Origin of the sequence: Thalassomonas sp. RHCl1 (assembly GCF_947387555.1) — a bacterium.
Lineage (GTDB): Bacteria > Pseudomonadota > Gammaproteobacteria > Enterobacterales > Alteromonadaceae > Thalassomonas.
In genome coordinates, this window is the sequence record NZ_CANDNZ010000019.1 from 57672 (window position 1) to 101426 (window position 43755).

Genomic DNA, 43755 nt, shown 5'->3' on the forward strand with positions numbered 1-43755 from the left:
TTGTGGAACGAAGGCTCTATCTGGTATGAAGGCTCGTTTTGGAACGAAGGCTCAGTTTGGAATGAGAGCAGCTCCGGTGTTATGGGGGTTAACTCCTGGGTAGATCAGGAATAATTTCCTTAATCTTTCTTCATCAATTATTGGATGAGCCCCCGCTGATGAGCGGGGGCTCTATTGTTGATTTTCAGCGCTGTTAACAGTGCATGTTTTGTTTTCGTCGTATGTTTCAGTTCCATTTGTTTTCGCCACTTCTTTCGCCACTTCTTTCGCCACTTTTTTATGATTGGCTTGCTTGAGGGGTTATGCGTGATCTGAGCCTTAAAATTTCAATTCAAACAAAGGTGAATAGTCTTTTAAATCAAGTTGCTATCATTTTGCGCTAATAGCTTACTGTTATTGGCATAAAAAGTGTACAACCTTTGCTGATGAAAATTCAATGGAGGTGGAAGTATGAATTTTTCTTTGGTAAAGGCTACTTGGCTTATTGCGTTAAATGTGGTGATTAAGCATAGACTGACCAGCATTATCGGAGGGATAACTTTAATTGGCTTTGGCTTATTATTGTTTGATATCAGCAATGCCGGGGATGGAAGAAACGGGGAAGCGGAAAACCCGCCGACGGTGATAACTGATAATCAGCGGGTAGCAAATACCCGGCTACAGGCCTTTCCTGAGGTCCTATCCGAAAATACCCGCCATTCTTACCTGGTTCAGGGGCAAAATATGGAGAGCCTGATGGCGATAGCCGAGCAGTTTAATCTGGAGGTCAGCCACAAGCTTGAAGCGATTAATGCCCTGGCGGTGATGCTGGATGATGCGACCCGCAACAGGCTAAAGCAAACCCCGGGCATTATCCGTATTCAAAAAAACAGTAAAAGCCTGGCAATTACCAAAAATAATAACGGCAAAGGTGGAGGAAAAGGGGGCGGCAAGGGTGGAGGTAAGACTATTCCGACCCTTAATACCCCGGTATCGAATTATATTGATGCCGAGCCTTTTTTAACTTTTGATGCTAACTATACCCGCTGGAAACTGGTTAACCGGGCAAATAGTAATTTTGCTTTAAGCACGATCGAACTGGCCTGGCCCATAGTTAATGGTCCTTTGGCCCAGTTTACCGTGAACAACTCTGGCAGTGTGGATACCCGCAATTTAACTGCCACCAGCGACGGTGTGTATATGTACCTGACCTTAACCCCACAAATGTTGGGGGGGGACGCTGATTTGAGAAAAAATAAGATCACCGAATACGGCCTGGTGTTTACCCATGAACCGGCAACGGATGCCGGCTTATACCAGATCAAGTTAACTTTTGCCCTGGATGACTCCACCAAAGCGTTTGTCGAGGGTCAGGGCAGCTTGATCCAAAGCCTCAACGATGCCTACCGGGACAGTTTTTATCCTGCCATGGTTAAGGCCGATATTTTACATGAACAGGGGATCACCGGTGATGGCGTAACCGTTGCCGTGCTTGATTCTGGCCTGCGGGGGGATTTCGACTGGTCGATGCAATATAAGGTTAACGGCGGTAACCGCATCAAGGCTTTTTATAATGCCATCAGTGATACCTTAGTTGATACTCACGTCTTTGATAAATTTGATGCCGAGCGCCACGGTTACCTGGAGGACGGCAACGGTCACGGCAGCCATATCAGCTCAATAATCGTGCGCTCCCTGCCTAAAGTAGATGCCATGACCGGTGATTATGAAAACAGTTATAACGGCATTGCCCCCAATGCCAACCTGGTGGCGGTAAAAGCCCTGGATACCAATGGCCAGGGCACTTATGCCGATGTGATCCGCGGCATAGATTTTGTGATCGCCAACAAGGAAAAATACAATATCCGTATTTTAAACCTGTCATTAAGTACTTCAGTCCAGTCCCATTACTGGGATGACTTATTAAACCAGGCGGTGATGAAAGCCTGGCAGGCGGGTATCTTTGTTGTAGCCTCCGCCGGTAATACCGGCCCCGATGCCATGACTATAGGGGTGCCGGGTAATGTACCTTATGTGATGACGGTTGGTGCGGTATCGGATAATTATTCGGTGACCAATAGCAGCGATGACTTTCTGGCCCGTTTTTCTGCTGCCGGTCCGACCTATGAAGGGTTTGTCAAACCTGAGCTGGTGGCACCCGGCGGTCATATTCTCGGCTTTATGCCCAGTGATGCCAAGCTGGCACAGGATCATCCCGAATTCTTTGACGGTATCGGCTGGTTTATGATGTCCGGCACTTCCCAGGCGGCGGCGATAGTTTCCGGTATTGCCGCACTGGTACTCGAGCAAGATGTCAACTTATCTCCCGATGAGCTCAAATGCCGACTGCTCAGTGCCGGCCAGCCTGCGCTCAATGAGCAGGGCCAGCTGGCGGTCAGTATCTTCCAGCAGGGGAGTGGCTTAATTGATGCCTACCGGGCGGTTTATTCTTCTGCCGCCGGCTGTGCCAACCAGGGATTGGATGTTGATGCCGACCTGGCCGGAACCAGCCATTTTGGCGGCCGGGCCAACCAGGATGAAAACGGCCAATATTATATCAGCGGCCTCGAAGGCAGCGGTTATCTCTGGCAAGACGGTTATTTGTGGGTAGACGGTTACCTGTGGACGGATGGTTATTTATGGGCGGACGGTTATTTATGGGCGGACGGCTATTTATGGGCGGACGGTTATTTATGGGCGGACGGTTATTTATGGGTGGATAGTCATTCGACAATGGCCGATAAAATCGAAGCGAATGTTTGGGTGTCTCAGGAGTAAAGGCTGAAATCATCTGTGCGTTAGCTGTGACTGATGCTTGTCGTCAGTGATGACACCAGTGCTTTTATATTGTAAAAGCAGCTACATTTTTTGGGAGCAACAGACCTTAAGGGCTGTTGCTCCTTTTTTGGCCTTTTTCCGCTTGAGTGGCTTATTTGTCAGGATTTCTTCCCTTTGGGGATATAGCAAGTGCTGGAAATAGCAAACAAAGTGTTAAATAAAATTTATTGGCGCCAGTAAAACGCAAAATCTCTACATCTGCACTACACTCTTGTTAGCAGACGAATAATAAACTTTTTCATGCGAATCAATCTTTAATCACGTACTAATTATCGTTAAATAACGGACTATGACACATAGAATTTATATCATTGAAGATGAAGCAATAGTTGCACATGATTTAAAGGTCAACCTTGAATCTCTCGGTTTTCAAGTACTTGGTGTTGCCCACGATAGTCTCAAAGCGCTGCAGGAGATCCCTGTGGTCAAACCGGATATTGTCTTGTCTGATATCCGGCTGCGTGACGGCTGCGATGGCATCGAAATTTTGCGTGAGCTCAATAAAGTCATGTCGGTGGCGGTGATTTTTATTTCCGCTTATTCCGATAAAGAAACCCTAAGAAGAGTCAAGGAAATCAATCCCCAGGGTTATATTCTTAAACCCATTAATCGTCGGGAGCTGGAAATTGCCATCGACCTGGCGGTGGATGAATTTGCCAGGCAGCAGAAACTCCTTAATAATCAGTACATTCTAAAAACAGCTTTGAGCTGTATCGGTGACTGTATCTTATTAACCGATATTAACGGTTTTATCGACGGTATCAACTCCAATGCCTGCCAACTGCTGACCTTTGAAAGCGCCAATGTCATCCTGAAACCCTGGCATACCGCACTGGTCTGTACCACCCCTGAATCTAAACTGCGTCTGACTCGTTTGATTGAAAATACCGTCAGGACCCAGTCGGTCAGCAGGATCTTACCGGTTGAAATTGAAGTTAAAAATGGCATTTCCCTGGTAGACGGTATCGTCGGCCCCATTATCAATGAACAACAAGAGTGCACCGGGGCATCCATTATGCTCAGGTGCCTGGCGGATTTGTCGGACTTTAAAATGCCTGAATATAAAAACCGGGTATCTGACCGCCAGAGGGAAGAGAAAAGCCAGGCCTGTTTATTATTGATCAACCCGGATAATTTTGACTGGGTCAATGAGAAATGGGGCGAGAAGGTCGGGGATGTCATCATCGGTGAAATCAGCGAGGTGATCAATAAAGAAATCCGGGTGATAGATCTGGCTACCCGTTATGGCGGCGCAGTATTTAGCACGACTTTACCCAATACCTGCCTGCAGGGGGGCATGGTGGTGGCCAGGCGTATTCATGAGCGCTTGAATAATCACAGGTATTATAGCGACAAGGTGTCGCTGACCTTCAGCATAGGTATTGCTGAATTAGAGCAAGGTAATGATGCCAGCGGCATTAATTTACCGATCACCCTGTTCAGACATGCTACCTGGGCGTTAAATACCGCCCATGAAGCCGGGGGGGATTGTATTCGTTGCTGGGAGGAAGACAAACAGCATCATTTTCTCGCTGATATTGACCGTATGAGCGGTAAGTTTTCCCCTGATATCAATAATGACATTAAGGGCTTGATGTTGTTGTGGAATTCGGTAAATACCGTTGTCCACTGTACTGATATCCACTCCTTATCCGAAGGCATAGTCAGCAATTTGATGCAGTCTCTGCAGCTTGTCGCCGGCGCCTTCTGGTTGAAACTCGATAATGAACCGGTGGAGTTGATTGTCAAGGATATCAATACCGAGTTATATCCCCTTGATCCAGAAGACTTTAGTTTTAAACTTACCCCGCAAATCAATGAGCTGGCCTTTAGCGGCGAAACGAAACTTTTTTCCGTCGACAGCGACAACCCGGAGCATATCTGCTGTTATGGATTGCCGCTCAGCGTCGAGCACAGGGGGTTGGGTTTGTTGCTGTTATACCGCAAGAGCGGGCATCTGTTGGATAAAAAACAGATTTCGGCGCTGGAGACTTTGTCGGGTTATTTAGGGGTCGCCGTTGACCGGGTGATTTTAGCCTCGAAAGAGCAGTTGCGTATTCAAAAAGAATTACAGGGATTTGAAGAAAATGTACTCGACAGCGAGTTGATATTCGAGTCTACAATCATGGAGTCCTTAATGCAGGAGGTCAGGACGCTGGCGCCTACCGATGCACCTGTGATGATTTCCGGCGAATCGGGCACAGGCAAAGAGTTGCTGGCGCGCATGATACACAAGGTCAGTTTACGCAAACATAAGCCTTATGTGGTGGTGGACTGTGGGGCGATAGTACCGAGTTTGATTGCCAGTGAGCTCTTTGGCCACAAAAAGGGGTCATTTACCAACGCCAATGAATCCCATTTAGGAAAATTTAAAGAAGCGGATACCGGTACGCTGTTTTTAGATGAAATCGGTGAATTGCCGTTGGAGCTGCAAATTCACTTGCTGCGTTTTGCCCAGGAAGGCACTTTTTCTCCGGTGGGCAGCAACCAGGTGGAAACGGTGGATGTCCGCCTGATTGTCGCCACCAACCGGGATTTAGCCACCGAAGTAGAAAAAGGGCGTTTTCGTAAGGATTTGTTCTACCGTCTTAATGTTTTTTCACTGCACAGTCCTAATTTACGGCAAAGGGCGATGGATATTATGCCGATAGCCGAGCATTACCTGCGTCAGTTCAACCAGCATTATAACAAAGAAATTAAAGGTTTTACCGAAACGGCAAGCCGGGCGATGCGCCAGCACGACTGGCCGGGCAATGTCCGCGAGCTTAGAAACCAGTTGATGCGGGCGGTGATTATTTGCAACAGCCCTTATATCGATGCCACCCATCTGACGCTGCGGGAGCCGAGTCATCGCTGGGAATGTTCTTTTAATGACAATGCCGAGGGAGGAAGCGGACAGTCAGCAGTAAGCAATATGGCAGATTTTTCTGCTGCTGAAGCACAGGGACATAAAGTCGCCGATATCGGCGTACAGCCACAGGATAAAATGGTGCAGGCACTGACCTCTTGCATCAATATTTTAAAAGACAGTGATGCTATTTTTGAATGCGGTAAATGGCTTGAAGCGGAAGTGATCCGCTTAGCCAAGGTACAAGGTAAAGGCAATATCAGTAAGTCAGCCCGTATCCTGGGGTTACCGGAAGCCACTTTACGGCGCCGTATCGAGGCCTTATCCCAAAGTGCCTTGCCGCCGGTTTTGCAGGTTCAGGAGTTTTTGTTGGTGGAGGCGTTAACCGACTGGCTTGAACTGCCGCCAACGCCCGGCATCAACCGCCTGCAACAGTTAAGGCAAATATTAAGCCGCTTGGCGGAGCAGGGGGGGATGAACCGGCAGGATATTGCAACCTTTGTCGGGGTTTCCGCCCCGACCTTGCGCAAGATATTAGCCAGTTGAGGTTCGGTTATGCTGGCTTAAGGGTGGTGATAATTTGTTATTTGTTGATGTACCAGGCTGAAGTAAAAGTATTAAGGATGTGAATATTCGTTATGATCATGATTAATTTAACAATACCTGCGCTATTGAATTTTAATAAATGGTTACCGGCAGCCAGCCGTATTTGCCTGGGACTGGCGCTGTTGTGTTTGCTGTTTCCCGTCTGGGGGTCGGAAATTGCTCAAAACGTGAGATTCAGACACTTAACCGTGAATGACGGTTTATCGCAAGATTCCGTTTACCAGATATTGCAGGATAATTATGGGTTTGTCTGGTTTGCCACTTCGGAAGGCCTTAACCGTTATGACGGTAATGAATTTGTGACTTATTTGCATGATCCGAAAAAAGAGCAGAGCCTGAGTAAAGACTGGATCTGGTCGTTGCTGGAAAGTTCCGACGGCAGGTTATGGGTGGGCACCGATGGCGGCGGCTTAAACCTGCTCAATAAAGATGGCCGCAGCTTTACCCATTTTAAGCATGATCCCGGGGACGAAAACAGTATTTCCGGCAATATTGTTCGCGCCATTATTGAGGATAATGCCTCAGACTTATGGCTGGGCACGGACTCGGGATTGAACCGCTACAACATGGAGACCGGGAAATTCGAGCGTTTTGTTGCCGATGATAATAACCCTATGTCGCTGAGCAGCAATAAGATCCGCGCCGTACTTCAGGAGCAACACGGGACCTTGTGGATCGGCACCGATGGCGGCGGCTTGAATCAAATGGATATCGGCAGGAAAACCGTGCGCCATTTTCGCCATGATCCCCAGGATGAAAACTCTATCAGCAGTGACCGGATCCGTACCATGTTTGAATCTATGGATGGCATGTTGTGGATAGGCACTTATGATCAGGGGCTTAACCGTTACAATCCCAGAACCGGGTTTGTCAAACGCTATCATGTCGATTCCGGGCACGGCCTGACCAGCAATTTGATCCGCGATATTATGCAGGATCACCGCGGGGTATTATGGTTTGCCACAGATAACGGCTTATTCGAATATCGCAGTGAAAGCGATACTTTCCTCGGTTATTACAAGGAAGCCTCAAATACCAACAGCCTGACGGATGACCGGGTGATCAGTTTGTTTCAGGACGAAGGTAAAGTGCTTTGGGTGGGCACCCATGCCGGCATTAATTTATGGAATTACCAGACTACCTCGTTTGAATTGTTTCGCCAGTCAGGCAATAATCTTGAGGGACTGCGCTCAAATACCGTATTAACCTTTACCCAGTCCGATGACGACACCATTTGGGTCGGCACTTATGCCGGGCTGGAAAAATATTCGCAGCAAAGTGGCAAGTTCCAGCATTACGGTAAAGAAAATGGCCTGGTGGATGAAAGAATAACCGCGTTAACGGCGGAAAATAATCACTTATGGATAGGTACTTTTGCCTCGGGGTTAATGAGGATGGACTTAACCACAGGGGAACTGAAGCATTATCCGCCGGACGATGCCAGGGATAACTGGCTGAAAAAAGGGGGCATTACCCGGTTATCTGTGGATAACGAAGGGGATTTATGGATCGCCAGCTATGGCGGCGGCTTATTTCGTTATAATAAGGCCAGCGATGACTTTACTGTTTTTCGTCACCGTGAAGGGGATGCCAATAGTCTTGCCAATAACAAGGTGGTTTATGTGCTCACCAGCCGAAACGGCACCATTTGGGTCAGCCTGTTTGGCGGTGGCATCGCCAAGCTGAACCCTAAAACCGGTCACTTTATCCACTATCAGCACGACCCGTCAAATCCCGACTCTATCAGCAGCAATGAGAACTGGACCATGATGGAGGATAAACAGGGCAATTTATGGATCGGCTCCCAGGGCAATGGAGTCAATAAATTAACCAGCGCGGAAAGCAAAAAGCAACAAGCGGTATTTAGCCATATTTCCCGGGTCGACGGCCTTAAAAGCAATGCCATTTACGGTATCCTGGAAGACTCCAAAGGGGATATCTGGTTTAGTTCCAACCGGGGTATCACTAAATTTTCCCCGCAAAGCAATCTTTTACAGCATTACGGCCCGCATCACGGCCTGCAGTCCTTTGAATTTAATTCCGGGGCACACTTTAAGGCCCGCTCAGGCAAGATGTTTTTTGGCGGCTCCAACGGCTTTAATGCCTTTTATCCCACCGAAATTCTCAGAAATCAGCACCCGCCTAAGGTGGCCCTGACCAAGATTATTAAGATCAACAGTCCTTTGCTGGGGGAGGTGGCGACCCACTTACTTGAATCTCTTACCTTAAACGCCCATGAGTACTCGGTCAGTTTTGAATTTGCCGCACTGGATTTTGCCGTGGTGGAAGATAACCGCTACCGCTATAAGCTTGAAGGTTATGATAATGACTGGATTAACCCGGATAAGGTGCACCGCGCCACTTATACCAATTTACCCAGCGGCCAGTACAGTTTTAAGGTAGAAGCCGCCAATAACGACGGGGTCTGGAATCAGGATGCGATGCAGTTAAAAGTGACGGTTTTACCGCCCTGGTATCGGACGAAAATCGCCTATTTAGGTTATTTTGTCCTGTTTATGCTGTTTTTAAGCCTGCTTTATCTGATGCACCTGCACAGGCTGAAAAAAGAAGCCATTAACAGCCGAGAGCTTAAACTTAAAGTCGAAGAAAAAACCCAGGAATTGCGAAAAAGAAGCAGCCAGCTTGAAGAAAGGAACGAAGAGCTTAAAAGCGCCAATAAACAATTGGCGGAAGTGTGTATTACCGACATAGGGACCGGGCTGCATAATCGCAGGTTTGTGGTTGATTATATGAGTAAAATCGCCAAAAACCTCGAGCGGCGCCTGGAAAAGATGACCCTGACGGAAACGATTGCCAAAAACCGGCCGATATTCTTTGTGGTTTTTGAAATAGATGACTTTTTCCAGATCAATGAGGCCCATGGTTATGGTACCGGTGATGCGGTGATGTTGTCCATCTCCCGGCAAGTGTCTAAAAAATGCCGCCAGGGGGACGTGTTAGCCCGCTGGGGAGAAGGATCCTTTCTGGTGGCGGGGGAGACCGACGACATTGAGGCGATATTGTTATTGGCCAAACGCCTGATCAGCACGATCGAGAGCCATAACATAGTGTTAAAGGCCGAATCTATTTCGGTGACGGCATCGGCGGGGATCAGTTATTTTCCATTCTCCATCACCCAGCCAAGTCTGTTTACCTGGGAGCAGGTGGTTTCGATTGCCGAAAGCGCCATTAAACTGGCCCGGGAGAAGGGAGACGGCACCTGGTCCTGTATCCGGGCGGGACAACTGGGCTTAAGCCGGGGAGATTATAGAAAAATACTTTCCGAGCCCCAAAATATGGCAGAAAAGGAAGTTATTTCCCTACTCTATGATGTTCAGGCCGCGGACGATTTATTAATCACAGATACAAGAAATAACAAATGAACAAGTTAATCTTCTGCTTCTTATTCTTGTTGGGCCTGAGCCTTAGTGTAGCAGCCAATGAGAACCCGGTATTTTCCCAGCTGCTTTCACAAGATGGCTTAAGCCAGGATTCGATCACTGCGGTTACCCAGGATAAATACGGTTTTATCTGGATAGGCACCCAGGAGGGCTTAAATCGCTGGGACGGACGTAAGGTGGAGCAATTTCTTAATAATCCCGGGGATCCAAGCAGCATATCCAACGATTATATTAGTGATTTGCTTGATGATAAAGCCGGTACCTTATGGGTAGCGACCTTAGGCGGCGGATTAAATATCTATGATAAATACCGGCAAAGCTTTCGCCGTTTCCAGGGCTTTGACGGCCAGGAGCCGCTGGAACTGGTTAATGTCAAGGTATTACACCAAAGTGAAGACGGTATTATCTGGGTGGGCACAGAGTCTTCAGGCCTTTATCTGCTTGATTTAGCTAAGCAAAAAGTCCGTCATCTTAACCGTCTTGATAATGCCAATAGCCTGTCTTCCAATAATATCCGGGATATAAAATCCGATCAACAGGGGCGGATTTGGATTGCCACCGAAAATGGCGGCGTTAATATGTGGGACAGTAAAAATGATCGTTTTGTCCATTATCGCCATCAGGAGCAAAGCCGGGTTTCGCTGCCGTCGGATAAAATACTCACCCTTGAACCTATGCAGGACGGTACTGTTTGGGTAGGTACCTATGATGCCGGTCTTGCGATTATCAACCCCCATCAACGCACGGTAACCCAGCACAAGCACCAGGAGCAGAATTTTTATAGCCTGGCGGATAACCGGGTACGGACGATTTTCCAGGACTCGGACGGGCGTATCTGGGTGGGAACCGATTCTGGTTTGAATTTATGGAACAGCGACTTTCGCGGCTTTTTGCGTTTTAATCATGAAATGGCTTCACGCTATTCCCTCAGCGACAATAGGGTTACGACCATAGTTCAGGATAAAGGCGGGGTGATCTGGGTGGGGACCTTCGCCGGTTTGAACAAATGGAATGCCAGGTTGGGCTCGATAGAGCATGTCAAAAAAATTGATAAGGCGCCGTCAAGCTTAAGTTCGAATATCATCACTTCTATTGCCGATGCTCCTGGTGGCGTGGTGTGGATCGGTACCTGGGGAGGCGGCCTGAATCATTATGATACCCGCACGAAAATGTTTGAGCATTATATGCCTTCAGAAAAGCCCGGCTCGCTCAGCGATGCCAGGGTAATGTCCTTATTAGTGGACTCGCAAAAGCGGTTATGGGTGGGCACCATGCGCGGCGGTCTCAATGTCAAAGCGCCCAATGAAACAGGCTTTACTATATACCGTCATAATACCGATGATCCTGCCTCTATCAGCCATAACGGCATTACCCGGTTATTTGAAGATTCGCAAAAAAATATCTGGGCGGCAACTTTTGGTGGTGGGGTAAATCTTTACCGGCAAGGAAAGTTCCAACGTTTCCAGCATGATGAGAGTGATCCCGACTCCCTCGGCAGCGACCGTGTCATCGGCATCTCCGAGGGACCCGACGGCATTATCTGGTTTGCCACCGATGGCGGCGGCGTTGCCTATTATTCTTTGGCAGAGAAAAAAATGCGCCGCCTGGCATTGACGCTGGCGGAGACGGCAGACGGCAACGTTAACTCCTTTATTTCGATATTGGCAACCAATGACTCTTTGTGGCTGGGCAGTAAAGATCAGGGACTGCTTAAGGTTGAGCTGAACATGAAAGATTTCAGTGTGGTTAATGTCACCCACTTCAACCGCCAGAACGATCTTAACAGTAACGTGATTTTTGGGCTTTTAGAAGATGACTCCGGCATGATCTGGTTATCTTCCAATAAAGGCTTGAGCGCCATGGCTCCGGAAACCGGGAAAATCAGGAATTTTGGCCTCAACCACGGCTTGCAGGGGAATGAATTTAACAGTGGCGCCTATCATAAAGCCAACGACGGCACCCTGTATTTTGGCGGCAATAACGGTTTCAACCGTTTTAATCCCAGGCATTTGCTGCTCAGCGTTAACCAGCACCGGCCGGATATTGTCCTGACCCAGTTTAATGTCTTGAATAAACCTAAGGAGCTCTCCCAGGCCCTGGTGGATGTTAAAGCGATAGAGCTGGATTATTTTGAAAATTTTGTGTCTTTTGAATTTGCCAGTCTGGATTTCACCCAGCCGCAAAAGAATAAATTTCAGTTCCGTTTGCTTGGGTTGCAGGAGCAATGGTCGGTACCCAGCAGACGTAACCAGGCCAATTATACCAATTTGATCCCCGGCAATTATACCTTTGAAGTGAAGGGCTCTAACAATGCCGGTATCTGGAGTGAGCCGCTGATGATAAACCTGACGGTAAAATCGCCTCCGTGGCGCAGTACCGCGGCTTATATGTTTTATTCCCTGCTGGTGGTGCTTTTTAGCATCCTGACCTTTTATCTGATGAAAAAAAGCGCCAATAAGCAGGTGGAAGCAAGCTTTAACCAAAAACTGCGCATGTATCTCTATTGCCTGGATGAAGCCTCGGACGGGGTGGCAATCATTAATCTTGAAGGTAATTATCTTTATCAAAACCAGTCTTTTAAAGGGTTGCTCGGCTGTGAGCCGGTATCCGGCCATCAGGAAGCAGTGCAGGAGACCGGCATGGATCACTCTTTGTTAACCCATGTGAAAAAAGGCGCCCAGGCGTTATCTGCGGTACTTGAACACGGCCAGTGGCAGGGGTTATGCGAACATTTTAAAGGGCATGAAAAAGTCATTGTCGACTTAGGCCTGACTAAGGTGGTGTCTAATGAAGGCAACTCCGAGCATATTATTGCCGTGGCTCATGATGTTACTGAAATCAAGCACTCGGAAGATGAGCTCAAGCGTTATCGTGACCGGCTTGAGGCTTTGGTACATAAACGTACCCTGGAGCTTGAACAGGAAATTACCAAACAGCAGGATGCCGAGCATCAGCTGACCTTGTCGCTGCAGGAAAAAAATGTGCTGTTAAAAGAAATTCACCACAGGGTAAAAAACAATATGCAGGTGATTTCCAGCCTGTTGAATATGCAGTCTATTGCCAATAACAACCCCGAGTTTTCTGAGCTGCTGGCGGAAAGCCAGAACCGTATACGTTCGATGTCCTTGATTCATGAAAGCCTGTACCAGTCGGAAAACTTTTTGGAAATTGACTTCAACGATTATATTCATTTGCTTGCCGGTACCTTAAGCCGGGTGTACAGCTCAAATACTTACGGCATCGATATCTGTATCGACGCCGAAGATGTCTATCTCGATATTGATACGGCAGTGCCTTGTGGTTTGATCATCAATGAACTTGTTTCCAATGCCTATAAGCATGCCTTTAAAGGTTTTGAAGGGCAGGCGGTGGTCCTGATCGAAATGAAACCGGATGATGAACACTATATTTTAAAAGTGAAGGACAATGGCGTCGGCTTTGCCGAAGGGGTCGATTTTCGCAAGACCTCATCCCTGGGGATGGAAATTGTTTGTATTCTAACCGAACAGATAAAAGGCAAAATCGACCTGATCAAGGGAGATGGTTCTACTTTTGTTATCGAGTTTCCTAAAAAAGAAATTGAGAAGGGCTAAGCAATGGAGTCAATGCAAGAGAAGCCAAAAGCTCGTATTATGGTGGTGGAAGATGAGGCCCTGGTGGCGCGGGAGCTTTCCATCCGCCTGGGGCGCATGAAGTATGAAGTGGTCGCCACCTGCGGCACTCCGGAGCTGGCGTTGTCCAGTGCCGCAGAGCTGGTCCCTGACTTGATTTTAATGGATATTAATCTCAATGCCGATAAAGACGGTATCGATATTGCTGGTGAAATACATGAAACCCAGGATATCCCAATCATCTTTTGTACTGCCTATTCCAGTAATGATGTGCTCGAGCGGGCGAAAATCACCACCCCGTTTGGCTATATCCTTAAACCGATAGACAGCCGGGAGCTGGAAATCACCATAGAAATCGCCCTTTATAAGCACGGTGTCGATCATAAACTCCATGATACCGCCAATAAGCTTAAAGTGGCGCTGGACAGCATAGAAGATGCGGTGATTTCCTGTGATCAAGACGGCAAAATTTTTCTGGCAAACCCTAAAGCCATTGAATTGTGCAAGTTCGATTTTGTGCCTATCGGGCGAATGGTTACCGACATGCTGTGTTTTGTCGACTTAAACACAGGTATAGACAATGTCGACATTAATGTCTGGTTGCAGGAAAAACAAAACTGTCATCATCAGAATAATTATTTGCTGAAAAACTATAACGAAGGCACAGTGCCGGTAGAGCTCAATGTCGCTTCGCTTGAAGACAAAAACGGTCAGTATAACGGCCTGATCTTTGCGTTTAGAGACATTTCCCGGCGCATTTCCTTTGAAGAGCAGCTGAAAAAAAATGCCATCCAGGATCCCATTACCGGTTTACCCGAGCGCTCTATGATGTTTGAACGGTTAAAGCTGGCGCTTAAAAGAGCAAAACTGGACGACGATTATAGTTTTGCCGTGATCTTTATCGACCTGGACCGTTTTCGGGTGATCAATGATGGCTTAAATCATGAGTTCGGTGATGAAGTGCTGCGCCGGGTCAGTCAGAAAGTGCTGGCCCAGCTCAGGGATATCGATATGCTCAGTCGTTTTAGCAGCGATACTTTTGTTTGCCTGCTTGATAATGTTGATTCCATGCCGAAAATTCTTTCTGTGGTCAACAGGATACAAAGTGAAATTGCTTTGCCTATGGCGATCAATACTCACCAGATCACCGTGACCGCCTCTTCCGGTATTGTCTTGTCCAATAAAAAGTATAATAACTATGAGACCTACAGTGATATTTTGCGTGATGCCGACACGGCCATGTATCAGGCAAAACTTAAAGGCGGTAATATCCATGTGATTTTTGACAAGCAGATGCATGATTATGCCCTGCGGTTATTATGGATAGAAGAAGAGTTGTTAGATGCAATAGAAGCCGGTGATATTCAGGTGTATTACCAGCCGATAGTGGACGCCAACAGCCATGAAATCACCTCGTTTGAGGCCCTGGTCAGGTGGATCCATCCGGAAAAAGGTTTTATTGCCCCGGATGAGTTTATCCCGATTGCCGAAGAAACCGGGTTAATTTTACCGCTTGGGGAGTTTATTCTTCACAGCGTTTGTCAGCAACTGTGCCGCTGGAATAATGAAATGGGTTTTAACACCAAAGTCGGGGTGAACCTGTCTGCCCGGCAATTCTCTCAGCCCCATCTTGCTGAGCTTATCATCAGCGCGATAGAAAAATATCAGTTAAAAACCGGTTTTCTCGGGGTAGAAGTCACCGAGACCATGGCGATGACAGACGTTGATACTGCTATTGCTATTCTAAATTCTTTGCGGGAAATCGGGGTGCAAGTGTCACTGGATGATTTTGGCACCGGCTATTCTTCCCTGAGTTATTTAAAGAAATTGCCGGTGCATACCTTAAAAATCGACAGGTCATTTATTACCGAGCTTGAACATAATATTGATGATCAGGCAATCGTCAAAGCCATTGCCGCCATGACGCAGGAGCTGCAATTTAATGTCCTGGTTGAAGGGGTGGAAAATAAAGAGCAGGTGGCGATTTTACAAAAACTCGGTTGCGATTATTTCCAGGGGTATTATTTTGCCAAACCCATGAATGCCTATGATGCAACCCAGTTGCTGCGGGGCATAGACAAAGGTTTTATTCCCCCTGAGCTGCCTTTTTATCCGGATCAGCTGGAAATGCCTTCCTGCGCCAGTGACTCGGTGCTTTGAGTCCAGATAAAAAAATTCCTGCTATTGCCGGCAGGAATTTTATATTCAGGAGCTATTGGAGGGGCGATAACAATACTATCGTGCCGGTATCACCATTTCTTTTTCGGCTGGAACAGCATATCCAACTCGTCCTCGTCTTCCTTCGCTTTTTTCTCCCTGGCCTGGGCATTGCTGTTTCTGAGCTCGGCAGCGATATTGTCCAGTTTCTGGGCAATTTCTTCCTGCTTGGTGATGACATAGTCATTTTTGACCGGATGATCGCTCAGGGTTTGCAAGGCTTTCTCGTAATATTGTCTGGCCGAGCCCACCATTTCCTTGGTATATGCCGAGTCGCCTCTTTTTAATAAACTTTCGATATTAATTTTCAATTGCATGGTATTGAGGCGTTGATCTTCTCTGGTAAATGTCTGGGCATCGAGGGCGCCTTTAGACTGCTCAGATTTTAATACCGCGCGTAATTTTTTAATGCATTGCAATATTGCGATCAACTGTTGCTCGTTATCCGGCAGGATAAAGGCTTCTTCACCGGTTTGCGCCGTGGCCAGGTCCTCGGAGGCTGAGATACGGGCTTCAATTTCTTGTATGCGCCGGCCGACGTTTTTTGACTCCGGACTCAAGCGCAGCATTTCTTTGGCGGCGTTTAACATTCTACGGTTGAGAATGTTGTTTATTCCGGGGTTCGGCGGCAGGTTAGTGACGTTTAAAATCAGCTCTTCGGTTTCATCGATAATGGCTTTTTGCTTGGAGATGCGCACCCGTTTTTCAGCTTCTACTTTTTCTTTGTGTTGCTGGATGCCATTAACCACCACAACAATGATGACCAACGCAATAATTAAGCCAATGATAATAGCGATCATATTGAATACTCATGTTTATAAAAAGACAAAATAACGCAGCCTATAAAAATAGTGATATTTATCATAGTCTAGTACGCTTTTTATATATATTTAACGACTTGTTAGATTTATATTACCTCTATTTAGTTAATATCTCTATTAGTTATTAAGGAATATATTTTATTCGGTGAAATAAATTATTCAGAAACATTAAAAATAATATGGAATAAATTTTTAATTAAGTATATATTTTTCGAATAAGCAGATCCTCTGAACCAAAATTATGAAGTTGCAACAGCTCCGCTATATTGTCGAAGTCCAGAATAATAACTTAAATGTTTCCGCGACCGCCGAGCATTTATATACCTCTCAGCCCGGCATCAGTAAACAGGTGAGAATGCTTGAAGACGAATTGGGCATTCAGATCTTCGGCCGTAGCGGCAAACACCTGACCCATGTCACCCCGGCAGGGCAGGAAGTAATCAACATTGCCACCCAGATTTTGTCTAAGGTGGAAGGGATCAAAGCGGTTGCCCGTGAGCATACCCAGCCGGATGAGGGGAAATTAAGGATCGCGACTACCCACACCCAGGCCCGTTATGCCTTACCCTCAGTGATCCAGGGGTTTATTAAGAAATATTCCAAAGTGTCTTTACATATGTACCAAGGCACCCCGGCACAAATCAGCGATGCGGCGGCCAAAGGGGAAGCGGACTTTGCCATTGCCACTGAGTCTTTGCACTTGTATAACGATCTGGTGATGCTGCCCTGTTATCACTGGAACCGCAGCATTATCGTGCGCCCGGATCATCCGCTGGCGAAGAAAAAAACGCTGACCATAGAAGATATTGCCCAGTATTCCCTGGTAACCTATGTTTTTGGTTTTACCGGCCGCTCTGAGCTTGATACCGCCTTTAGTGATGCCGGGGTAGAGCCGAAAATCGCCTTTACCGCTACCGATGCCGATGTCATTAAAACCTATGTCCGTTTAGGCGTGGGCATTGGGGTGATTGCCTCTATGGCGATGGAGCCGGACATTGACAGCGATCTGGTCACCCTGGATGCCAGTCATTTATTTAAGGCCAGCACCACCAAAATAGGCTTTCGCCGCGGCACTTTCCTGCGTGGTTATATGTTTGATTTCATTGAGCGCTTTGCTCCCCATCTCACCCGGGACCTGGTGACACGGGCCATGCTGCTTAAAAGTAATCATGAGATTGAAGAACTGCTAGCGGATGTTGAACTGCCGGTGCGTTAGCAATAATTTGTTTATAGAAAAACTCAGAGGCGTTTTGTCCCTCATTTCTTCACCCGGGACCTGGTGACACGGGCCATGTTGCTTAAAAGTAATCATGAAATTGAAGAGTTGCTGGCGGATGTTGAACTGCCGGTGCGCTAAACCAATTTATTAACAGATAAAACAAAGGGGCATGTAGCCCCTTTTTTTCGCTAAGTCAAAGACATTAACATTCGATAATATTAACCGCCAAACCGCCGCGGGAAGTTTCTTTATATTTACTCTTCATATCATTGCCGGTATCCCACATGGTCTTGATGACCTTGTCCAGGGAGACTTTTTGCGTGCCTGTGCCTCTGAGCGCCAAACGTGAGGCGTTAATGGCTTTAACCGAGCCCATGGCATTACGCTCAATACAGGGTACTTGTACCAAGCCGCCGACGGGATCACAGGTGAGGCCTAAATTGTGCTCCATACCGATTTCTGCGGCATTTTCTACCTGTTTGGGGCTGCCCCCCATGATCTCGGTTAAGGCACCGGCCGCCATAGAGCAGGCGACGCCCACTTCGCCCTGGCAGCCGACTTCGGCGCCGGAGATAGAGGCGTTGGTTTTATAGAGGATACCGATGGCGGCGGCCGTTAACAGGTAGCGGATGCAATCTTCATCGGTTACCGGCTTAATAAATTTATCGTAATAACATAATACCGCGGGAATGATGCCGGCGGCGCCGTTGGTTGGCGCGGTGACTACCCGGCTGCCGGCGGCGTTTTCTTCATTAACCGCCAGGGCAAATAAATTCACCCAGTCCATGGCGGTTAGCGGATCGTTGTTTTGTTCGACACACAAGGAGCGGTGCAGGGCGGGGGCCCGGCGCATCACTTTTAAGCCGCCGGGTAAGATGCCTTCGGTGCGGATACCGCGGTCAACACTGTCGCGCATTGCCTGCCAGATGCCGATAAGTTTTGTCCGTATGGTGTCTTCATCGTTTAAGCACTTCTCGTTATCAAGCATGATAGTGCTGATGCTTAAACCTTTGTCGGTGGCGAGTTTGATCAATTCGTCGGCGCTGCTGAACCTGTGGGGACGGTTGATATTGTCGTGCAGGGACAATGCCTTGTCTTTTTCTTTTTCAAAATCACAATCCTGGACAATAAAGCCGCCGCCGATGGAATAATACGTCTGCTCCAATAACAGCTCGTCTCCCCGGTAGGCGAATAAAGTCATGGCATTGGCATGGGCCGGCAGGGTTTTACGCCTGTGATAGATGATGGCATCCCCTTTGGGGAAATTTACCCTGTGTTTGCCGTCAAGTTCAATGGTTTCGCTGCTGACCACATCCTCGAGCAAGGTTTCAATCGACTCTACCGGGATATCTTCCGGGGTTTCCCCGCATAAGCCGAGGATCACCGCTTTGCCGGTGCCGTGGCCAATGCCTGTTTGGCCGAGGGAGCCAAAGAGCTCACATTTGACACGATCGACCGCCGTTAACTGCTGCTGTTCGGCCAGATCATCGATAAACTTTTTTGCCGCACGCATCGGACCGACCGTATGGGAAGAGGACGGACCTATGCCGATGGAAAACATATCAAATACACTAATCATGAATAAACCTGAATTAATTTTGCTTCAATCGCATAAAATTGAAATTATCTTCGGTAATGTTAACTGAAAGTCTTCATTATGGAAAACAAAATTTATAGGCTAATTATAGAATGGATAAAGGCAATTGGCTTTTACTTCTAAAAGCCAATGCCGGGTATTGTCGCTGTGGCACTGAAAAATAACGGCTGAGGTGGGGAGTGATGCGCCAGAAGGGTTATTTTTCGTTGTTTTGTTGGTTATCTTGTAAGCTGGCGGGCATATCGATACAACACTCATCCTGTAAAAAACTGATCACGGCAAGTAGCCGGGCATATTCCACGACACAATAGAGAGTGCGTCCTTCCCGTCTTTGTTGGATTAAGCCGGCGGAGGCGAGGTTGGAAATATGATGGGACAGGGTCGAGCCCGGAATAGTGAGTTCTTCCTGCAGTGAACCCACCGGCAGGCCTTCAAAGCCGGCTTTTACCAGGCGTTTAAAAATTTTCAGCCGGGTTGGGTGTCCCAGCTCCTTAAATATCTTGGCGGTAGTTTCTATTTCCATGTCTTTACCTTTAGTATGGTTTTGATTGCCGCTGGCTTTTATCAATGTAATAATTCGATATTACCAGAAGTATGTTAACGATAAAAGCTGATGGGCTGTTATCAATACCGGCCAATTCCCCTCACGGGATGTCTCTTGACTGCTTGATTGACTACCAAGGAACTTGCCATGGTTTGCTGAGGTTGCGCTAGCTGCTTCAGACTTGGCAGGGAGATTTTCCCAACCACATCCTTTATACCAGATGCTCAGCAAGATCTTTTAACATTGCAGCGGTTGCTCCCCAGATATTGTAGTGTTGGTAGGGCATAAAATGCACCTGGTGTTGTTGGCCATGCAGCATCGCCTGCAGGGTTTGATGGTTGTGGCTGTTTAAAAAATGCTGCAGGGGTACCTGGAAAATTTCAGCCACTTCATTATCATCAGCCTGGTAATTCAGGTTTGCGGGCACAAAACCGATCACCGGGGTAACGATATAACCGGAAATGGTGCGATAGGGATTGAGCTGGCCGATAATTTCGACATTGTCCGGGCTCAGGCCGATTTCTTCTTCGGCTTCACGTACTGCGGTGGCAATTAAACTCTCATCTTCCGGTTCGGCCTTACCGCCGGGAAAGCTGATTTGGCCGCCGTGGTGTTTTAAGTGGCTGGCTCTCTTGGTGAGCAAGACATCTAAAGCATTACGCTTTTCTACCAGAGGCACTAATACCGCTGCCGCCTTTAATTTTCCATGGGGCCAGGAAGTATTATTTGATGCCATCAGGCGCTGAAATTGAAATCTTTGTAAGAACTCGCTTTTATTCATGAATACTTCTGTTTACAGTCCTTTCGCTGAAGATGATCTTTATTTCGGTAAAGTCTGTATTCGCACTATATTAAGCAATCGGCCTTGCTTTATGTCAGTTCAGACAATACCGGCAATATTTTTTCGACCTTGTCAAAGGTCTCCTGATATTCACAGTCTACCTTGGAATCGGCAACGACACCACCGCCAGCCCAACAATGTATGGTCTTTTCCTGTGCGCTCTTGTGACAAACCAAGGTGCGTATGGTGATGCTGGTATCCATATTGCCGCAGGCACTCAGATAACCGATTGACCCGCAGTAGACGCTGCGCCTGTGGGGTTCTAATTCTTCGATGATCTCCATGGCGCGGATTTTCGGTGCGCCGGTGATAGACCCGCCGGGAAAGGCGCCGCGCAGCAGGTCGGTGCCGTCAAAGCCGGGGGCGATTTCTCCTTCTACCGTACTGACTAAATGGTGCACCGCAGGAAAGCTTTCGATATCAAACAGTTTCGGCACTTTAACCGAGCCCGGCAGGCAGGTTTTGCTGATATCATTCCTGAGTAAATCCACTATCATCAGGTTTTCTGCCCTGTCTTTGCTGGCACTCTTTAAGGCAGTAGCGTTGGCTTGATCTGTTTGCGGATCAGTGCTGCGCGGTCGTGTGCCTTTGATGGGTTTACTTTGTACCTTGCCTTGTTCCAGGCGTATAAAGCGCTCGGGAGAGATACTTAATACCGCGCTGTTTTCAAAGCGCATAAACGCTGAAAAGGGGGCCTGATTTTTTTGCCTCAGCGCCCGGTAAGCGGCAAATTCATCCCCCTGATAGCGGGCGGAAAACCTTTGTGCCAGGTTGATTTGATAGCAATCACCCGAGCGCAGGTAGTCTTGCACCCGGTTAAATTTTTCTCCGTAACTGGCCCTGCTCATATTTGAGTGCCAGTTAGAGGACAGGGAAAAGGACGAAGATGATAATGCTGCTTTGCCGTTTAGCCCGTCCTGTAGCTGCTGTTCTATTTCTAAGCGTTTATGCTCGGGGCACATTAAAAAATAGCGCCTGCTTTTATTATCAAAAATCACCGCCTGCTGATAAATACCTACTGCCATTTCCGGGAGTGTTATATCCTGCTCGGCGCTTTGTGGCAGCTTTTCAAAGCGTCGGCCTAAATCATAGGAAAAATAGCCCATAGCGCCGCCGTTAAAAGGCAGTTCATTGATTTCTAAGGAACTGCCTTTAAAAACTTGCGCCTGAAGTTTTTTAACTAAGCTCAGGGGATCCTCTGTGCTTTGCTGGTGCCGATTCGTTTCCCGGTCATGAATCCTGGTGATATCGGCAAAAGTTTCCAGGGTCACCGCAGGTTGCCAGACGATAATATCGTAACGGCTGTCTATATGGCCGCTGTCGCAGGAATCCAGCCAGATAGCCCAGGGCTGATGGGACAGGGGCGTGAAAAATGCCAGTGGCGTAATATTGTCGTTTAATGCCAGTACTTTAGTGGTGATTTGGCTGGCAGGGCGATGATCGGTTTTATTTTTCACAGGCGTTTGGTGATATCAACTTTAGCTAAATAATGATTTATGGCAAGTAACCGCCGTGTCTTGAGATAAGATACTGGCAGCACATGAACAAGCAGGGTATCATATCGGCAAATTTGTAACTTTCAACTATTGATTGATCTTTGCCGCAATGCTTGCGGCGATCAGCCTTATTAACTTGAGATTTAAAGAGACAGAGATGGCTATCATTAAACAGCAAGATTTAATTGACAGTGTTGCCGATGCTTTGCAATACATATCCTATTATCACCCGATTGACTTTATCCAGGCGCTGGAGCAGGCCTATAACAAAGAAGAAAGTCAGGCGGCGAAAGATGCCATCGCGCAAATCCTGATTAACTCCCGCATGTCTGCCATGGGTAAACGTCCTATTTGTCAGGATACCGGTATTGTGACCTGTTTCGTGAAAATCGGTATGGATGTTAAGTGGGATAAAACCGATATGACAGTGCAGCAAATGGTCGATGAAGGCACCCGCCGCGCCTATCTCAATCCGGACAACCCGCTGCGGGCTTCTATTGTCGCCGACCCTGCCGGTGCGCGTAAAAACACCAAAGACAATACCCCGTCTGTGGTACATATCGATATGGTGGCAGGGGATCAGGTTGAAGTGATGATCGCAGCCAAAGGCGGCGGCAGTGAAAACAAAACTAAGATGGTAATGTTAAACCCGAGTGATTCTGTGGCGGACTGGGTGGTGAAAACCCTGCCGACCATGGGTGCCGGCTGGTGTCCGCCGGGCATGATAGGCATAGGTATTGGCGGTACCGCGGAAAAAGCCGGGGTGCTGGCCAAAGAAAGCCTGATGGATCCTGTGGATATCCAGGAACTGATCGCCCGCGGCCCGGAAAATGCCGAAGAAGAGTTACGTCTGGAAATTTTCGAGCGGGTTAATAAACTTGGTATTGGTGCCCAGGGTCTTGGCGGTCTAACAACTGTGGTCGATGTTAAAATCAACAGCGTACCTACCCATGCCGCTTCCAAGCCTGTAGTGATGATCCCCAACTGCGCTGCGACCCGTCATGTGCATTTCCACCTTGACGGTTCGGGACCTGCGGATTTAACGCCGCCGAAACTGGAAGAGTGGCCGGAAATCACCTGGGAGGTGGGTGAAAATGTCCGCCGGGTCAATGCCGATGAGCTGACCAAGGCCGATGTTGCCAACTGGAAAACCGGTGAAACCGTATTGCTTAGCGGTAAGATTTTAACCGGCCGTGACGCTGCCCATAAGCGTATCCAGCAATTGCTTGCATCCGGTGAAGGTTTGCCAGAAGGGGTTGATTTTACCAATAAGTTTATCTATTACGTCGGACCGGTAGATGCTGTAGGTGATGAAGCGGTAGGCCCTGCAGGTCCTACTACGGCCACCCGTATGGATAAATTTACCGAGATGATGCTGGCGGAAACCGGCCTGTTAGGCACGATCGGTAAAGCCGAGCGCGGTCCTGCCACGGTTGAGAGCATTAAAAACCATAAATCGGTTTATCTGATGGCGGTAGGCGGTGCGGCTTACCTGGTTTCTAAAGCGGTGAAAAAAGCGAAAGTGGTTGCTTTTGAAGACTTGGGAATGGAAGCCATTTACGAGTTTGAAGTGGAAGATATGCCGGTGACCGTTGCCGTTGACAGCCTGGGTGAGTCTGCCCATGTTACCGGCCCTGCTATCTGGCAGGCCAAAATAGAAGAGCTGGACAGTAAATTACAGTCTTAAGCTGCTCGCTATAAGGATACCAATTCCCCGAGGCCGGGGAATATCACAAGGAATGTGAAATACCGGGGGGCTGCGGATTTTTCCGCTTTCCCCGCTAGCATTCAAACATTAATAACAAGTCGCTAGAGAAATAAATCATGAAAAAACTCTCTTCCCTGGCCGGATTATCTTTGATAAGCCTGGCTACGGGCCTGGCAACAAGTGCCAGTGCCGAAATCTTTACCGTAGAAAGCCTGAATAACCTCAACCAGCTCCATGACGTTAAACTGTCGCCGGACGGCAATACCCTGGTTTATGGCCTGAAGAAGGGCACGGTTTCAAAAGACAACCACCTTTACCGCCAGGATATTAAATCCGGCAAAGTGCAGCAGCTCACCAGCCATCAGCAAGGCGAGTACAATGTAGTGTTTTCTGCCGATGGCCAGAGCCTGTATTTTCTATCGGGCCGCAGCGGTTCTTCGCAAATTTGGCAGCTGCCGTTAAATGGTGGTGAAGCCAGACAAATTACAGATTTAGCCTTGGATATCAATGGTTTTACTTTAAGTGAAGATGAAAAGACCTTCGCCCTTGCCATGACGGTTAAACCCGGCTGTCAGACGCTTAAATGCACCCGGGATGCCAGGGAAGCCGACAGCAAGAAAAAACATAATGTTCGCACTTATGATCAGCTGATGGTGCGTCATTGGGACACTTGGCTAAACGAGTATAAAGAGCATCTTTTTGTTGCCAGCCTGCCAGAGTCGGGTTTGATCAAAAATGCCACGGATATTATGCCTGACTGGCAGGGTGATATTGCCGGCATTGGTGAAGTCAGTTTCCATCCGCAAGGTAAAACCCTGGTTTTTTCTGCGAAACAGCCGGCGAAAGACAATGCCTGGACCACGAATTTTGACTTGTTCGAACTTGACTTAGCCAGCGTGAGCTCAGCTGCCGTTAACTCAGTTGCTGATAGCGAGATTAAATTCACCAATATCACAGCAGATAATAAAGCCTGGGATGCGGCGCCGGTATTTTCTCCTAACGGCCGTTTCCTTGCCTATAAGGCGATGAACACGCCGGGTTATGAGTCCGACAAATTCTCTATCCGGGTACGGGACAATGTCACCGGCCAGGTTAAAGACATTGCCAAGCAGTGGGATCGCTCCGTTAAAGAACTGAAGTTTAGCGACGACAGCCGCAGCCTGTTCGCGACCGCGCAGGATGTCGGACAAAAGAGTATCTTCGCTATTAATCCGGAGTTCGGTGATGTCCGCAATGTTTATAATGTCGGCAGCTCGGGGGATTTATCCATTGCCGGTGATTTGATCGTGTTCACCCGCCATACCCTGGACAGCCCGAAAGATGTCTTTGCCATCAACAGCGACGGTTACGGCTTTAAACAACTGACCGATATCAATAAGGACAAGCTTGCCGATATCCAATTCGGTGATTACGAGCAGTTCAGCTTTAAGGGCTGGAACAATGAAACCGTGCACGGTTACTGGATGAAACCGGCAAACTTTGAGCAGGGGAAAAAATACCCCATCGCTTATCTGGTACACGGCGGCCCGCAGGGCAGCTTCGGTAACATGTTCCATTACCGCTGGAACGCCCAGTTATGGGCGGCGCAAGGCTATGGCGTAGTGATGGTGGACTTTCACGGCTCTACCGGTTACGGCCAGGCCTTTACCGACTCCATCGCCCGTGACTGGGGCGGTAAACCGCTGGAAGACCTGCAAAAAGGTTTAGCCTATATCACGGAAAGCCAGAAATGGTTAGACGGCGACAATGCCTGTGCTTTAGGGGCTTCCTATGGCGGTTACATGATGAACTGGATCGCCGGTAACTGGCCGGATCGCTTTAAATGTCTGATCAATCATGCCGGTTTATTTGATATGCCAAGCTTCTATACCAGTACCGAAGAGTTGTGGTTCCCGGAGCATGATATGGGCGGTCCGCTGTGGCAGGGCAGTGAAGATTATAACAAATTTAACCCGGCGGCTTTTGTCAACAACTGGCAAACCCCGACCCTGGTGATCCAGGGGGAGTTGGATTACCGTGTGCCGTATGCGCAAAGTCTCGGTGCTTTTACCACTTTGCAGCGTAAAGGTATCGACAGCCGTTTAGTGGTATTCCCGGGCGAAGATCATCATATCCGCAATCCGGATAACCTGATTGTTTGGTATCAGGAAGTGTTCAATTGGTTGGCGCGCTATACCGGCGATGCTAATGCCGATAGTGCAGCTGTCAGTGCTGATAATGCGGATAAAAATACCTTAGCCGGGAAGTAGTCAAGCGATAGCGGTTATGGAAGGCTAAAGAGAAAAAAACGGCAGTTTAACTGCCGTTTTTTTTGGAGCCAGCTACTCAGCCTTTGCTCATGATATCAACAAAGAAAATGCTCGCTAGCCAAGCCAGCCTTGTGGAATAAAGTCGACGGCAGGCCCTTTGAGCATCACCTTTTTCGAAGCGGGTCCGTACATATCTTCATTGGCGGTGAAATACTTGCCATTATCTTCGGTAATGAAGTTGCACAGGTAACCGCCGGTTTTTTCAAACTCCAGGTTTACCGAGGCTGCGCCGAATTTGGTTAAGGTGATACCCCAGCCATCGGCGGATTTACTGACCCGGATATAACCTTCGTCTGCCAACCAACTGATGGTGGGATCGATCAATTTATTGTAGGCGTTAAAGAAAAAGTGGGCGCCGTTATTGCTGGATTTTTTTAGTAAGCCTGCTTCATCGATGATGCAAGCTTCGGGGAATGCCTTGTCGGCAAGATCAAGAATAAAGGAGCTGATCACTGCAAAAGCAGCATGGCGTTCGTTCCTTGAATACATTTTTTACCTCTGTGTATAAATTTAATTGCAAATTTGCACCGGCATATTAAGCGAGCCGGAAACCGCTTTCAATACTTACCACCAGATAAATGATCAGATAATTTGCTTGTTTCCTTAAGTTTTATTTTATATTGTATACAATGTTGATTTGAATATTAAAACTAAATAGTAAAAGGTAACTAAGATGGCAGTGGGTATAGGCGGCTCAACACCTGAGCTGGAATTAAGCAAATTATCGGACATGACCGGGGATAGCGCCGAAATTTCCCTGGCGGAATATCAACAGCGTATTGCCAGGGCGCAGCAACTTATGCGTGAACAGGATATTGCCGCTTTGTATATTAATGCCGGCACTAACCTTGCCTATTTTACCGGCACTTTGTGGTCTGTTTCCGAGCGCATGGTGGGAGCGTTGTTACCGGCTCGTGGCGATTTAGTCTATATTGCTCCCTGGTTTGAGCAAAGCACCCTGGACGGTTTTATGCAGGTCAAGGCCCCTTCGGCTCCCTGGCATGAGCATGAATCCCCCTATGAGTTATTGCTGGACCTGCTTTATGATAATGACATCAGCCAGGGGCGGGTGGCACTCGATGAATCCAGTCCCTTTTTCCTGGTGGACGGCCTGGTTCAGGCGGCGAAAAATAAAGGCGTAGCACTGGATTTTATCTCCAGCGCGCCGGTAACATCGGCCTGTCGCATGATCAAATCCGAGGCGGAAATTGCCCTGTTGCAGCGGGCAAAAGATATGACGTTGGCGGTACAAAAGGCGGCGGCGAGGATATTAAGACCCGGTATCACCACAGATGAAGTCAGCCGTTTTATTTATCAGGCCCACAGAAAAGTCGGGGCGGTAAAAGGCTCGTCGTTTTGTATTGTGCTGTTCGGTGGTGATACCGCCTATCCCCATGGTGTTAAAACGCCGAAAGTACTCGAAGAAAACGACATGGTGTTGATAGATACCGGCTGTTTGCTGCATGGTTACAATTCAGATATTACCCGCAGTTATGTTTTTGGCCAGGCCAGTGAACGTCAGCGTTTGGTATGGCAACATGAAAAAGAAGCCCAGGCGGCGGCCTTTGCCGCAGCCAAAATCGGGTTTGCCTGCGAAAGTGCAGATATCGGTGCCCGGCAATATCTGGAAACTCAGGGCTATGGGCCGGATTATCAGGTGCCGGGTTTACCGCACCGTACCGGCCACGGCATCGGCCTGGATATCCATGAGGGCCCCTACCTGGTGCGCGGCGATAAAACCCTGCTTAGTGCCGGTATGTGCTTTTCCAACGAGCCTATGATTTGTATTTATGGCGAATTTGGCGTGCGCTTGGAAGATCATTTTTATATGACGGAGCAGGGACCTAAGTGGTTTACCCGGCCGGCCTATAGTATTGATGATCCTTTTGGTTATGAAAGTGGTGATGAGCGTGGGGAGCAAGTCTGATGAAGCCATTCGCTAATGCCGGCCGGGGAATTTTTGTTCTCGCGACCGGCGCCTTATTAACGGCTTGCCTGAACACGCAACAGCACAGCCAGACGAGTAAAGCTGGCGAGCCGGCTGCTGAAAAAGCAGCGCCGGTTAAGTTAGCGAAAGTCGATGAGGTGCTGACGCAGGTATTTGACTGCAACGCTACTATTACCATACGCTCCCAGGCTTTAACGCAGCAGGCAGTCGATAATGCCTGTAAAGAGCTGATCATCCGGGAAAATAAATTCCACCAGCTGTTCAACACCCGGGGTAAGCCGGTGGCGGATGATTATAACCACAGCTTAAGGGCCAATTTTTATCATACCCGTGACGAGTATGTGAAATATGCCACCGCCCATTTTAATATGCCCACGGATAACGGCGGCATGTATCTGGAAGGTTTGCCGCAGGATAGGGACAACCATGCCGAATTTGTTGCTTATGAAAAAAACGGCGGTTTGTGGAACCTCGAGCATGAATATGTGCATTATCTCGACAGCCGTTTTAACCGTTATGGCGATTTTTGTAACGGCTTGCACGATGATCATTCCGGCCCCGAGTTTTGCCCTGAGCCTAACCTGGATTACCCGCACGGTGTCTGGTGGTCCGAAGGCATTGCCGAGTATATTGCCAAAGGGGATCATTACCCGAAAGCGCAACAACTGGCAACAAGCAAGCAGTATCCGCTAAGTGAGTTATTTAATACCAGTTACAACAGCAACAGCGGCAGTGAGCGTGTCTATCAATGGGGTTACCTGGCGGTGCGTTTTATGATGGAGCACCACAGGGATAAGGTCGAGCAAACCCTGGCTTTTACCCGCAAAGGGGACTGGCAGGGGTATCAGGCCTTATTACGCTCCTGGTCGACGTCCCTGGATCAGCAGTGGTTTAACTGGCTCGAGCAAGTGGCAATTAATTAAGTTTTCCCTGGCGGGCGAACACAGAGTTTAGTTGTGTTTGCCCGCATCCTTTTTAACCTTTTGATAAACCAGGTTGGCGCAAAGCAGGTCGCTTAATGCCGTGCCCACGGATTTGAATAAGGTGATTTCCTCTTCTGTCTGTCTCAATATTTCCTGACGGCTACAGATATCGGCAAGTTCGCCGATAATTTCTTCTGTCTTGAAATTTCCCTGTGCAATGGGGATAAGCAATTCTCCCGCCTCAGCCAAACAGTTGCTTAAGCTGTCAACATATACCCTGGCCCGGCTGACGGTCGTGCTGTCGCACTCCCGGGCATCTTTTAAGTGGTTGCCCAGGCAATCGATATGAGTGCCCGGCGTCAGCCATTTGCCGTTAAACAGCGGGGTTTTCGCGCCGGTGGCGCAGCAAATGATATCGGCGGTCGGGATTTCATGTTCAAGTTTAGCACTGGCGTGAAAATCAACTTCCGGGTAAAGGGCGCTGAATTGCTTAAGCAGGGCCTGTACCTTAGTCGTACTCCGCCCCCACAGGGTCACCCGGTCTAGTTCACGCACGCTTAAATGGGCATGCAGTAAATAAGGGGCCAGTTGGCCGGTGCCAAATAACAGCAGGTGTCGGCTGTTTTCCCGGGACAACAAGCTGCTGGCCAGTGCCGATACCGCTGCGGTGCGCCAGTAGGTGATGCTGGTGCCGTCAAGGAGCGCCAGGGGTTCACCGCTTTGCCTGCTGAACAGCAAAATCTTGGAAAACAGGCTCGGCAGTTGATGGTTTTTTTCGTTGTCCGGAAAATAGGTGAAGACTTTCGCGGCTATTACCTCATCATTCCACGTCGGTAACAGGGCAAGGCCGTCACGACAGTTATTGCCTTCAGGAGCTAAGGTATTTGTTCCCAAGGCATAAGTCTGGCGCTGCGGCATAATAAAAGAGCGGCTAAAACCTTGTTTAAGCTCTTTTATTAAAGCGTTAAAGTTTAAATGTCGTTCTACTTGCTCTGCGCTGATAATCTTCATTTGTTACTCTTATTGTCTACGGTTTTACTTACTTTAAAGCTCTAATAAGTCTTTGGGGGCCCGGGTAAGAATTTCCACGCTGTTTTCTGCCAATACCACATCATCTTCGATGCGGATGCCACCCCAACCGGGAATATAGATGCCCGGCTCTATAGTGATAACACAGTCTTTTTCTATGCTTTGCTCACAGGCGGGGCCGATGAAGGGCAGTTCATGTAACTCTAATCCAACCCCATGTCCCAATCCTTCTCCTGCATAGTTTTTGTAATCACTGGCATGCAAAATATCCGCTGAATACTGGTATAAATCACTTCCCCTGATGCCCGGTGTCAGTGCATCCAGGGCTGCCTGCTGGGCGTCTCGCACCAGCTGATAAACCTGTTTCTGCTCGGCGCTGGCCTTGCCAAAAACATAAGTGCGGGTCATATCCGAGCGGTAGCCGTTCATTACAGCGCCAAAGTCTATTAAAATCAGATCTCCCGGCTTAAGCTTTCTGTTTGAAGGAATGCCGTGAGGCAGGGCGCTGCGTTCGCCAAACAATAAAATGGTGGCGAAGGAGACTTCTTCCGAGCCCAGCAGTGCCATCTGGTATTCCAGCTCGATGGCCAGTTCACGCTCTGTGATGCCTTCTTTGACTAAGGGCAGGATATTGGCCAGTGCCTGGTCGGCAATTTGTGCCGCCTGGGAAATGGCGGTGATCTCCTGTTCGGATTTGTGATAACGCAGCTTTTCCACCGCACCTGTGACCGCTTCTATTTGCTTTATCGTTTCAAGGCGGCGGATTTCATGAGCTATTTGTTGCCACGCATTAACGTCAATATGGCCGCTCTCAAACATCAGCCGGCAGCAGCCATCTTGTTGTAACAGTTCAGCGATCAGGGATGCCAGGCTCTGTTTTTCCCGCTGCCGGCAAATCACGGTAAAATTTTCGGCCTGGACTTTTGCCTGTTCCACGTAGCGGTAATCCGTCAGCAGGTAGCTGTTTTTTCCGGTAAGTAAAATCGTGGCGGCATGGCCGGAGAATTCGCTGAGGTAGTGGATATTGATGTCGCTGAAAATAAGCAGGGCGTCGCTGTCTTGGGTAAACTGCTGCTGGCGTAAGTGTTGGAGTTTCATGCTATTGCTACTCTTGTTTTGATTGTTAATGACGTTATTGGCTGTTGATGCCTGTAAATAGTTCAGGAGTTACCTTAAGAGAAAACCGTGTTTGAGCGGATCCTGTTCGTTGATCAGCCACCGGCCTTTGCCGCAGACAAAAGCCTGGCCGCTGACCCGGGCGATCACCGCCGGGTAACCGTCATAATCAAGCTGCTCACAGGCCTGTACGGTAAACTGGCTGCCTAAAATGCTCTCTATGCTGATGTCCTGTTTTAGCGGCACTTGCCCTTTGGCGACATGCAGGGCAATGCGGCCGCTGACGCCGCTGCCGGTGGGACTACGATCGAGCTCGCCGTCGGCAAAAATGCAGACATTGCGGCTATGCACGCCGTCAACGGGTGAGTCATCAATAAAAATTACGCCGTAAAGAAAGCTCAAATCGGCTTCAAACGGATGGCTAATGGGCAATTTTTTGCTGATGGCGGCTTTTATTTCTTTGCCGTAGTTGATGAGTTTTTCCTGTTGCTCCGGCACTAATGCAAGCCCTAACTGTGATGCCTGTACATAGGCGTAAAAAGCGCCGCCAAAGGCGATATCAAAATTAACCTCGCCGATGCCGTCAATAAAAATGCTTTGCCCGGCGGCATAAACAAAAGAGGGCACGCTGTCAAAGCTTACCCGGGTGACCACCTTGCCCCGGGCAAAGGCGCGGGCATGGATTTGCCCGCAGGGAACATCGATCACCACTTGAGTGATTTCGCCTGTTTGCGTCACCACGCCGGACTCCACCGCACATTTGGCCAGGGCGATCACCGCATGGCCGCACATAGTGCTGTAACCTTCGTTATGGATAAAAATGGCGCCAAAATGACTGTTTTCCCGCTCCGGTTCGGTAATGATGGCGCCGTACATATCGGCATGTCCCCTGGGTTCAAATATCAGGGCGCGGCGCAGGGCATCATAGTGCTGCAGGCAGTCGCGCCTTTTTTCTAAAATGGTACTGCCGGCAAGCTCAGGAAAACCGCCGGTGATAATGCGCAGCGGCTCGCCGCCGGTATGGCACTCAAGGGTTTCTATGATGAGGGTGTTTTCCTGTCTTGAACCGTCTTCCTCTGGTATCTGCCATTGTTGGAATTGTTCGGCGGTTTTGCTTTTTGTTTTTGTCAGCATCTGCTTATTTTCCTGTTGCACTTTCTAGTGTTGTTGTCAGCTGATATTGCTGTTGTTCGATTTCTTTCACCAGTTCCCGGTTAAAAAGATACAGGGCGAAACAGGTCAGCAGCCCCAGGCCGGCAAAAATAATCCACATCAACATAGGGTTGGCCATCTCTACGGCCACTAACTGATATAACCAGCCGGACAGCAGGCCGGCGAATAAATTGCCCAGTGCCATGGAAACAAAGTAATAACCCATAAACATGGCGGCCTTATCTTGAGGGGCAAAGGAGGCGACATATTCCTGGCTTTTGGGCGAGGCAGTCATTTCCCCGATGGCAAAGATAATCACCGAGCAGGCGATCAATAAGCCGCCAAAAATAACGCCGTGGGCGAAGCCGCCTGCGAGCATGGCAAGGGCAATAATGCCGGTACCGGCAATCAGGGTCGGCAAGGGTTTAAATTGACCGATAAAGCGGCTGATGACGACCTGGAATAAGATGATCATTAAAAAATCCAGGCTTAATAGCGTTGCGGGATTGAGCTGGCGGTATTCCTGCGCCCAAAGGCGGGCATATTCCTGGCTTAACCGGGTCGCCTCTGACTGACCTGCCTGACTGATTTGCATAAAGGCGTGTTGCAGCTCTTGCACCGGCACGCGTACGTCGAGGGCGACTAAAGCCGCGGTGATTTCCCCGATGGAGGCCTGGCTGAGGTGGGCCGTTTGCAGATCGGCTAAAGGCAAGGCGTGCGTTAACCGGGCGATCTCCGCGGCCAGGGTGTCGAGCTTGATGGCGGTTAAGGTGTCGTGCAGGTAGGGGCTGAGCTGATGTAATAGCCTGACCAGATCTGAGCTGTCGACAAAGTCGCGGATATAAACCGGCAAGGTGATAAACAGCTGCAGGTAAACGGTCCAGAAACCTGTGATGATCAGCAAATAAATCATAAATGCCTTGTTGCCCAGTTGCATTTTTTGCCGGTACCAGGGCAGGGGGCTTTTTGTATGCCTTGGGTGTTGATGCTTTAATGCCAGGTCCCAAAGCAGGGCAAGCAGGATCAAGGCACCGGCTACTATCAGGGTGACCTTGCCGCTGGTGATCAAACTGGCGTAAAAGGCGACCAGCAGGAAAAGTAACGGCACCACAAGCAACGCCAGCCGGGCATTGCCCAGCACCTGCTGCATTTCTGCAAAGACCTGCTTTAACGGTTTATTATTGGCTTGGCGCTGTGGCTCCCGGTAAAAAAATATTGCCGGGATAAAGTTGAGGCTTATCCACAGGGCGGCGAAGATAAACACATACTGCCAGCCGTAATTTTTCTGGATAACGGGGGCTAATACCGGCCCCAGAAAACCGCCGATATTGACCATCATATAGAAGATGCCAAAACCCAGCCCCCGGTTGCTGCTGTCTGTGGTGCGGCTGATGGTGGCGATCACCACAGGTTTAAAGATACCGGCGCCGAGGGCGATCAGCATAAAGATACTGATAAAACTGGCGAGATCTGTGGCATAACCGAGCAGATAATAGCTGGGGGCCATCAAGATAAAAGAAAGCAGGAACATCTTGCGGTAGCCGAACCTGTCTGCCAGCGCACCGGAGATAACCGGGAACAGGTACAGGAAAAACGGCACCACTCCCATGATCAAACCGCGTTCGCTATTGCCCAGCCCCAGGCCTCCCTGGGCCGTTGGTGTCATGATATAGCTTGCCAGCAGGGTATAGATACCGTACCAGGCCAGGCGTTCAAAAATTTCCATGGTATTGGCGACATAGAAGGTTGCCGGGAAAGGGGAGGGTTTTATTGTTGTCATCTTGTTGGCTGTTTTTTATGCTTTTTAATTTTATAACATAAGATTTGTATACAATATACTTTTAATTGGGTGGTATGGGCAGTTTTTCATTTTGGCGCGACGAAATTTTCTGGTTAAAAAGCAGAAAAAGCAGTAATAATGCCTGCGGCATTGCGCTTAGTTTGCCTATGGTGAGCCGGTTGAGAGAAAGTCCGGTTAGCTGGCCGGGATTACTGGCAAGCTAACCGGGTGTAAACAAAGGTTATTGCTGTTTGTTAAGCATCAGCTCATAAACTTCTTTTGGTGTTGTCGACATGCGGATCAATTCACTGACAAATTGCACTATATCCTGGCCCCAGATGTCGTTGTGGCCGTCCATTAAGGCTTTTGATACCTGGATGTTCATATAGGGGTTGCGGGCGGTGGTGCGTTTGTAGCTGCTTAAATCAACCGTGCTAAAGACACCGGGTTGGCTGTCATCCGCCGCCGACCAGTGCTGGTAGGCATCGAGCAGGTCAAAGGTGGTTTTATCACCGGCAGACTTTGCCGATAAGTTGTGGGTCAGGTAGGGTTCGAAATGCCCGATGGCGGTGCGGTCAGCGCTGCCCTGGCTGATTTCTATCGCTCTTTTTCCGCCGCTTCCCGGCCGGGTACAGTAATGCCGGGTCATGTTTCTGTGGGACTCGAAAAAAGTCGATAGGCTGCGCCCGGCAGGGAAGGCGAGCTTAGTGGCATAATCGGTTTCTGAGGTCAGTACCGCCAGTTTTGGCAGCTGCTCGGATAAATATCGTCTGCATCCCTGTTGCGATAAATGAAACAAAGGCGCAAAACGCAGGGCTTCGAAGGCCGGATTCATTAGTAATACCAGATCGCCAAAGCCGTCGGCGCTGCCCTGGTAATTTTTGTTTTTGCGCGAATCGATAAAACGATCGGTCAGCACTTTCTGCAATGAGCTATAAACGACGGCGCCGCCAAAGGAGTGGCCGATAACCACGAGGCGGCTGGTGGCAGCCGGGCTGCCTTCCTTGATAAAATTACGGACATTGACCAGCTCTTCGAGTTTGAGCAGGGCCCGGGTAACTCCCTGGCGGCCGACTTCATGGGCGGTATTCTTCCTGTCCCAGAAAGTGACGGTATTGAGATATTCGAGATCTATCGAGTCACCACGCCAGCCGATATAAACGCCGAGCACAGCGCGTCTTTGGCGTTTTTGCCGGGTGCTGTCCCGGGACTCGTTGGCGGATACCTGCTCCAGCAGCGTTCTGAATCTGCTGATATTCGTGTCTTGGGGTTTGGCGCTATGATGCCAGCCGTGGACAAAAGTGAGTAAGAGCACGTCTTGCCTGGCTGCCACTTCAAGATAATGGTTCAGCAGCTTATCCTGGCGCTCGGGGCTGCGCGGCATACCCTGGTCGTCGTATTCGAGAAAACCCAGCTGATATTCTTTGTCGCTGCCGCGGTTGGCCATTTGCATAAAACTGGTCGCGCATTCTCCTGCTGCGGTATATAAGCATTGCTTGTCCTCAGTGCGGTAGGCGCTGTTGGATGAGCAACCCAGTGCCCCGAGCATGAATAGCAGTGGCCATAATAGATGCACTTTCATGGTGATAATTTTCCTTTGTTTATCGGCATATTCTTTAACCAGACGCTGGTGTTAGAGGTATGTGGTTGTTAATTATCTGGATTAATTTTCAAAACTAAGTATAGACAGGAAACCACAGGGTACGGGAGGTCAATTTTGTCCGAAACGGGGGATTTGTTATTCGTCAGCAAGACTTGTTGTCGTAAGCATCAAGCAGGTAAAGCAGCTGATAGCTAATTGCTTGTGGAAAAGTTTTTTATCGGCAGGAAAAGCCGCAGACAAAGAAAAATACCAGCACAAACTTTAGTACATTGGGCTGAATTTGCAAGAGAATATCGAAAGATTCACCGGGTAAGCGTGTGTTTGCCTGTTTTTTGAACATTGGCTGGTTGTTTGTTGTTCGGCTGGTTTTTTTGCGGCTGTCCACAATTCTTGTGGATAACTCTGTTAGTAATGGCTTGATTCTGTCCCCAAGGCGGCGGCTTGTATACGCCTTGATTTAAACGGTTGAATTATAACCAATTCAATTTTGTTGGTCTTTGTTATCGTTTTTTGCGTAAACCAGGGTTGTAAAACCCTGACGGCGGAGCTGTGATCAGCTCCGCCATAAGCTTTGTTTTAAGGCATCCAACTGTAACTGACTTTGCAGAAAAAGGTTTTTTGCCGGCGCTGGAGCCGGTCTAAGCTGTTGTCCTGGGCGCTGTTATCGGAATAACCGAGATAAAAGACCGATTGCGGGTTGAGTTTGTAGGAATAAATGAGCTGGCTGGATAAGCTTTTGTTTGTTCCTAAATAATCATCGCTAAGGTTGGGGTTGTTATCCGGGTTTCGCTCGATGTCCGAGTAGACCAGGCTCAGCTTTAACGCGCTTTTTACGTCAAACTGGTATGAAATGCGTAAATCAAGCAAATTCTCGGTATAGACCTCGGCTTTGTCGGCTTCGAGTTTGATATAGTTTTGGTACAAGTCGAAGTAGAGATGATCGCTGGCATGGATCTGCAGGTAAGTGGTGACTTTGGCGATATCTCCCAAACGGTTGTTGTTGTAGTCTATCTGATCGCCAAATTGATAACCTACACCGGCAAAGATGCCCGGCGTTGGCTGAAATTCCCCATAGAGTTTCAGCTTTTGCTCGTCAAACTGCTCACTGTTGCCCAGGATGCGGTTGTCCGCTGAATTAAACCGTAAACCTGTTTTTGTTGCTTGCTGGTATTCCAGGTCTATTTCGCTTAAGTAGGGGCCTAAGACTTGCAGCTCGGTGATCAGCTCACGTGAAATAAATTCATCCTGCTCGTTATGGCGTATGGTCCATTCGCTGCTGATGTTGGCCTCGGTCCACACAGAATCGCTGGTACCGTAGAATAAACGTTTTGCTTCCAGCTGGCTTTCTTTGAAGTCGGCCCGGGTCATATAGCCGAGATCGGCGCGAAAGTCTTTGCCTATTTGCTGGTGGCGGGCGCCGAGCTGCCAGAATTCCGAGTCGTGCTCCAGGGCAAGTTTAAAGGCCTGGTCATCACGTTTATCTTCCTCTTGATTGCTAAGCAGGACAATGCCCACATCTTCACTTTCATCCCGGGTGTCGCTATGCATGAGCTGGGCAATCAGGGTGTTGGAGTCGGTGATGCGGTATTTGCTGTCAAGGCTTAGCAGGGCGTTATGGTAATCATCATTTAACCTTAAGGTTGAGGTAACGCCAAAGGTAAGATCTTCACTCTGCTCATAGCGGTAGCTTATCGCCGCGGCGTGGCTGTCTTTGTCACTGACCACCAGCGAGGAGCTTAAGTTACCCGGCTTGATATAACTGGTTTGGGTATCATTGGTAATAAAGACCCCGTAACTGTGGTTATTGTCACGGCCAGTGAGTTTTACCCCGTAATCGGGATCGCTGATATTGCGGGTATGCACCAGGTTATAGTTACTGGCAAAGTAATCGGCATTTTCCAGAAAAAAGGCACGTTTCTCGTCATAAAACAGGGAAAAGTTCTTGTTGGCGGTTAATTGCGCGCTGTCGGTTTCGACGTTGGAGAAGTCGGGGTTGATGGTGGCGTCAAGCTGGGTATCTGCGCTGAGCCCCCAGCTGAGGCTAAGCCCGGCATCGACATCATCTTCTTGTTGCCAGTCGCTGCCGGCAGTGTAAATGTCCCGGTGACTTTCCTGTGAAACCACCAAGGAAGGGGTTAATTTGATATTAGAGCCCATTTTTGCCTGTTTAAAACCGGTGATTTCCGGCATCTGGCAAATCCAGCAGGCATTGTCGCGGTCCAGGGGAATATGGGATATTCTTAATCTTTCATCTCTCGGGTACAGGCGCACCAGTTCGATGGCCCAGGTTTTGAGGTCGGTCCCGGGTTTAAAGTTTAAGGTACTGTAGGGGATCGCCATTTCAACCTGAAAGCCGTCGGCGGTTTTTTTGCCGTAGGATTGCCAGAAGCCATCCCAGAGGTTATTGCTTTGTCCGGTGAGTTCGTTGGTAATGCCGTCATGCTGTACCCCGAACGGGTTAACAAAAAATTTGTAATTCAACCGCCGGTTATTAAAGGTATCGAGCTTGATCCCCACCAGATCGCCGTGCCAGGAGGAATCTCTGTCGGTCAGATAGCCCATGATGTTTTCGGGCTCTGGATCGTCGGCGATAAAGGCAATATAAATATATTCGCCGTTTTCGATGAGTCTGGCCCGGGTTTGTACCGGACTGGGCTGATTTTCCCAAGGGTCATTGACGATATTGAGAGAGACCTCTAATGCATCCTGCCATGCCTGGTCGTCGATTTCGCCGTCTATGGTAATGGTTTGTGAAGAATAGGGAATATTAAGTTGTCCCTCAGGGACCGCCGTTGTGTTTGCGTATGCCGCCTGGCCGGCAACAGTGAACAAGATCAGCGCTGTTGCAAAAATACAGCTACTCCTTAGCACAGGCATTTTTTCTCCAAAAGTCAGGTTTATTGTTTTTATTGTCTGCCCCTAAATACGGGCGCTAGATGATTACAAATTTCTTATGTAAAAACAATTGTTATTCTACCCTTTGATCGCAATTAATGCGCTAAATAATGTCAGGGTAAAAGGATTAATTATCGTGAAGCATTGACAAGATCTTTGTCTTTTTAGCACAATCGGTGGCAGAAAACCTTTATACCGGATCCGCGCTTTTACCCAGGCCTGAATTTTCCGCGCCTGCGAGCGAAAAGATAAGAAGTTGATATGCCTTTTACCCCGTTAGATATTATTGCCCTGGTTATATTTGTTGTACTTTGGACCGGCTATACCTGGTTTGCCCGTAAAAAGGCAAAAACAACCGATTGTATTGCCCGCTGTTTACATCAGCACAGGATACACTGGATGTATGAGATCATGGTCCGGGATATCCGGGTAGGGGATGCGGCCTTGCTGGCAAATCTGGAGCGCAATATTGCCTTTTTTGCCTCCAGCACTCTGCTGATACTCGCCGGTGTACTGACCTTGTTTGCCCAGGTTGAACGGCTGGAAGATGTGTTGTCTTCTATTCCTTATGCCGACTTTCCCAATCACCTGGCGATACAGTTAAAATTGACGCTGCTGGCCTTTATTTTTGTTATTTCATTTTTCCAGTTTACCTGGTCGATGCGCCAGTACGGTTTTTTGAATGTGATGATAGGGGCGGCTCCGCTGGATACAAACGGCGATAATCAAAACCTGATGCAATATGCCAGGGAGATGGCGATAGTGCAGGATCAGGCCGCCCATTCTTATAATTACGGCCTGCGTTCTTATTATTTTTCCCTGGCGGTGATCAGCTGGTTTTTCCACCCGGCGCTGTTTATTTTTGCCAGTATGTTTGTTGTCTATACCCTGTTTATCCGGGAGTTTCGCTCCAAGGCGGTAAAAGCCATTACCAAAGGGCAGGCGTTATTGAATCAGGAACGTGAGCAAGGGCAGGGAGGCGGTCAACATGGGACATAAGTACAGCCAGTACAGTGTCGAAGACTTCGATAAATTTGATTGCCTTAAATTGTCTAAAAGTATTTATCTGGTGTTGCTATTTGTGCTGCGCGGTTATCTGGTGTGGTTAATGTCGGTGACCAATATGCAGGACAGGGTCGGTATTATCCAGTGGCTGTATCCGCAAACGGCGTTGTTTTACCTGAGCCTGATTTCCGGGACGGTGGGGCTTTTTGTGGTGCTGGTGATCAGCTTGCGCCGTCCGGAGGCAAAAAATTGGGTCAGGGTGAGCTGGTCATACTGCCGTGGTTTGCTCATTTTTGCCCTGGCCTTTGATTTTATTGTCTCCCTGCTTGGCTTTTTTTACTGGCAATTGTTGTCTGTGTCCTGGCTGGTGATGCAGGGCAGCGTGATTGCGGTGCTGATTTATTTTTGTTTTCGCAGTAAGCGTATGGCCATCAATTTACAAGAGTTTCCGGAAAAATTACCCGAATAAGCTGCCGGGCGGGCAGCTTAACCTTTTATGCAGGTTTTTTAACCTGAATGCTTCTTTTGAGCTTTCCCCTGAGAACAGCACTTTCCACTTAGTCGAGCTTGCTGATGCCGCTGATCGGCAGCTTTAAATAATGTTTATTGCCTTCATCTGCGGCGGGTAACTGTCCGGCAATGATATTAAATTGTAATGAAGGATAAAGCAGCCTGGGGATGGCAAGTCCGGCATCCCTTTGCTGGCGGGTGCTGACGTATTCCTGCTCGCTGACGCCGCAGGCAACATGAATATTCATTTCTTTTTGCTCGCTTACCGGGCAGGCGTATCTTAATGCTCTTTGGTTTGGCTGGTAGTCGTGACACATATATAAGGTGATGTCATCCCCCAGCCGGTAGATTTTCTGGATCGACTGATAGAGTTGTGCCGCCGAGCCGCTGGGAAAATCGCAGCGGGCAGAGCCCGAGTCCGGCATAAATAAAGTATCGCCGATAAAGGCATTGCTGCCGATAACATAGGTTAAGCTGTCCGGGGTATGGCCCGGGGTAGCTAAAACCTTGATGTGACATTCACCCAGGGGCAATTCATCGCCGTCATCAAGCAAGCGGTCAAATTGCTCGCCGTTAGTGTTTAGTGCTTTGAGATTAAACACTTCTTTAAAGGTTTGTTGAATTGAGGTAATTTCACCGCCGCAGGCGATATTGCCACCGAGTTTCTTTTTTAAATAACTGGCGGCGGTGACATGGTCTGCATGGGCATGGGTTTCCAGCAGCCACTCAAGTTGCAGATCATTCTCCCGGATATAGTCGATAACCTCAGTGGCAAACTCAGTGTCTATTTCACCCGAATAAATATCAAAGTCTAATACCGGGTCAATCACGGCACATTTTCGGCTTTCGGGACAAGTGACGATATAGCACAAGGTGGATGAAGGCTGATGAAAAAGGGCTTTGATATTAGGGGTCATAGTTTGCTACCGGTTCGCGACTAAAGGACTAAAAGGAATAATATATATTATATGGTTATATGTAGGCCAGTAATATTACCCCTTAGATGAAATTTGTTCTGTAGCGCTTTTTATTGATGCCCAAATAGCATAATAACTGTTGCTATATTTTGTCAGGCATTAACAAGTTAGCGTTATTGTATTGGCCGGCGGCATCGACAAGCATTTATTAAGGGTGTACCATTTTCCCCGATGTGCGGTGTTTATCTTGTGCCGCCGCGAACGTTAGTAAACGTGAATACCAGTCGAAATATTGCCGTCTTTAGGATACCTATAGTGAGTGAAGTAAATAATAAAGAACATCGTTTGATCATACTCGATACCGAAACCACAGGTATCAGTACCCGGGAAGGGCACCGTATTGTTGAAATAGGTTGTGTGGAAATGATCAACCGCCAGTTAACCGGGCGGAACTATCATGTCTACATCAATCCGTTAAAGTTTATGGAACAAGAGGTTATTGATGTTCACGGTTTAACCAATGAATTTCTGCAGGATAAACCGGTATTTTCACAAGTCGCCAATGACTTTATTGAATTTATCCGCGGGGCCGAGTTGGTGATCCATAATGCCAAGTTCGACGTCGGCTTTATGGATCATGAATTTGCCATGGTCGGGCAAAATTTACCCATGACCGAGGATATCTGCACCGTGACCGATACCCTGAAGGTTTCCAAAGATGAATTCGGCTCGCCGAAAACCCTGGATTATCTCGCCCGTTTTTATAAAGTGGATAAGTTGGTCGACCGTACTTACCACGGGGCATTAATCGATGCCCAGTTACTGGCTTTTGTTTATATTGAAATGACCCGCCGGCAGGAAGTCTTTAACCTTTCCTCCGATGATAGCGGCGGTGGCGACAGTAACAGTATCCGAAGATTAACGACCGAGCGGGCGCCGTTAAAGGTTTTAGCGGCAACGGCCGATGAAGTGACTGCACATCAGGAACGTCTGGCTATCGTAGCAGAAAAAGGAGGAACGCCGTTATGGCGTTCATAAGAAACCATGGCAGGACTTTATAGAGGTTTATTGCTCACGGCACTGTCTGCTTTAAGCTGGATTAGCGGTGCGCAGGAATTACCCCATGAAATTGAATATTATCAATCAGACGATAAAACCAATCAGATCTCCTATTTTGATAACCGTTTTCGTATTGATGCCCAGATAGAAGAAGTGACCATGATCTTCTATCGTGCCCATGGCAGCCAGCCGATTATTCTGGTGCGGCCGGACGGCAGTAAGCTGAAAATTAATAATCTGCCGGAAGATAAAGTGGAATGGTACGATGACAGTACCTATGACATGATCAAAATTAAAAAACCTATGCCGGGTCCCTGGCAGGCGATAGGTAATATTTTGCCGAAAAGCAAAATCATGGTGCTTTCTGAAGTCAAAATAGAAGTGGAGTCTTTACCGGAAATTTTACTGGCGGGGGAAACCTTAAAAGTCACCGGTAAATTATTTAACGGCGACCGGGCGATCGATATCCCGGGGTTCAGGGATGTGATCCATCTTGATGTTGACTTTTATAGTACCAATAATTCTGCCTATGATAACTTTGGCGCCGAGCCGATAAAGCTGACCACTTTCCGTGATGACGGCAGGGATCTGGACGAATATGCCGGGGATAATCTGTTTACCGGCGAGTTTGTGCTAAATTTTGCCCCGGGGGAATGGCAGCCTATATATGTGATCAAATTGCCTATGGCCACCCGGGAGCTCAGACAAAATCCGGTTATTCTGCACCCGACGCCGGTGACCATTAAGGTGGATACCACTAATGAAGAAGAGCAATTCCACCAGGTACATTTTGTTATTGATGATGAATTTGTCGATCCCGACAGTCTAATTTTCCAGGGCAACTTTGTTTTTCCCGACCGTCAGGTTGAAGCCTTTTCTATTATGGAAGGCAGTGGCGGTGAGCGTATTAAAGAGCTTGCTTTTACCGAGCCGGGTATTTATCGGGTAAAAGTCAGGGCATTTGGCAGAACCAAAAATGGCCGGGAGTTTCGCCTGGTGATCCCGGAATTTGCCTTTAATGTTGAGCCCAAAGCAGATGATATTAATTTTACCGTAGATGCAGACGGGCAAACAAAGAAGTTATCCGAGGAAGAAGTGGCCCAGCAACTGGCGGAGCAACTGGCGTTTGAGCAGGAGCAGGAAAGAATAAGAAGGGAAGCAGAAGAGGCTAAAAAGCAAGAAGAGATGATCACTATTGTTGTTGTCGGCAATATTGTGATTCTTTTTATCGCCCTGGCGGTCTTTTTTACCTTACAGTGGCGTAAGAAAAAGTTAGCTAAACCGGAAACAGAACAGGAATAAGGTGAAGGCGGGCGAAATAAGCTGTTAATTTTTCGCCTGACGGGCATCTTAACAGCAAAGAATGCGCGTTAATCGAACGCTTTGTTTAGCAAATGCGCAGCCGGTAAATTATATGAAAAAAGATGTTGACGGATACACTTCATAACCGTATTATCTCCGCCGCATTCAACGAGTTGTTGTTGAAACGCAGAGTTTAAATCGCGGAGTGGTAGTTCAGTTGGTTAGAATACCGGCCTGTCACGCCGGGGGTCGCGGGTTCGAGTCCCGTCCACTCCGCCAATTTAAATCTGATTATGCATCTCTGCGGAGTGGTAGTTCAGTTGGTTAGAATACCGGCCTGTCACGCCGGGGGTCGCGGGTTCGAGTCCCGTCCACTCCGCCAATTTAAATCTGATTATGCATCTCTGCGGAGTGGTAGTTCAGTTGGTTAGAATACCGGCCTGTCACGCCGGGGGTCGCGGGTTCGAGTCCCGTCCACTCC

Annotated in this window: 28 protein-coding genes and 3 tRNA genes (1 of these 31 cut by a window edge); 18 read left to right on the top strand and 13 right to left on the bottom strand. The window is 48.3% G+C overall.

The window, feature by feature from the left end:
- The 6 genes from QL234_RS29140 to QL234_RS29165 all read left to right on the top strand — a co-directional run.
- A protein-coding gene (locus QL234_RS29140) for a S8 family serine peptidase (RefSeq protein ID WP_281561251.1) crosses the window boundary here: on the top strand, positions 1-114 show its 3' portion. The gene continues 2304 nt to the left of window position 1, outside the view; the window shows 114 of its 2418 coding nt (coding positions 2305-2418); the start codon falls outside the window, past its left edge; the stop codon is at positions 112-114.
- 336 nt (positions 115-450) lie between these two features.
- Positions 451-2757: a S8 family peptidase gene (locus QL234_RS29145; protein WP_281561252.1), complete on the top strand. Its 2307-nt coding sequence runs from the start codon at positions 451-453 to the stop codon at positions 2755-2757.
- A 349-nt stretch (positions 2758-3106) separates the two neighbouring features.
- Complete coding sequence (locus tag QL234_RS29150; RefSeq protein ID WP_281561253.1) at positions 3107-6211, top strand: sigma 54-interacting transcriptional regulator; 3105 nt, start codon at positions 3107-3109, stop codon at positions 6209-6211.
- Positions 6212-6309: 98 nt separating this feature from the next.
- The gene (locus tag QL234_RS29155; protein ID WP_281561254.1) at positions 6310-9654 is read left to right on the top strand and encodes a two-component regulator propeller domain-containing protein; all 3345 of its coding nucleotides are present in this window, start codon (positions 6310-6312) and stop codon (positions 9652-9654) included.
- A complete protein-coding gene (locus tag QL234_RS29160) occupies positions 9651-13265 on the top strand; it encodes a two-component regulator propeller domain-containing protein (protein ID WP_281561255.1) in 3615 nt (1204 codons plus the stop codon). The genes QL234_RS29155 and QL234_RS29160 overlap by 4 nt, the downstream gene beginning before the upstream one ends.
- A gap of 3 nt (positions 13266-13268) precedes the next feature.
- Complete coding sequence (locus QL234_RS29165) at positions 13269-15443, top strand: EAL domain-containing protein (protein ID WP_281561256.1); 2175 nt, start codon at positions 13269-13271, stop codon at positions 15441-15443.
- Positions 15444-15532: 89 nt separating this feature from the next.
- On the opposite strand, the gene QL234_RS29170 is transcribed toward QL234_RS29165, so the two are convergent.
- Positions 15533-16300: a hypothetical protein gene (locus tag QL234_RS29170; RefSeq protein WP_281561257.1), complete on the bottom strand. Its 768-nt coding sequence runs from the start codon at positions 16298-16300 to the stop codon at positions 15533-15535.
- Between the two features lie 262 nt (positions 16301-16562).
- On the opposite strand from QL234_RS29170, the gene cysB reads away from it, so the two are divergent.
- A complete protein-coding gene (gene cysB / locus QL234_RS29175; RefSeq protein WP_044833667.1) occupies positions 16563-17537 on the top strand; it encodes an HTH-type transcriptional regulator CysB in 975 nt (324 codons plus the stop codon).
- A gap of 205 nt (positions 17538-17742) precedes the next feature.
- Here cysB and QL234_RS29180 read toward each other — a convergent pair whose 3' ends face one another.
- From QL234_RS29180 to pabB, 4 genes are all read right to left on the bottom strand, one after another.
- Positions 17743-19119 carry an L-serine ammonia-lyase gene (locus QL234_RS29180; protein ID WP_281561258.1) on the bottom strand — a complete coding sequence of 459 codons (1377 nt, stop codon included), beginning with the start codon at positions 19117-19119 and terminating at the stop codon, positions 17743-17745.
- A gap of 214 nt (positions 19120-19333) precedes the next feature.
- Entirely contained in the window at positions 19334-19660 is a 327-nt protein-coding gene (locus tag QL234_RS29185) for a metalloregulator ArsR/SmtB family transcription factor (protein ID WP_281561259.1), read from the bottom strand.
- Between the two features lie 232 nt (positions 19661-19892).
- Complete coding sequence (locus QL234_RS29190; RefSeq protein ID WP_281561260.1) at positions 19893-20462, bottom strand: CoA pyrophosphatase; 570 nt, start codon at positions 20460-20462, stop codon at positions 19893-19895.
- 89 nt (positions 20463-20551) lie between these two features.
- Positions 20552-21979 (bottom strand): aminodeoxychorismate synthase component I, encoded by a 1428-nt coding sequence (pabB, locus tag QL234_RS29195; protein ID WP_348650743.1) that lies wholly within the window; start codon positions 21977-21979, stop codon positions 20552-20554.
- 196 nt (positions 21980-22175) lie between these two features.
- Here pabB and QL234_RS29200 point away from each other — a divergent pair, with 196 nt between their 5' ends.
- Complete coding sequence (locus QL234_RS29200; protein ID WP_281561261.1) at positions 22176-23705, top strand: fumarate hydratase; 1530 nt, start codon at positions 22176-22178, stop codon at positions 23703-23705.
- Positions 23706-23842: 137 nt separating this feature from the next.
- The gene (locus tag QL234_RS29205; protein ID WP_281561262.1) at positions 23843-25975 is read left to right on the top strand and encodes a S9 family peptidase; all 2133 of its coding nucleotides are present in this window, start codon (positions 23843-23845) and stop codon (positions 25973-25975) included.
- Between the two features lie 114 nt (positions 25976-26089).
- On the opposite strand, the gene QL234_RS29210 is transcribed toward QL234_RS29205, so the two are convergent.
- Entirely contained in the window at positions 26090-26524 is a 435-nt protein-coding gene (locus QL234_RS29210; protein WP_281561263.1) for a hypothetical protein, read from the bottom strand.
- Positions 26525-26708: 184 nt separating this feature from the next.
- On the opposite strand from QL234_RS29210, the gene QL234_RS29215 reads away from it, so the two are divergent.
- Both QL234_RS29215 and QL234_RS29220 read left to right on the top strand, forming a co-directional pair.
- Positions 26709-27962 (top strand): Xaa-Pro peptidase family protein, encoded by a 1254-nt coding sequence (locus QL234_RS29215; protein WP_281561264.1) that lies wholly within the window; start codon positions 26709-26711, stop codon positions 27960-27962.
- Positions 27962-28906: a collagenase gene (locus QL234_RS29220; protein WP_281561265.1), complete on the top strand. Its 945-nt coding sequence runs from the start codon at positions 27962-27964 to the stop codon at positions 28904-28906. The genes QL234_RS29215 and QL234_RS29220 overlap by 1 nt, the downstream gene beginning before the upstream one ends.
- 27 nt (positions 28907-28933) lie before the next feature.
- Here the strand turns inward: QL234_RS29220 and QL234_RS29225 are convergent, their stop codons facing one another.
- The 6 genes from QL234_RS29225 to QL234_RS29250 form a co-directional block, all read right to left on the bottom strand.
- The gene (locus QL234_RS29225; RefSeq protein ID WP_281561266.1) at positions 28934-29917 is read right to left on the bottom strand and encodes an ornithine cyclodeaminase family protein; all 984 of its coding nucleotides are present in this window, start codon (positions 29915-29917) and stop codon (positions 28934-28936) included.
- A gap of 33 nt (positions 29918-29950) precedes the next feature.
- Positions 29951-31033 carry a Xaa-Pro peptidase family protein gene (locus tag QL234_RS29230; RefSeq protein WP_281561267.1) on the bottom strand — a complete coding sequence of 361 codons (1083 nt, stop codon included), beginning with the start codon at positions 31031-31033 and terminating at the stop codon, positions 29951-29953.
- Between the two features lie 69 nt (positions 31034-31102).
- On the bottom strand, positions 31103-32185 hold the full coding sequence (locus tag QL234_RS29235) for a proline racemase family protein (RefSeq protein WP_281561268.1): 1083 nt from the start codon (positions 32183-32185) through the stop codon (positions 31103-31105).
- A gap of 4 nt (positions 32186-32189) precedes the next feature.
- Complete coding sequence (locus tag QL234_RS29240) at positions 32190-33983, bottom strand: MFS transporter (protein WP_281561269.1); 1794 nt, start codon at positions 33981-33983, stop codon at positions 32190-32192.
- Positions 33984-34224: 241 nt separating this feature from the next.
- Positions 34225-35565, bottom strand: coding sequence for a hypothetical protein (locus QL234_RS29245; protein ID WP_281561270.1), 1341 nt, complete (start codon positions 35563-35565; stop codon positions 34225-34227).
- A gap of 597 nt (positions 35566-36162) precedes the next feature.
- The gene (locus QL234_RS29250) at positions 36163-38463 is read right to left on the bottom strand and encodes a DUF5916 domain-containing protein (protein ID WP_281561271.1); all 2301 of its coding nucleotides are present in this window, start codon (positions 38461-38463) and stop codon (positions 36163-36165) included.
- A 279-nt stretch (positions 38464-38742) separates the two neighbouring features.
- On the opposite strand from QL234_RS29250, the gene QL234_RS29255 reads away from it, so the two are divergent.
- Both QL234_RS29255 and QL234_RS29260 read left to right on the top strand, forming a co-directional pair.
- A complete protein-coding gene (locus QL234_RS29255) occupies positions 38743-39480 on the top strand; it encodes a DUF599 domain-containing protein (protein WP_281561272.1) in 738 nt (245 codons plus the stop codon).
- Positions 39470-39955 (top strand): DUF2919 family protein, encoded by a 486-nt coding sequence (locus tag QL234_RS29260; RefSeq protein ID WP_281561273.1) that lies wholly within the window; start codon positions 39470-39472, stop codon positions 39953-39955. The genes QL234_RS29255 and QL234_RS29260 overlap by 11 nt, the downstream gene beginning before the upstream one ends.
- 88 nt (positions 39956-40043) lie before the next feature.
- On the opposite strand, the gene QL234_RS29265 is transcribed toward QL234_RS29260, so the two are convergent.
- Positions 40044-40913, bottom strand: coding sequence for an MBL fold metallo-hydrolase (locus QL234_RS29265; RefSeq protein WP_281561274.1), 870 nt, complete (start codon positions 40911-40913; stop codon positions 40044-40046).
- Between the two features lie 315 nt (positions 40914-41228).
- On the opposite strand from QL234_RS29265, the gene dnaQ reads away from it, so the two are divergent.
- The 5 genes from dnaQ to QL234_RS29290 all read left to right on the top strand — a co-directional run bounded on the left by dnaQ (position 41229) and on the right by QL234_RS29290 (position 43755).
- The gene (gene dnaQ / locus QL234_RS29270) at positions 41229-41951 is read left to right on the top strand and encodes a DNA polymerase III subunit epsilon (RefSeq protein WP_281561275.1); all 723 of its coding nucleotides are present in this window, start codon (positions 41229-41231) and stop codon (positions 41949-41951) included.
- A 6-nt stretch (positions 41952-41957) separates the two neighbouring features.
- The gene (locus tag QL234_RS29275) at positions 41958-43274 is read left to right on the top strand and encodes a TIGR03503 family protein (protein ID WP_281561276.1); all 1317 of its coding nucleotides are present in this window, start codon (positions 41958-41960) and stop codon (positions 43272-43274) included.
- Between the two features lie 202 nt (positions 43275-43476).
- Positions 43477-43553 (top strand) — tRNA-Asp (locus QL234_RS29280).
- Between the two features lie 26 nt (positions 43554-43579).
- A tRNA-Asp gene (locus QL234_RS29285) sits at positions 43580-43656 on the top strand.
- Positions 43657-43682: 26 nt separating this feature from the next.
- Positions 43683-43755, top strand: a tRNA-Asp gene (locus QL234_RS29290).

What these genes read in the sequence shown, in the direction of transcription:
- QL234_RS29255 (WP_281561272.1), top strand. Translation starts at nt 38,743, where the DNA reads ATGCCTTTTACCCCGTTAGATATTATTGCCCTGGTTATATTTGTTGTA.
- QL234_RS29245 (WP_281561270.1), bottom strand. Translation starts at nt 35,565, where the DNA reads ATGAAAGTGCATCTATTATGGCCACTGCTATTCATGCTCGGGGCACTG.
- QL234_RS29185 (WP_281561259.1), bottom strand. Translation starts at nt 19,660, where the DNA reads ATGGAAATAGAAACTACCGCCAAGATATTTAAGGAGCTGGGACACCCA.
- QL234_RS29265 (WP_281561274.1), bottom strand. Translation starts at nt 40,913, where the DNA reads ATGACCCCTAATATCAAAGCCCTTTTTCATCAGCCTTCATCCACCTTG.
- QL234_RS29215 (WP_281561264.1), top strand. Translation starts at nt 26,709, where the DNA reads ATGGCAGTGGGTATAGGCGGCTCAACACCTGAGCTGGAATTAAGCAAA.
- QL234_RS29230 (WP_281561267.1), bottom strand. Translation starts at nt 31,033, where the DNA reads ATGAAACTCCAACACTTACGCCAGCAGCAGTTTACCCAAGACAGCGAC.
- QL234_RS29235 (WP_281561268.1), bottom strand. Translation starts at nt 32,185, where the DNA reads ATGCTGACAAAAACAAAAAGCAAAACCGCCGAACAATTCCAACAATGG.
- QL234_RS29210 (WP_281561263.1), bottom strand. Translation starts at nt 26,524, where the DNA reads ATGTATTCAAGGAACGAACGCCATGCTGCTTTTGCAGTGATCAGCTCC.
- QL234_RS29225 (WP_281561266.1), bottom strand. Translation starts at nt 29,917, where the DNA reads ATGAAGATTATCAGCGCAGAGCAAGTAGAACGACATTTAAACTTTAAC.
- QL234_RS29180 (WP_281561258.1), bottom strand. Translation starts at nt 19,119, where the DNA reads ATGATTAGTGTATTTGATATGTTTTCCATCGGCATAGGTCCGTCCTCT.
- QL234_RS29205 (WP_281561262.1), top strand. Translation starts at nt 23,843, where the DNA reads ATGAAAAAACTCTCTTCCCTGGCCGGATTATCTTTGATAAGCCTGGCT.
- QL234_RS29145 (WP_281561252.1), top strand. Translation starts at nt 451, where the DNA reads ATGAATTTTTCTTTGGTAAAGGCTACTTGGCTTATTGCGTTAAATGTG.
- QL234_RS29190 (WP_281561260.1), bottom strand. Translation starts at nt 20,462, where the DNA reads ATGAATAAAAGCGAGTTCTTACAAAGATTTCAATTTCAGCGCCTGATG.
- QL234_RS29275 (WP_281561276.1), top strand. Translation starts at nt 41,958, where the DNA reads ATGGCAGGACTTTATAGAGGTTTATTGCTCACGGCACTGTCTGCTTTA.
- cysB (WP_044833667.1), top strand. Translation starts at nt 16,563, where the DNA reads ATGAAGTTGCAACAGCTCCGCTATATTGTCGAAGTCCAGAATAATAAC.
- QL234_RS29165 (WP_281561256.1), top strand. Translation starts at nt 13,269, where the DNA reads ATGGAGTCAATGCAAGAGAAGCCAAAAGCTCGTATTATGGTGGTGGAA.
- QL234_RS29260 (WP_281561273.1), top strand. Translation starts at nt 39,470, where the DNA reads ATGGGACATAAGTACAGCCAGTACAGTGTCGAAGACTTCGATAAATTT.
- QL234_RS29170 (WP_281561257.1), bottom strand. Translation starts at nt 16,300, where the DNA reads ATGATCGCTATTATCATTGGCTTAATTATTGCGTTGGTCATCATTGTT.
- QL234_RS29220 (WP_281561265.1), top strand. Translation starts at nt 27,962, where the DNA reads ATGAAGCCATTCGCTAATGCCGGCCGGGGAATTTTTGTTCTCGCGACC.
- QL234_RS29250 (WP_281561271.1), bottom strand. Translation starts at nt 38,463, where the DNA reads ATGCCTGTGCTAAGGAGTAGCTGTATTTTTGCAACAGCGCTGATCTTG.
- QL234_RS29155 (WP_281561254.1), top strand. Translation starts at nt 6,310, where the DNA reads ATGATTAATTTAACAATACCTGCGCTATTGAATTTTAATAAATGGTTA.
- QL234_RS29240 (WP_281561269.1), bottom strand. Translation starts at nt 33,983, where the DNA reads ATGACAACAATAAAACCCTCCCCTTTCCCGGCAACCTTCTATGTCGCC.
- QL234_RS29160 (WP_281561255.1), top strand. Translation starts at nt 9,651, where the DNA reads ATGAACAAGTTAATCTTCTGCTTCTTATTCTTGTTGGGCCTGAGCCTT.
- QL234_RS29150 (WP_281561253.1), top strand. Translation starts at nt 3,107, where the DNA reads ATGACACATAGAATTTATATCATTGAAGATGAAGCAATAGTTGCACAT.
- QL234_RS29200 (WP_281561261.1), top strand. Translation starts at nt 22,176, where the DNA reads ATGGCTATCATTAAACAGCAAGATTTAATTGACAGTGTTGCCGATGCT.